At 69.3% G+C, this 56,341-nt stretch carries 54 protein-coding genes and 1 pseudogene (1 of these 55 cut by a window edge); 21 read left to right on the top strand and 34 right to left on the bottom strand.

Annotated features, from left to right (window positions below; all coding sequences use genetic code 11):
- Positions 1 to 422, top strand: the 3' portion of a protein-coding gene (locus ACFWF2_RS11655; protein WP_379307105.1) for a hypothetical protein. The gene continues 10 nt to the left of window position 1, outside the view; the window shows 422 of its 432 coding nt (coding positions 11-432); its start codon lies off the left edge, out of view; the stop codon is at positions 420 to 422.
- Between the two features lie 6 nt (positions 423 to 428).
- On the opposite strand, the gene ACFWF2_RS11650 is transcribed toward ACFWF2_RS11655, so the two are convergent.
- Positions 429 to 1,391 (bottom strand): helix-turn-helix transcriptional regulator, encoded by a 963-nt coding sequence (locus ACFWF2_RS11650; protein WP_379307103.1) that lies wholly within the window; start codon positions 1,389 to 1,391, stop codon positions 429 to 431.
- 83 nt (positions 1,392 to 1,474) lie between these two features.
- Here ACFWF2_RS11650 and ACFWF2_RS11645 point away from each other — a divergent pair, with 83 nt between their 5' ends.
- Positions 1,475 to 2,611, top strand: coding sequence for an epoxide hydrolase family protein (locus ACFWF2_RS11645; RefSeq protein ID WP_379307101.1), 1,137 nt, complete (start codon positions 1,475 to 1,477; stop codon positions 2,609 to 2,611).
- A 61-nt stretch (positions 2,612 to 2,672) separates the two neighbouring features.
- Here the strand turns inward: ACFWF2_RS11645 and ACFWF2_RS11640 are convergent, their stop codons facing one another.
- The 6 genes from ACFWF2_RS11640 to ACFWF2_RS11615 all read right to left on the bottom strand — a co-directional run bounded on the left by ACFWF2_RS11640 (position 2,673) and on the right by ACFWF2_RS11615 (position 9,518).
- The gene (locus tag ACFWF2_RS11640; RefSeq protein WP_379307099.1) at positions 2,673 to 3,191 is read right to left on the bottom strand and encodes a M15 family metallopeptidase; all 519 of its coding nucleotides are present in this window, start codon (positions 3,189 to 3,191) and stop codon (positions 2,673 to 2,675) included.
- Between the two features lie 106 nt (positions 3,192 to 3,297).
- Positions 3,298 to 4,617, bottom strand: a complete 1,320-nt coding sequence (locus ACFWF2_RS11635) for an MFS transporter (RefSeq protein ID WP_379307097.1) — start codon at positions 4,615 to 4,617, stop codon at positions 3,298 to 3,300.
- The gene (locus ACFWF2_RS11630; protein ID WP_379307095.1) at positions 4,614 to 5,723 is read right to left on the bottom strand and encodes a PLP-dependent cysteine synthase family protein; all 1,110 of its coding nucleotides are present in this window, start codon (positions 5,721 to 5,723) and stop codon (positions 4,614 to 4,616) included. Before ACFWF2_RS11630 ends, ACFWF2_RS11635 begins: the two co-directional genes overlap by 4 nt.
- Before the next feature lie 102 nt (positions 5,724 to 5,825).
- Positions 5,826 to 6,227, bottom strand: a complete 402-nt coding sequence (locus ACFWF2_RS11625; RefSeq protein ID WP_379307093.1) for a hypothetical protein — start codon at positions 6,225 to 6,227, stop codon at positions 5,826 to 5,828.
- 109 nt (positions 6,228 to 6,336) lie between these two features.
- Complete coding sequence (locus ACFWF2_RS11620; RefSeq protein WP_379307091.1) at positions 6,337 to 7,740, bottom strand: ABC1 kinase family protein; 1,404 nt, start codon at positions 7,738 to 7,740, stop codon at positions 6,337 to 6,339.
- 101 nt (positions 7,741 to 7,841) lie between these two features.
- Positions 7,842 to 9,518 (bottom strand): fumarate hydratase, encoded by a 1,677-nt coding sequence (locus ACFWF2_RS11615; protein ID WP_379307089.1) that lies wholly within the window; start codon positions 9,516 to 9,518, stop codon positions 7,842 to 7,844.
- Between the two features lie 220 nt (positions 9,519 to 9,738).
- Here ACFWF2_RS11615 and ACFWF2_RS11610 point away from each other — a divergent pair, with 220 nt between their 5' ends.
- Positions 9,739 to 10,269, top strand: coding sequence for a MarR family winged helix-turn-helix transcriptional regulator (locus ACFWF2_RS11610; protein WP_379307087.1), 531 nt, complete (start codon positions 9,739 to 9,741; stop codon positions 10,267 to 10,269).
- A gap of 37 nt (positions 10,270 to 10,306) precedes the next feature.
- Here ACFWF2_RS11610 and ACFWF2_RS11605 read toward each other — a convergent pair whose 3' ends face one another.
- A complete protein-coding gene (locus tag ACFWF2_RS11605; RefSeq protein ID WP_379307085.1) occupies positions 10,307 to 10,567 on the bottom strand; it encodes a hypothetical protein in 261 nt (86 codons plus the stop codon).
- On the opposite strand from ACFWF2_RS11605, the gene ACFWF2_RS11600 reads away from it, so the two are divergent.
- Complete coding sequence (locus ACFWF2_RS11600; protein ID WP_379307083.1) at positions 10,560 to 10,868, top strand: hypothetical protein; 309 nt, start codon at positions 10,560 to 10,562, stop codon at positions 10,866 to 10,868. The genes ACFWF2_RS11605 and ACFWF2_RS11600 overlap by 8 nt on opposite strands.
- Positions 10,869 to 10,950: 82 nt before the next feature.
- Here the strand turns inward: ACFWF2_RS11600 and mftD are convergent, their stop codons facing one another.
- Together mftD and mftE are read right to left on the bottom strand one after the other, a co-directional pair.
- Positions 10,951 to 12,168, bottom strand: coding sequence for a pre-mycofactocin synthase MftD (gene mftD, locus ACFWF2_RS11595; protein WP_379307081.1), 1,218 nt, complete (start codon positions 12,166 to 12,168; stop codon positions 10,951 to 10,953).
- Positions 12,165 to 12,869, bottom strand: a complete 705-nt coding sequence (gene mftE, locus ACFWF2_RS11590; RefSeq protein WP_379307079.1) for a mycofactocin biosynthesis peptidyl-dipeptidase MftE — start codon at positions 12,867 to 12,869, stop codon at positions 12,165 to 12,167. Before mftE ends, mftD begins: the two co-directional genes overlap by 4 nt.
- Positions 12,870 to 12,933: 64 nt before the next feature.
- On the opposite strand from mftE, the gene mftR reads away from it, so the two are divergent.
- The 6 genes from mftR to ACFWF2_RS11560 all read left to right on the top strand — a co-directional run bounded on the left by mftR (position 12,934) and on the right by ACFWF2_RS11560 (position 18,317).
- Complete coding sequence (gene mftR, locus ACFWF2_RS11585; RefSeq protein WP_379307077.1) at positions 12,934 to 13,533, top strand: mycofactocin system transcriptional regulator; 600 nt, start codon at positions 12,934 to 12,936, stop codon at positions 13,531 to 13,533.
- 118 nt (positions 13,534 to 13,651) lie between these two features.
- Positions 13,652 to 14,557 (top strand): STAS domain-containing protein, encoded by a 906-nt coding sequence (locus ACFWF2_RS11580; RefSeq protein WP_189023050.1) that lies wholly within the window; start codon positions 13,652 to 13,654, stop codon positions 14,555 to 14,557.
- A gap of 10 nt (positions 14,558 to 14,567) precedes the next feature.
- Positions 14,568 to 14,948, top strand: a complete 381-nt coding sequence (locus ACFWF2_RS11575) for an STAS domain-containing protein (protein ID WP_189023051.1) — start codon at positions 14,568 to 14,570, stop codon at positions 14,946 to 14,948.
- Positions 14,938 to 15,351, top strand: a complete 414-nt coding sequence (locus ACFWF2_RS11570) for an ATP-binding protein (protein WP_189024773.1) — start codon at positions 14,938 to 14,940, stop codon at positions 15,349 to 15,351. Before ACFWF2_RS11575 ends, ACFWF2_RS11570 begins: the two co-directional genes overlap by 11 nt.
- Positions 15,344 to 15,967, top strand: coding sequence for a SpoIIE family protein phosphatase (locus ACFWF2_RS11565; protein ID WP_189023053.1), 624 nt, complete (start codon positions 15,344 to 15,346; stop codon positions 15,965 to 15,967). Before ACFWF2_RS11570 ends, ACFWF2_RS11565 begins: the two co-directional genes overlap by 8 nt.
- Positions 15,968 to 15,977: 10 nt before the next feature.
- Positions 15,978 to 18,317, top strand: coding sequence for a SpoIIE family protein phosphatase (locus tag ACFWF2_RS11560; RefSeq protein ID WP_379307074.1), 2,340 nt, complete (start codon positions 15,978 to 15,980; stop codon positions 18,315 to 18,317).
- A 469-nt stretch (positions 18,318 to 18,786) separates the two neighbouring features.
- On the opposite strand, the gene ACFWF2_RS11555 is transcribed toward ACFWF2_RS11560, so the two are convergent.
- The 15 genes and pseudogenes from ACFWF2_RS11555 to ACFWF2_RS11485 all read right to left on the bottom strand — a co-directional run bounded on the left by ACFWF2_RS11555 (position 18,787) and on the right by ACFWF2_RS11485 (position 37,666).
- The gene (locus ACFWF2_RS11555; RefSeq protein ID WP_379307072.1) at positions 18,787 to 20,283 is read right to left on the bottom strand and encodes a flavin-containing monooxygenase; all 1,497 of its coding nucleotides are present in this window, start codon (positions 20,281 to 20,283) and stop codon (positions 18,787 to 18,789) included.
- Complete coding sequence (locus ACFWF2_RS11550; RefSeq protein ID WP_379307070.1) at positions 20,280 to 21,773, bottom strand: flavin-containing monooxygenase; 1,494 nt, start codon at positions 21,771 to 21,773, stop codon at positions 20,280 to 20,282. The genes ACFWF2_RS11555 and ACFWF2_RS11550 overlap by 4 nt, the downstream gene beginning before the upstream one ends.
- Before the next feature lie 9 nt (positions 21,774 to 21,782).
- On the bottom strand, positions 21,783 to 22,955 hold the full coding sequence (locus ACFWF2_RS11545) for a hydroxymethylglutaryl-CoA synthase (RefSeq protein WP_379307068.1): 1,173 nt from the start codon (positions 22,953 to 22,955) through the stop codon (positions 21,783 to 21,785).
- Entirely contained in the window at positions 22,952 to 24,010 is a 1,059-nt protein-coding gene (locus ACFWF2_RS11540; RefSeq protein WP_379307066.1) for a hydroxymethylglutaryl-CoA reductase, read from the bottom strand. Before ACFWF2_RS11540 ends, ACFWF2_RS11545 begins: the two co-directional genes overlap by 4 nt.
- Positions 24,003 to 25,100: a type 2 isopentenyl-diphosphate Delta-isomerase gene (gene fni, locus ACFWF2_RS11535; RefSeq protein WP_379307064.1), complete on the bottom strand. Its 1,098-nt coding sequence runs from the start codon at positions 25,098 to 25,100 to the stop codon at positions 24,003 to 24,005. The genes ACFWF2_RS11540 and fni overlap by 8 nt, the downstream gene beginning before the upstream one ends.
- Positions 25,097 to 26,281 (bottom strand): phosphomevalonate kinase, encoded by a 1,185-nt coding sequence (locus ACFWF2_RS11530; RefSeq protein ID WP_379307062.1) that lies wholly within the window; start codon positions 26,279 to 26,281, stop codon positions 25,097 to 25,099. Before ACFWF2_RS11530 ends, fni begins: the two co-directional genes overlap by 4 nt.
- A gap of 94 nt (positions 26,282 to 26,375) precedes the next feature.
- Positions 26,376 to 27,365 (bottom strand): annotated as a pseudogene (mvaD, locus tag ACFWF2_RS11525) (diphosphomevalonate decarboxylase); the annotation flags it as partial.
- A 98-nt stretch (positions 27,366 to 27,463) separates the two neighbouring features.
- Positions 27,464 to 28,513: a mevalonate kinase gene (gene mvk, locus ACFWF2_RS11520; protein ID WP_379307060.1), complete on the bottom strand. Its 1,050-nt coding sequence runs from the start codon at positions 28,511 to 28,513 to the stop codon at positions 27,464 to 27,466.
- A 76-nt stretch (positions 28,514 to 28,589) separates the two neighbouring features.
- The gene (locus ACFWF2_RS11515) at positions 28,590 to 29,399 is read right to left on the bottom strand and encodes a methyltransferase family protein (protein WP_379307058.1); all 810 of its coding nucleotides are present in this window, start codon (positions 29,397 to 29,399) and stop codon (positions 28,590 to 28,592) included.
- Positions 29,390 to 30,382 carry a fatty acid desaturase gene (locus ACFWF2_RS11510; protein WP_379307056.1) on the bottom strand — a complete coding sequence of 331 codons (993 nt, stop codon included), beginning with the start codon at positions 30,380 to 30,382 and terminating at the stop codon, positions 29,390 to 29,392. Before ACFWF2_RS11510 ends, ACFWF2_RS11515 begins: the two co-directional genes overlap by 10 nt.
- 58 nt (positions 30,383 to 30,440) lie before the next feature.
- Positions 30,441 to 31,712 carry a hypothetical protein gene (locus tag ACFWF2_RS11505; protein ID WP_379307054.1) on the bottom strand — a complete coding sequence of 424 codons (1,272 nt, stop codon included), beginning with the start codon at positions 31,710 to 31,712 and terminating at the stop codon, positions 30,441 to 30,443.
- Complete coding sequence (locus tag ACFWF2_RS11500; protein ID WP_379307052.1) at positions 31,709 to 32,722, bottom strand: polyprenyl synthetase family protein; 1,014 nt, start codon at positions 32,720 to 32,722, stop codon at positions 31,709 to 31,711. The genes ACFWF2_RS11505 and ACFWF2_RS11500 overlap by 4 nt, the downstream gene beginning before the upstream one ends.
- Positions 32,723 to 33,603: 881 nt before the next feature.
- The gene (locus ACFWF2_RS11495; RefSeq protein ID WP_379307050.1) at positions 33,604 to 35,319 is read right to left on the bottom strand and encodes an ABC transporter ATP-binding protein; all 1,716 of its coding nucleotides are present in this window, start codon (positions 35,317 to 35,319) and stop codon (positions 33,604 to 33,606) included.
- Positions 35,316 to 37,130, bottom strand: coding sequence for an ABC transporter ATP-binding protein (locus ACFWF2_RS11490; RefSeq protein WP_379307048.1), 1,815 nt, complete (start codon positions 37,128 to 37,130; stop codon positions 35,316 to 35,318). The genes ACFWF2_RS11495 and ACFWF2_RS11490 overlap by 4 nt, the downstream gene beginning before the upstream one ends.
- Before the next feature lie 98 nt (positions 37,131 to 37,228).
- Positions 37,229 to 37,666, bottom strand: coding sequence for a DoxX family protein (locus tag ACFWF2_RS11485; RefSeq protein ID WP_379307046.1), 438 nt, complete (start codon positions 37,664 to 37,666; stop codon positions 37,229 to 37,231).
- Between the two features lie 111 nt (positions 37,667 to 37,777).
- On the opposite strand from ACFWF2_RS11485, the gene ACFWF2_RS11480 reads away from it, so the two are divergent.
- The 3 genes from ACFWF2_RS11480 to ACFWF2_RS11470 all read left to right on the top strand — a co-directional run bounded on the left by ACFWF2_RS11480 (position 37,778) and on the right by ACFWF2_RS11470 (position 39,804).
- Positions 37,778 to 38,347 carry a TetR/AcrR family transcriptional regulator gene (locus tag ACFWF2_RS11480; protein ID WP_379307044.1) on the top strand — a complete coding sequence of 190 codons (570 nt, stop codon included), beginning with the start codon at positions 37,778 to 37,780 and terminating at the stop codon, positions 38,345 to 38,347.
- Positions 38,348 to 38,388: 41 nt separating this feature from the next.
- Positions 38,389 to 39,162: a helix-turn-helix transcriptional regulator gene (locus tag ACFWF2_RS11475; RefSeq protein WP_379307042.1), complete on the top strand. Its 774-nt coding sequence runs from the start codon at positions 38,389 to 38,391 to the stop codon at positions 39,160 to 39,162.
- Positions 39,163 to 39,315: 153 nt separating this feature from the next.
- The gene (locus tag ACFWF2_RS11470; protein ID WP_379307040.1) at positions 39,316 to 39,804 is read left to right on the top strand and encodes an HIT family protein; all 489 of its coding nucleotides are present in this window, start codon (positions 39,316 to 39,318) and stop codon (positions 39,802 to 39,804) included.
- 7 nt (positions 39,805 to 39,811) lie between these two features.
- On the opposite strand, the gene ACFWF2_RS11465 is transcribed toward ACFWF2_RS11470, so the two are convergent.
- The 3 genes from ACFWF2_RS11465 to hutC all read right to left on the bottom strand — a co-directional run bounded on the left by ACFWF2_RS11465 (position 39,812) and on the right by hutC (position 41,815).
- Entirely contained in the window at positions 39,812 to 40,414 is a 603-nt protein-coding gene (locus tag ACFWF2_RS11465) for a hypothetical protein (RefSeq protein WP_379307038.1), read from the bottom strand.
- 9 nt (positions 40,415 to 40,423) lie between these two features.
- Positions 40,424 to 40,747, bottom strand: coding sequence for a hypothetical protein (locus ACFWF2_RS11460; RefSeq protein WP_379307037.1), 324 nt, complete (start codon positions 40,745 to 40,747; stop codon positions 40,424 to 40,426).
- 294 nt (positions 40,748 to 41,041) lie between these two features.
- Positions 41,042 to 41,815, bottom strand: a complete 774-nt coding sequence (gene hutC / locus ACFWF2_RS11455) for a histidine utilization repressor (protein ID WP_379307036.1) — start codon at positions 41,813 to 41,815, stop codon at positions 41,042 to 41,044.
- A gap of 146 nt (positions 41,816 to 41,961) precedes the next feature.
- Here hutC and hutU point away from each other — a divergent pair, with 146 nt between their 5' ends.
- Positions 41,962 to 43,641: a urocanate hydratase gene (gene hutU / locus ACFWF2_RS11450; RefSeq protein WP_379307034.1), complete on the top strand. Its 1,680-nt coding sequence runs from the start codon at positions 41,962 to 41,964 to the stop codon at positions 43,639 to 43,641.
- A 468-nt stretch (positions 43,642 to 44,109) separates the two neighbouring features.
- On the opposite strand, the gene ACFWF2_RS11445 is transcribed toward hutU, so the two are convergent.
- On the bottom strand, positions 44,110 to 44,385 hold the full coding sequence (locus ACFWF2_RS11445; RefSeq protein WP_379307032.1) for an NUDIX domain-containing protein: 276 nt from the start codon (positions 44,383 to 44,385) through the stop codon (positions 44,110 to 44,112).
- Between the two features lie 107 nt (positions 44,386 to 44,492).
- Here ACFWF2_RS11445 and ACFWF2_RS11440 point away from each other — a divergent pair, with 107 nt between their 5' ends.
- Entirely contained in the window at positions 44,493 to 45,062 is a 570-nt protein-coding gene (locus ACFWF2_RS11440; RefSeq protein ID WP_379307030.1) for a TetR/AcrR family transcriptional regulator, read from the top strand.
- The gene (locus ACFWF2_RS11435) at positions 45,059 to 45,589 is read left to right on the top strand and encodes a hypothetical protein (protein WP_379307028.1); all 531 of its coding nucleotides are present in this window, start codon (positions 45,059 to 45,061) and stop codon (positions 45,587 to 45,589) included. Before ACFWF2_RS11440 ends, ACFWF2_RS11435 begins: the two co-directional genes overlap by 4 nt.
- 49 nt (positions 45,590 to 45,638) lie before the next feature.
- Here ACFWF2_RS11435 and hutH read toward each other — a convergent pair whose 3' ends face one another.
- Positions 45,639 to 47,213 carry a histidine ammonia-lyase gene (gene hutH / locus ACFWF2_RS11430; RefSeq protein WP_379307026.1) on the bottom strand — a complete coding sequence of 525 codons (1,575 nt, stop codon included), beginning with the start codon at positions 47,211 to 47,213 and terminating at the stop codon, positions 45,639 to 45,641.
- Between the two features lie 40 nt (positions 47,214 to 47,253).
- On the bottom strand, positions 47,254 to 48,660 hold the full coding sequence (locus tag ACFWF2_RS11425) for an amino acid permease (RefSeq protein ID WP_379307024.1): 1,407 nt from the start codon (positions 48,658 to 48,660) through the stop codon (positions 47,254 to 47,256).
- Positions 48,661 to 48,900: 240 nt separating this feature from the next.
- On the opposite strand from ACFWF2_RS11425, the gene ACFWF2_RS11420 reads away from it, so the two are divergent.
- The 3 genes from ACFWF2_RS11420 to hutG are packed head-to-tail and all read left to right on the top strand — an operon-like array spanning position 48,901 to position 52,472.
- Positions 48,901 to 50,334: a purine-cytosine permease family protein gene (locus ACFWF2_RS11420; protein WP_379307022.1), complete on the top strand. Its 1,434-nt coding sequence runs from the start codon at positions 48,901 to 48,903 to the stop codon at positions 50,332 to 50,334.
- Positions 50,335 to 50,347: 13 nt separating this feature from the next.
- Positions 50,348 to 51,523, top strand: a complete 1,176-nt coding sequence (gene hutI / locus ACFWF2_RS11415) for an imidazolonepropionase (protein ID WP_379307020.1) — start codon at positions 50,348 to 50,350, stop codon at positions 51,521 to 51,523.
- Positions 51,524 to 51,533: 10 nt separating this feature from the next.
- Complete coding sequence (gene hutG, locus ACFWF2_RS11410) at positions 51,534 to 52,472, top strand: formimidoylglutamase (protein WP_379307018.1); 939 nt, start codon at positions 51,534 to 51,536, stop codon at positions 52,470 to 52,472.
- On the opposite strand, the gene ACFWF2_RS11405 is transcribed toward hutG, so the two are convergent.
- Genes ACFWF2_RS11405 through ACFWF2_RS11395 form a run of 3 tightly spaced genes read right to left on the bottom strand, consistent with a single transcriptional unit; the run spans position 52,463 to position 54,488 of the window.
- On the bottom strand, positions 52,463 to 53,746 hold the full coding sequence (locus ACFWF2_RS11405) for an SLC13 family permease (protein ID WP_379307016.1): 1,284 nt from the start codon (positions 53,744 to 53,746) through the stop codon (positions 52,463 to 52,465). The genes hutG and ACFWF2_RS11405 overlap by 10 nt on opposite strands.
- Before the next feature lie 10 nt (positions 53,747 to 53,756).
- Complete coding sequence (locus ACFWF2_RS11400; RefSeq protein ID WP_379307014.1) at positions 53,757 to 54,215, bottom strand: CBS domain-containing protein; 459 nt, start codon at positions 54,213 to 54,215, stop codon at positions 53,757 to 53,759.
- 6 nt (positions 54,216 to 54,221) lie between these two features.
- Complete coding sequence (locus ACFWF2_RS11395; protein ID WP_379307012.1) at positions 54,222 to 54,488, bottom strand: hypothetical protein; 267 nt, start codon at positions 54,486 to 54,488, stop codon at positions 54,222 to 54,224.
- A gap of 181 nt (positions 54,489 to 54,669) precedes the next feature.
- On the opposite strand from ACFWF2_RS11395, the gene ACFWF2_RS11390 reads away from it, so the two are divergent.
- Entirely contained in the window at positions 54,670 to 55,656 is a 987-nt protein-coding gene (locus ACFWF2_RS11390; RefSeq protein WP_379307010.1) for a histidine kinase, read from the top strand.
- Complete coding sequence (locus ACFWF2_RS11385) at positions 55,653 to 56,306, top strand: response regulator (RefSeq protein WP_379033301.1); 654 nt, start codon at positions 55,653 to 55,655, stop codon at positions 56,304 to 56,306. Before ACFWF2_RS11390 ends, ACFWF2_RS11385 begins: the two co-directional genes overlap by 4 nt.
- The last annotated feature ends 35 nt before the right edge of the window (positions 56,307 to 56,341 follow it).

The following is a 56,341-nucleotide window of genomic DNA, read 5'->3' as shown; positions in this document are numbered from 1 at the left end:
ACGGCACCCCCGCCACCATGACCGAACGGCTCGGCGCGACGGTGAAATCGCTGCGCGCCGAAGTACCCGACTGCGCCGCGGCGGGCGTCATCGACCTGTCGACCGGCATGCTGCTGTCGGTGGAGACCGTCGACAACCACCCGCCCGAGGTCCTCGACCTGCTCGCGGCCGCCACCCTCGACCTGTTCCAGGGCCGCAATGTGGTGATGATCGAGGACATCTGGAAGGAACGGCGCGGCATCCGCAGCGACGACCACTATTTCCAGGAGATCCTGGTCAATTCCAACAACCTCACCCACCTGTTCCTGCGCGCCGAGAGCCGCGATGATCTGGTGGTCGTGGTGGTCTGCCGCAAGACGGTCAATGTCGGCATGCTCTTCGCCCAGTCACGCCGGGTGCTCAAGGACGCGGGCAGGCTGTAGCCCGGTTCATCCCTCCAGCGCGTGCGCGACGCGCCCCGCCAGCTGCCGCAACCTGGTGCGCAGCTCGGGCGAATCGTGCACACGGAAGCGCACTCCCAGTGACAGCAACTGCGCCGCAAGCCATTCCGGGTCGTCGTCGCGGGTCTCGGTGAGCCTGCACGCGGTGTCGCCGTCGGCGACCAGCGAGTCCACGGTCTCGCCGAGCCTGCCCGCGACCCGCGGCAGCGGCGCGTCGATCGTCACGTCGACCCGGTATTCCGGTGTGCCCCAATCGGTCCGGTACCCGCCCACGTACTCGGCGGCATTCGCGGCGGGCAGCTGCCGCGCGACGATGCGGGCGCCGGTGGGCTGCGGACTCTCGATGCGGTCGGCGCGAAAGCTGCGCCACGCTTCCCGGTCGAGGTCATAGGCGACGAGATACCAGCGCCTGCCCGCCGCCGCGACGCCCATCGGTTCGACGTGACGGCGCGACTCCACACCGGCCGCGTCCCGGTAGCGCAGCCGCAGCCGTTCCCGGTTGCTCACCGCGGCGGCGAGGGTGGTGAGCACCTCCGGATCGACCGTGGGCCCGGTGCCCGCGCGCACCGCGACGGCCGCGCCGACCACTCGCACCCGCCTGCGCAGTTTCGCGGGCAGCACCTGCTCGAGCTTGGTCAGCGCGCGCACGGAGGCATCCTCGATACCGGCGACGGCTTGCCCCGCCGCGACCCGCAGGCCGACCGCGACGGCCACCGCTTCGTCCTCGTCGAGCACCAGTGGTGGGAGTGCCGATCCGGCGGTAAGCCGGTATCCGCCGGTGGCGCCCATGGCCGCCACCACGGGATAGCCCAGCTCGCGGAGCCGGTCGACATCGCGGCGGACCGTGCGGTCGGTGACGCCGAGCCGCTCGGCGAGTTCGCTGCCCGGCCATTCGCGGGGTATCTGCAGCAGCGAGAGCAAACGGAGCAGGCGGGCGGCGGTATCGGTCATGCCGAGAATTCTCTCCTCCATCTAGGACCGATTCTGTCCTAGATGGCTTCTACCGTGGTGAACACACCGACCGAGGAGTTCGCATGACGACCATTCGCCCCTTCCGTATCGACATCCCGCAGGCCGACCTCGACGACCTGCGCGACCGCCTGCGCAGGACCCGCTGGGCGGCGCCACTGCCGGGTGCTGGCTGGGATCGCGGCGTGCCGACCGACTATCTGCGTGAGCTGGCGCGGTACTGGGCCGAGGACTTCGATTGGCGCGCACAGGAATCCGCGCTCAACGAGTTCCCGCAATTCGTCACCGAGATCGACGGCCTCGACGTGCACTTCCTGCACGTCCGCTCCCCCGAGCCCGATGCGGTGCCGCTGCTGCTCACCCACGGCTGGCCGCTGTCGTTCGTCGAATTCACCCGCACCATCGGCCCGCTGACCGATCCGCGGGCCCACGGCCTCGATCCGGCCCTCGCCTTCCACGTCGTGGTGCCCTCGGTCCCCGGCTTCGCCTTCTCGGCAGCGCCGCGCGACACCGGGATGAGCACGGCCAGGGTGGCGCGCATGTGGACGACCCTGATGGACCGCCTCGGCTACGACCGTTACGGCACCCAGGGCGGTGACCTCGGTGCCTACATCGCCCCCGAGATGGCGCTCGCCGCGCCCGAGCACGTCATCGGCGTGCATCTCGACGGCGGGATCGGCATGCCGACAGACGCCGACGTGCCGACGATGTCGGACGAGGACCTCCTGCAGTGGGAGGAGATGCAGCAGTGGATGACCGGCGGCATCGACCACCACACCCTGCTGCGCGCCGCGCCGCAAACCTTCGCGCTGGGCTGGAACGATTCCCCGGTGGCACTGCTGGCCTGGCAGATGCAGAAATACCAGGAGTTCACCCCGATGGCCGACCTGGCCGAGGACGTGATCGACCGCGATCACTTGCTCACCAACATCGCGATCTACTGGTTCACCCAGACCACCGGCACCTCGTCCTGGCCGATGTACAACGGCCTGCGCGACGGCGGTTTCGGCTGGCCCACCGGCCAGAACCTTGTCCCGACCGGCGTCTACGGCGGCGGCTCACCCCTGATGCGCAAACTCGCCGACCGCGACAACAAGATCACCCACTGGCCCGCAGGCAACCCGGGCAACCACTTCGTCGCCATGGAGGAACCCACGGCCCACGTCACCGACATCCGAACCTTCTTCGCCGCCCTCCGCTGAGCCGCAGCGAGCCGGGCACGCGTCACGCTGCCCGGCTCGGTCGGCTACCGCGGACCCGGCCTCACCGCATACTGGCGTCGGGCACCCGCGGTGGGCACGCTGCGCCGGGGGCGGTGGCCAACTCGAAATGCCACCATTCGTTGTCGAAGGTCCGGCACAGGCCCCAGCGGTTGCCGTTGGTTTCCAGCCATTGCGCGCCGACCTGGGGGCCGACGTCGACGGCATGGCCGGAGACGTGGGTCGACTCCTCCGGTGGCAGGACCCAGCGGCGGGCCTCGTCGGGGCTGCCGTAGGTGGCGAGGCCGTCCTGCCACAGCATTTCCTGCTGCTCGTGCGAGCGGTAGCCCGAGGTGATCGACAGTGGAATGCCCTCGGCGTGCGCCTGCTGTTCGGCGAGGGCATAGGCCAGGGCCAACGACGGATCGAGCCCCTCGGTGCCCGCGGCGGACTGGAACTGTTCACGCTGGTCGGTGGCACCCGGCTGGGCCTCGGCGATGCCGATACCGACGGCGGTCACGGCCGCGGCGGCCGTCATCGTCACCAGCATCCGGTCGGCCACCCGGCCGAGCACAGTAGTCATGGCAGGAGTCTATCGACCGGCCCGCGCCCGAGCCGACCACCGAGGTGGGCTCGAGCGCGGTGCACGGCGGTCCCGGCGGATCATTCCGCCGGGGCCGGCGACCGTCTCACGGTGTGCGGGTCAGCTCGGCCGGGGACGCACCGGTTGACCGGACCGGCCAGCGGCCCGGTGCCGCGGTGTAGGCGGGCAGTGCGTCGGGCTGCCGGTGCCGACCGGGAACCGGCCGGATCGCGCGATGCACCGCGAGGCCGGTCAGCACGCCGATCAGCGTCAGTCCCACCCACACCAGCCGGTCGGCGCCCGCCGAGCGGGCCACGTCGAGGACCGCGCCCGTCCCCAGGTTGCCCGCCAGGATGGCCACCCCGACGATCGTGTTGTAGAACCCGTAGTGGGTCGCCACCAGCTTGCCCTCGCTCAGCGAGACGACGGTGTCCATCTCGAACGGGAAGACCGCCGCCGTCCCGACCGCCAGCAGCGCGGCGGACAGCAGCAGCGCCACGGCCGCGGCCACCGTCCCGAACGGTCCAGCGCCGGGTACCAGCGCGAGCGGGACGAACGCCGCGGCCAGCACGCCGACGCCGAGGACGAGACCGCGCCCGATCCCCCAGCGCGCTCGCAACCACGCGGTGATCCGCACCTGACCGGCGACGGCGACCACACCGGACACCACGAACACCAGCGCGGTCAACTCCTGCGCGCCTGCCCCCGAGATGGCTCCCGCGTGCAGCGGCAGGGCCAGATACACCTGGAACGACAGCACATAGGTGCCGCCCATGGCCACCGCGAACGCCACGAAGCGCCGGTGACCGGCGATCGCGCGCCAGTCGGTCCACACCGACGAAGTCGTGGTCACGCCGCGGCGCTGTGGCAGTGCGCACAGCTGCGCCACCGAGAGCACCGCGAACACGGCGGCCGCTGCCGCGGCGGTCCAGCGGAAATCCACGCCGAGCAGGGCGATACCGACGAGCGGGCCGGCCAGGATGCCCGCCTGGTAGAACACGTTGAACACCGCGAACGCCTCGACCCGCCGCTCGCCCGCTTCGGCGGCCAGGTACGCGCGCACCGCCGGGTTGAACAGGGCACCCGCGAATCCCGTTGCGGCGGAGGCGATCAGCAGCATCGGCAGCGAGGTGGCGAAGATCAGCGCGGCGAATCCCGCGGTGCGCAGCACACATCCGGCGACGATGAGCGGTTTGTAGCCGAGGCGGTCGGCCAGTGTGCCGCCGATCAGGAACATCCCCTGCTGCGAGAAGTTCCGGACGCCGAGCACCAGCCCGACCGCCCACGCGGCCAGGCCGAGCGGGCCGGAGAGATACCCGGCCAGATACGGCATCAGCATGTAGAACCCGAGGTTGATGCCGAACTGGTTGATCATGAGCAGCCGGGCGGGTGTGTCGAAACCGGCTAAGGTCCGCAGCGTCTTCATGCGCGCACCGGTCCTGCCGTGTCATCGGACGCGAGCGCGCCGGGATCGAGCACCGTCGTGCAGCGCGTCCAGGACTCGACCACCCGCTCGGCCGGGTGGGAGATCGTGTCGGGGTCGGTGGCGGGCGGCCCCGTCAGCAAGCCGTGCTCCCGGCAGTAGCCGTCGTTGTAGACCGTGTCGAAGTAGCGGTGCGGGCCGTCGGGGAAGATGGCGACGATCCTGGTCTCCGCGTCGGCGGTCCGGGCGGCCCAGCCGGCGACGAGGGCGACCGCGCCGACGCTCCACCCGCCGGTGGCGTAGTGCGTGGCGGCCAGGGTCCGGCAGGCCCAGACCGCTTCCGCCGGTGCGACCCAATGGATTTCGTCGAAGGCGCGGTAGTCGACATTGGCCGGGTGGATGTTCGAGCCGAGGCCACGCATCAGCCGCGGCCCCGCGGGCTGGCCGAAGATCGTGGAGGCCACCGTGTCGACGCCGATCAGGCGAAGCCCGGGATACCGACGGCGCAATTCCCGTGCGACACCCGCGGAATGGCCGCCCGTGCCGACCGCGCAGACGAGCACGTCGACCCGCCCGACCTGGTCGATCAGCTCGTGCGCGAGCCCGGCGTAGCCGTCGGCGGCGTCGGGATTGCTGTACTGGTCCGGGCACCACGCGGTGGGCTCGGCGGCGAGGAGTTCGGCGACCCGGTCCCGGCGCGCCTGCTGCCAGCCTCCGGCGGGATGGGCCCGCTCGACCAGGTCGACCCAGGCACCGAAGGCGGCGAGCATCCGCGCGACGATCGGTTCCAGCCCGGGATCGGTGACCACGGTGACCGGATGAGCGTGCACAAGTCCGGCCAGGGCGAGCCCGAGCCCGAGTGTGCCGCTGCTGGATTCGACGATCCGCGCGCCGGGGGCGAGGTCGCCGCGCTGCTCGGCCCTGCGCACCATGTGCAGAGCGGGACGATCCTTCATCCCGCCGGGGTTGAATCCTTCCAGCTTGGCCCAGAACCCCCGGTCGGCGGTGGTCAGCGGCGCTCCCACCCACATCACCGGGGTATTGCCGACAAGTCCCTGTGGACGCTCGGCGATCGAGGCAACGGTCCGGTCGAGCACGTATTCCTGCATGTCTGTCGCTTCCTGTGTCGGCCGCCGGGCACGACGGCGCGGACGAGAACGGGCACGCGGACACCGGCCTGCCACCGGTGTGGCAGGCCTGGCGCTGACCGATCAGCGTCGACAGATGCAGAACTGGGTGAGGATGTCGCGGCCCTGGCGATACCGCAGCGGCGAGCGAGGCGGGGCGCGGGCGGCCACGGCCGGATGACCGAGGCTCGCGAGGAGAACGACGACCAGCGCGCCGAGCAAGCCCAGGATGGGCAGCACGAGCCCGGTATCGGGCGCCGCGGTACCGACCAGGCAGTGGTCGGGCAGCGGATGACCCGGAACGGCGAGCCCGGCCCCTTCGGCGACGGCGGCGACCACGCCGAGCGGCGTGTCCACACCATGGTGGTCGTCGTGATGCACGGTGGTGCAGTCGATCACGAGCGCGCACACGGCGGCCACGATCATGACGAACGCGCACAGGACACCCGTGCGGTGAGGCGAGGGACGGTCAGTCCGATGACCCACCGTGCCTCCTTCCGCTCATCGCCGGTGACCTACGCCGACCAAGCTACTACGTCATTGCGTAGACACAGGTCAGCGCCGTCGGACCGGACGATCCGGGTGTGGCGGAGGCCTAGTGGCCCGCCCGCCTGCGGGCGATCGCGCGGCCGATCTCGGTGGCCGGCGGCTCGCCGTAGAGCCACTCACGGGCCAGCTGATGCCAGTTGGCCCTGACCTGCAACTGACCGAGGGTGGCGAAGGTGAACAGGTCGGCACGCCGGGAGAAGACGTGCTCGGGCGGGAGCAGTTGCCTGCGCATGCCCTGGAATTCGGCCGAGCGCGGGTCGACGGCGAGCAGGACGGCGCTGGTGGCCAATTCGGGAGTGATGGTGACTTCTTCGTCGAGCAGATGCCACCCGCAGGCCGCCCAGACGTACGCCAGGCATTCCTCGACGGTGACCCCGGCGTCCGGGTCGATGATGCCGCGACCGACCCAGGCCGCGTACAGGTCCTCGGGCCGGTCCTCGGCGGCGGCCCGCAGGCAGGAGCGCTCGAAATCGACGTGCTCGGGGTCCATCAGGTTGTAGAGCCCGAAATCGACGAAGGCGAGCCTGCCGTCCTCGGCGAGCAGCACATTGCCCGGATGCGGGTCGCCGCAGAACTCGTTGTCGGTGAACAGGGTTCCGAGGTAGAAGCGATAGATCAGTTCGCCGTAGTGGTCCCGGTCCGCGGCGGGCAGCGCTTGCAGGTGCGAGAAGCCGTGGCCCGCCACGTATTCGGTCACCAGCACGTTGTGCGAGCAGTGCTCCTCGATCGCGTCGGGCACGGTGATGTAGGGGTGACCGCGGTAGCGCTGGGCGACCAGGTGCTGGGTCCGCGCCTCCCGCAGGTAGTCGAGCTCGCTGCGCAGATTGGCGGCGATCTCCTCCAGTACTCCGGTGTCGGCCATGCTCGGGAGCACGGATCTGGCCATCTTGCTGAGGAATTCGAGATTGCCGATATCGGCGTGGACGGCGCGTTCCACGCCGGGGTACTTCACCTTGACCGCCACCGCGCGGCCGTCACGCAGGGTCGCCCGGTGCACCTGACCGATCGAGGCCGCGGCGATCGCGGTCTCGTCGAAGTCGGCGAAGATCCCCGACAGCGGGCCGAGGTCCTCCTCGATCACGCGGCGCATGGTGGGGAACTCGACCGCGGGAGCCCGGTCACGCAGCGCCGCGAGCTGGCGGGTGAACTGCGCGCGGTGCGATTCGGGGACGAAGTCGAGATCGAGCACCGACAGCATCTGCCCCAGCTTCATCGCCGAGCCCTTCATGCTGCCGAGCACCGCGACGATCTGCTGCGCGGTCTTCATCGCCGACCGCTCGGCCAGCACCTGCCTGGCTTCCTCGGTGCGCCCGATCATCGACAGCCGCGTCCCGACCCCGCGCACGGTCTGCTCGGCGGCCAGCCTGCCCAGCTTCCCGCCGCGCGCCACTCGACCGGAGGGAACTCCGGAGGTCGCCATATCCACCCCCGTCGAGCCGGTCCAGCGCATGTCGCGTCACACTACACCGCACCGCGACCGCGCACGGCCGGACGAACGAAGACCCCGGATCGCACCGTGGCGAGGCCGGGGTCTTCGGGATCTGCGACCGCTTACACGCGTTCCTTGGAGCGGGTGCGCACGCGCAGGGCGATGGGCTTGGAGGTTTCGGCGAAGAAGTCGTTGCCCTTGTCGTCGACGACGATGAAGGCGGGGAAGTCCTCGACGTCGATCTTCCAGACGGCTTCCATGCCGAGTTCGGGGTACTCCAGGACCTCGACGTTCTTGATGCAGTCCAGGGCGAGGCGGGCGGCGGGGCCGCCGATGGAGCCGAGGTAGAAGCCGCCGTGCTCGTTGCAGGCCTTGGTGACCTGGGCGGAGCGGTTGCCCTTGGCGAGCATGACCATCGAGCCGCCCGCGGCCTGGAACTGGTCGACGTAGGAGTCCATGCGGCCCGCGGTGGTGGGGCCGAAGGAGCCCGACGCGTAGCCCTCGGGGGTTTTGGCCGGACCCGCGTAGTAGACGGCCATGTCGCGCAGGTACTGCGGCATCGGCTCGCCCGCGTCGAGGCGTTCCTTGATCTTGGCGTGCGCGATGTCGCGGGCGACGACCAGCGGGCCGGTGAGCGAAAGCCGGGTCTTCACCGGGTATTTCGACAGTTCGGCGCGGATCTCGTCCATCGGGCGGTTGAGGTCGATCTCGACCACGTCGCCGCCGAGGATGTCCTCGGTCTGTTCCGGAAGGTACTGGGCCGGTTCGGTTTCCAGCTGCTCCAGGAAGATGCCGTCCTTGGTGATCTTGGCCAGCGCCTGGCGGTCGGCCGAGCAGGACACCGCGATGGCGACGGGGCAGGAGGCGCCGTGGCGGGGCAGGCGGACCACGCGCACGTCGTGGCAGAAGTACTTGCCGCCGAACTGCGCGCCGATGCCGAACTCACGGGTGAGCTGGAAGACCTCTTCCTCGAGCTCCAGATCACGGAACGCGTGCCCGGTGATCGAGCCTTCGGTGGGCAGGTTGTCCAGGTAGTGCGCGGAGGCGTACTTCGCTGTCTTCAAGGCGAATTCGGCGCTGGTGCCACCGATGACCACCGCGAGGTGGTACGGCGGGCAGGCCGCGGTGCCCAGCGAGCGGATCTTCTCGTCGAGGAACTGGAGCATGCGCTCGGGGTTCAGGACGGCCTTGGTCTCCTGGTACAGGAACGACTTGTTGGCCGAACCGCCACCCTTGGCCATGAACAGGAACTTGTAGACCGGGTTGTCGGGGGTGCCCTCGGTCGAGTACAGCTCGATCTGCGCGGGCAGGTTGGAGCCGGTGTTCTTCTCGTCCCACATGGTGATCGGGGCGAGCTGGGAGTAGCGCAGGTTCAGCGTGGAGTAGGCGTCGAACACGCCGCGGCTGATCCACTCGGCGTCGTCGACCCCGGTGAGCACGCCCTCGCTCTTCTTGCCCATCACGATCGCGGTGCCGGTGTCCTGGCACATCGGGAGCACGCCACCGGCGGAGATGTTGAGGTTCTTGAGCAGGTCCAGCGCGACGAAGCGGTCGTTACCCGAGGACTCCGGGTCGTCGATGATCTTGCGCAGCTGGCGCAGGTGCGCGGGGCGCAGGTAGTGGCTGATGTCGTGGATCGCCGTCTCGGTGAGCAGCCGCAGCGCTTCGGGCTCGACCTGCAGGAAGGTGCGGCCGTTGTGCTCGAAGGTGCTGACCCCCTCGGTGGTGAGCAAGCGGTACGGCGTGTCGTCGGCGCCGATCGGCAGCAGATCGGAATAGCGGAACTCCGGCGCGGTCACGAATCGCACTCCTCGGGTGGCTGGTCACAAAGCACTCGGAAGCCTATCGACCACCCGCGCCCACCTGCTGGTTAGGCAACCCTATGTGACGCACGACAATTGCCTGAACCAAGATCGAGGTTGCACGTTCAACCCAAACGGTGCTACCCATTCTCCGGACGGTGGCGGGGTGTGCACCGTTCCAATCCGAAGCCTGCACCGGAGAATCTGGAGCTCGATCGTGACCGATCCACAGTGGCTCGATGATGTCGAAATGCGTGCCTGGCTGGGCTATGTCCGGACCCGTGACCTGATCGCCGCGGCGATCGGGCGTGACGCGGGCCGGGCAGCGAACCTCAGCTGGGTGGAGTACTCCGTGCTGGTCTATCTGGCCGACGCACCGGGCCAGCGGCTGACCTTCGCCGATCTGGCCGGCGCGCTCGAGTGGTCGCAGAGCAGGCTCTCGCATCAGATCACCCGCATGCAGAAGCGCGGGCTGGTGGCCAGGGAGACGATGCCGCACGATCAACGCCGCACCGTCGCCCGGCTCACCGCCGCGGGCGGGCAGCTCCTCACGACCGCGGCGCCCGCCCACGTGCGCAGCGTGCGCAGGCACATGATCGACGTGCTCGATCGTGGCCAGCTCGCCGCGCTCGCCGAGATCTACGACGTGCTGATCAACCATCACCGCAGTGCGGCAGACGGATTCGGGCCGACCGGGCGTGGGCCCGCCGCACAGCAGGCCGAGGAGCCCGCCGCGGATCTGGCGTGACGAGGTGCCCGCGGCGGTAGCGCCGACGCACCGTGCGCTACGACCCGGTACTGCCACCGGAGTCGGGCCTGCTGTTCCCGAGACCGCCGCGCTGGACGGTCCCGCCACTGTCCGGCACACCACGGTCGTAGACACCCGTTCCAGACGGGCGGAGGAAACTGCCCGCGGCCAGGGCGACGGCGGCGCCGATCGCCGGGTACACCAGCGTGTCCGTGTGCTGATACCAGAAGTTGGCGTAGCGGGTGTCGGAGGTGTCGCACAGGCCGTCGGCCACACGGGTCGACGATGTCGTGTCCACGCAGATCCCGACGGCGGTCGGTTGTGCCGCGGTGCTGGTGGTCGGGCGGGCCGATGTGGTGGTGGACGGTGTGGTCGTCGTCGGCCGCACGGTGCTCGTCATCGGGGGCTTCGTGGTGGTCGCCGCGCGGTGCGACGGTGCGTCGGTGCCGCACCCCGCCGACACGAGCGCCATCGCCACCACCGCGGGCAAGGTGCAGGACACGCTGCGCGACTTCATGATTCGGGCACGCCGACGCTCGCCCCTGGATGCCTCACTCACGCTGTCCCCCTCGATGCGGTACCGAACCCGACGATCCTAGCGGCGCACCGCGACTCGCGTACCTCGAACGACCCCGGCGCCGGACCTCGTCGTGGACGATGCCCGGCGCCGGTGGACAGGTGCTACCGCTGGACGAGATCCGCTGTGCTGAGCGGTCGTTCGAGGTCGGCGGGCACGCCGAGGGCTCGTTCGAAACCGGCGGGCACGATGATGTCGCCGCGGTCGAGGTCGGCGATCGAGGTCTTGCGCAGGCCGAGCAGCGCGGAATCGATGCCGCCGCGCAGGATGTCGAGCACGTTCTCCACGCCGGCCTGCCCGTTGGCGGCCAGGCCCCACAGGTAGGCGCGGCCGATCAGCACCGCGCGGGCACCCAGCGCCACGGCCTTGACGACGTCGCTGCCGCGGCGGATACCGCCGTCGAGCACGACCTCGATCTGGTCACCGACCGCGTCGGCGAGCACCGGCAGCGCCCGGATGGCGGCGGGGGTGCCGTCGAGGTTGTTGCCGCCGTGGTTGGACACCGAGATGCCCGCCACGCCCGCGTCGACCGCGCGCAGCGCGTCGTCGACCCGCATGACGCCCTTGAGCAGCACCGGACCGTCCCACTGCGCGCAGATCCAGGCGACGTCGTCCCAGTCGGGCGCCGGGGTCTGCATCCATTCGCCGTAGGCGCCGAAGAAGCCCGGCGCCGCGCCGCCGCCGACGGCCATGTTGGGTGCGGTCAGATCGGGGATGGAGCCCGAGCGCAGGTAGGTGGCGAGCCAGCGCGGGCGGGCCAGGGTCTGCGGCGCGAACTTCATCATGGTGCGCAGATTCAGCGATTCCGGGATGACCGGGCTGCCCCAGTCCCGGCCGTGCGAGAACGACCAGTCCAGGGTCAGGATGAGCCCGACCGCGCCTGCCGCCTTCGCCCTGGCCATCCGCTCGAGGATCTGGTCCTTGTTGCCACACCAGTACAGCTGGAACAGCGTGGACGGGTTGGCCGCGATCACCTCTTCGATCGGCTTGCTCGCGAACGAGCTCAGGCCCATGGCGATACCGCGCGCGGCGGCGGCCCTGGCGACGGCGACCTCACCGTCGGGGTGCACGGCCTGCACGCCCGTCGGCGAGATGAGCACCGGCATCGAGAGCTGCTGGCCGAGCACGGTGGTCGACTGGTCGCGCTCGCCGATCGGGCCCGCGCAGTGCGGGGCGAAGCCGAGTTCGGTGAAGGCGGTCTGGTTGTCCTCGATGGTCTGGCCCCGTTCGGAGCCCGCGATCAGCGCCCCGTACACCGATTTCGGCAGGCGCTTGCGGGCGCGGCGCTGCGCCTCGGCGACGGTCTCGAACCAGGGGTTCATCGAAGTGGTCCTTCCTCACGAGCCTGTGGCCACCATCGGCCCAGGTCTTCCAGTAGTGCGGTGGTGGCCGCGCGCAGCAGCGCGGCGCCTTCGTCGGCGCTCGACCCGGTGGGGTCGCCGAGAATTCCGTTGGGGCTCACGGCCCGGACGCCGCCCGCGCGCAGCAGCGGCAGCAGTTCGGTCAGCGGGCGCCGGTCCCCCGGTTCGGCCAGCTCGGCGCGCACGTGCTCCGGCGACAGCGCGAGCTGGATCGAGGTTTCGGTGCGGCCCGCGTGCGGGTCGCCGCCGTAGCCGGGTGCGAACAGCCGCACATCGCGCGACTCCGACTGCAGCAGCGCCACGGCGCGACGCAGCGCCTCGACATTGCCGCCGTGCCCGTTGACCAGCACGATCCGCGAGAAGGTGTCGGTGGCCGACCGGCACAGCTCGACGACCAGCAATTCCAGCGCGGCCTGCCCGATCGACAGGGTGCCCGCGAACCCGGCGTGCTCACCGCTGGCGCCGTAGGGAACAGCGGGCGCGACCACGACATCGGCCCGCTCGGCCGCGGCCAGGGCGCACACGGCGGCGGCGATATCGGTGTCGGTGGACAGGGGCAGGTGGGGGCCGTGCTGCTCGGTGGCGCCGAGCGGGATGACCAGGATCACGCCCGCGGCGGCACATGTGCCCGCCTCGGGCCATGTGAGGTGGGCCACGAACATGGTTCCGACATTAACGTCAGTCACTGACATAATCAAGAGCGCGCCGAGTCCCTAGTCTGTATCCATGTCAGCCCCGACACCGCGCGCTCATCGCGGTCGCCCACCGCGCACCACGCGCCGCGAACTCGAAGTCATCGCGATGAAGCTGTTCGCCGAGCACGGGTTCGACGACATCACCGTCGACCGCATCGCGGCCGAGGCCGGTGTCAGCGAACGCACCTTCTTCCGGTACTTCCCCAGCAAGGCCGAGGTGCTCTGGCACCAGTTCGACAACGAGGTCGCCGACCTGCGCGCCGCCTTCGCCGCGGTCCCCGACGACGAGCCGATGATGGCGGCCGTGCGCCGAATCGTGGTGGCGGCCAACAGATATCGCGCCGAAGACATCCCCGAGCTGCGCACCAGGATGCGCCTGGTCTCCGGTGTCCCCGCGCTTTCGGCCGGCGCGGGCGCGCACTACGACGCCTGGGAACGCGCGGTCGGCGAGTTCGCCGCGCGCCGCCTCGGCACCACCGCGGGCGACCTGGTTCCCCTGGCCGTCGGGCGCACCACACTGGCCGCGGCGCGGGCCGCCTTCGACGCCTGGCTCGAACGCGGCGACGCCGATCTGACGGTCTATCTCGACCGCGCGCTGCGCGCCCTGGAACGGGGGTTCGCCCCGGAGTAGCCCGCGTGCGGCGAACAACCCGCAGGTTTGGGCGGCATCACGGGTGGGGTATGAGTAGGCTCGGGTCAACGCGCGCTGTGCGCACCGACAATGTCCGTCGAAAGGGGCAGGAGTTTCCATGTCCGAGGTGTCCATGAGTCTTTCGGCGGATTCGCTGCCGGCACGCCCGGTAGACAACTTGCTGCCGCAACTGGTCGAGCACCTCCGGCAGAACCGCACCGGGCTGCGTGAAGAGTGGGCACGGCGGATCACCGAGGCGGAACTCCTGACCGCCATGACCCCGGAGGAGATCTTCTCCGAGGCGACCTCGATGTACGACAACTACGTCGAGGTGCTGGTCACCGGTAGCGTCGAGGCGCTGCAGGCCTATGCGCGCGACCTGTCCGAGCGCATCATTCCGCGAGGCGTCGAGACCGACGAGGTCCTCGGTATCGTCCTGCTCCTGCGCGACGTCCTCGCCCGCTCGCTGTTCGAGAAGTACCAGGCCGACTTCGACCTGCTCAACCAGGTCCTCGACGCCTACGAACCCGCGGCCAACCGCATCGCGAGCACCGTGGCCATCTCGTTCGTGCAGGAGCGCGAGCGCGTCATCCGCCAGCAGCAGGAAGCCATTCGCGAGCTCTCGACGCCGGTGCTGCAGGTGCGCGAGCAACTGCTCATCCTGCCGATCATCGGTGTGCTCGACTCGCAGCGCGCCCGCCAGCTCACCGAGCAGCTGCTGCGCGCCATCCGCGCCAATCGCGCCAAGGTCGTCGTCATCGACATCACCGGTGTGCCCGCGATCGACTCGGTGGTGGCCAACCACCTCGTGCAGACCGTCGACGCGTCGGGCCTGATGGGCGCCAACGTCATCATCACCGGCCTGTCCTCGGAGATCGCGCTCACGCTGGTCACCATCGGCCTCGATCTGTCCAAGATGAACGCGGTCGGCGACCTGCAGGGCGGTATCGAAGAGGCCGAGCGGCTGCTCGGCTACGAGGTCTCCCGTGGCACCGAGCGCCTGAGCGAGCGAGACGGGCGCTGAACAGGCCACCATGCCGGTACCCATTCTCAAACAGGGCACGTTCCTGATCGCTTCCGTGCAGTCGGCTTTGACCGACGCCGATACCGAGCGCCTGCAGGACGACCTGATGAAGCAGGTCAGCTACTACCGGGCGACCGGCATCGTCGTCGACGTCACCGCGATCGACGTCATGGACTCCTTCGCCGCGCGCTCGCTGCGCACCATCGCGCACATGACCCAGCTGCGCGGCGCGGAGACCGTCATCGTCGGTCTACAGCCCGAGGTCGCCTTCGCGATGGTGCAGCTAGGTCTGACCTTCGAGGACATGCACACCGCGCTGGATCTGGAAGAAGGCCTCGCCTGGCTGAACCGGCACCCGCGCCGACGAGACGGTCGCGACAGTGGCCGCTGAGCAGGTGGCGATCGCGGTCAAGGTGTCCGGTGACATCGTCATCGCCCGGCAGGCCGGACACGAACTGGCAGCAACACTCGGCTTCACCCTCACCGACCGCACCATGATCTCCACCGCCATCTCCGAAATCGCCCGCAACATCACCAGTTACGCGGGCAGCGGGGAGATTCGCTTGCTTGTCGACCTGCGCGAGGGCAGACGCGCGCTCGTCGTCCAGGCCGAGGACCAGGGTCCCGGCATCAGAGACATCCCTCGTGCACTGGAGGACGGTTACTCCACCGGCCGTGGCCTCGGCCTCGGCCTGCCCGGCGCACGCAGGCTGATGGACCGGCTCACCATCGATTCCGCCCCGGGTCGCGGGACGTTGATCGAGATGTGGAAGTGGGTACCCGACGGTGCATGAAGACGGGATTATCGGCCGCACGGAATGGTCGACGGCCGGTCGGGCACTGCCCGGCCAGGAAGTCTCCGGTGATCGTGCCGTCGTCCTCGACACCGGCGACGGTGGCGCGCTCTTCGGCGTGCTCGACGGGCTCGGGCACGGCGCCGCGGCGGCCGACGCGGCCGACCGCGCGATGGTCATCCTGTCCGACAACCGCGGCGAACCGCTGGACGTGCTGATGGTGCTGTGTCATCGCGCGATGGTCGAAACCCGCGGCGCCGCGGTCTCGCTGGCGCTGATGGGTCCCGGCGAGACGTTGCAGTGGCTCGGTGTCGGCAATGTCGAGTCGCGACTGCTGACGCTGGGCCCGGCTGGTCCGGAACTCCGGGCGACCATGCTGCTGACCGGCGGCATCGTCGGTTACCGGTTGCCCTCGCATCTGCAACCGCAGACGCTGCCGATCCGCCCCGGTGACCTGCTGCTGATGGCGACCGACGGGATCGTCTCGGTCGGCCCCGAGTCGATCGACCTGGCCCGCCCCGCCACCGCGATCGCGGGCGATCTGCTCGCCCGCGACGCCAAGGACACCGACGACGCACTCGTGCTCGCGGCCCGCTTCCGCGGAGCCTGCCCGTGAAAGGTTGCCGATGACCGCTGGCCTGGCCGCATTTCTGGACGACTACTCGGCTGCCATGCGCCGCCACGTCGCCGCGCCCGGCCAGGCGGGTCTGACCGAGGGGTACGACCTCGGCAGGCGTGCCCTCGTCGAGGGCATCAGTTTGCTCGATCTCACCGAGAACCACTTCCGGGCGGTCGCGGAGTACACCGGCGCCGAGGGTGATCCGCGCAGCGCCGAGGTGGCGCTGGAATTCCTGCTGCAGACGATGGCCGCGCTCGACATCGCCACCCGCGGCTATCTCGACGGCACCCGCCGCTACGAACAGCAGCGCTCGCGGGCCGAGGATCTCGCCGGCCGCGACGCCTTCCGCACCGCGCTGGTGGAGTCGCTGCAGGACGGGTTCTTCGTCGCCGACTCCCAGGGCACCATCGTCGAGGTGAACTCCGCGTTCGGGGTGCTCACCGGGTACGGCGCCGACGACGTGCCGTACCGGCTGCCCCATCCGTGGGCGCTGTCGGACCAGCCGGGCTATCCCCAGATCGGTACGGAGGCATCACGTTTCGTGATGCCGGTGCGTCACCGTGACGGCCGGGAGCGCTGGCTCGCGGTCAGCGCCAGCTCGCTGGTGAAGCAGGAGAACAACGAGCAGATCTTCGTCGGCACCGTGCGCGACGTCACCGCCGAGCACGATGCGCAGGCCCGTGATCAGGCGGCCTCGCGGCTGGCGACCGCGGTGGGCGCGGCGACGAGCATGGTGGAGGTGCTCGCGGTCGGGCTCGACGAGTTGCGCCGGACGATGGGCGCGCAGACGGCGCTTGTGGCGGTGTGGCCGAGCCGCACCGGGCAGCCGGACGTGTATTCCTGCGGCGAGCCGCCGTTCCCCGAGCCCGCTGCCACCGAAAGTATCGAGGGCACACCGCGATTCGTCGCCGCTCCGGTCTCAGATCCCACCCGGCGGGTCACCCTCGACGAGGAGGTGCGGACGCTGCTCGATCGCTCGCGCAGGCAGCCCGCGCGCGGCCTCTCGGCCATCACCGGCGAGGAAGGCGGCGTCGACGCCGTGATCGCGCCGCTCGGCGAGACCGGCGATGCCGCGCTGTGGGTGCGCTTCGGCGCCCCGCGCGCGATCAGCGCGGCCGACTGGGCGCTGTATTCACTACTGGTCGGACATCTCAGCGTCGCGCTGCAGCGTGCCCGCAACTTCGACCAGGCCCGCGCCACCTCACTCACCCTGCAGCGCGCGATGCTCGGCCCGATCGAGCTGCCACCGCGCTTCTCGGTGCACTACGAGCCCGCGCTGCCGCCGCTCGAGATCGGCGGCGACTGGTACGACGTGGTGCCGTTGCGGGACGGCACCATCGGTGTCGTCGTCGGCGATTGCGTCGGCCGTGGCCTGTCGGCCGCGGTGGTGATGGGCCAATTGCGGACGGCGGCACGTGCTCTGCTGCTGCGCGGTGCCGGGCCCGCCCAGCTGCTTGCCGAGCTCGACGCCGTCGCCGCCCGGATCCCCGGCGCCATGTGCACCACGGTGTGCGCGGCCGTGCTCGATCCGGAGCGCGGTATGGTCCGCTACTCCAATGCCGGCCATATGCCCCCGGTCCTCGCGCCGCCCGGCGGACCGGGCCGGGTCCTCGAGGGCGGACGGGCCGTGCCGCTGGCCACGTTCGACACCCCGCGCAGGCCGGAGGCCACCACGGCGCTGCCGCCGGGCGCGACCCTGGTGCTGTTCACCGACGGGCTCGTCGAGCAACGTGGGTACGACATCGAAGAGGGCTTCGTCAAGATCGCCGGCGTGCTCAGCGAGACCGGCGGCGCACTCCCCCGTGACGTCGCCGACGCCGTGCTGTCCCGGTTGTGTCCGCCCGCGGGCTACGACGACGACGTCGCGATGGTCGTCTACCGGCAGCCGCCCGAGCCGCTGCGCCTCGACATCCCCGCTGCCGCATCGGAATTGACGGGCCTGCGGCGCAACCTCTACCGCTGGTTCGCGACCGCCGCCGTCCCGCACGACCTGGCCGCCGACCTGGTCGCCGCCGCCAACGAGGCGTGCAGCAACAGTGTCGAACACGCCTACCGCGACACCGAGCCCGGCCGCGTCACGCTCACCGCGACGTGCGAAGGCGACCGCGTGGTCATCGAGGTCACCGACTCGGGCCGCTGGATTCCCACCCCGACCGATCCCGGTTATCGCGGCCGCGGTGTGGAGATGATGCGGGTACTGACCGAAGATCTGGAATTCAGTCATGACGAGAACGGCACCCGGGTCCGCATGTGGGTGACCCTGCCGTCGATAACATTTCCGACGGCAAATCCCCTGCGTGGGTCAACGCGGGCACCCGAACAGTCACCCAACAATACGTTCCGATAACAGCCGGTCTTCTTACCGTGCCGAAGAGGAAAGCCGGTCACGACGGCATTCCGCGACCGTGGCCGAGTCGGCACTCATCACAAATACCTGCCCTGACCAGGTCATTCGGCAGAGTTTCACGATTTCGTTAGCAAACCTCACCATCCTTGAACGCGTGAATCCACGTTTGCTACGGTGTGAACGCGATTCCACACCATCCCGGTGTGACCCAGAAATTCCAGCGATCTCCCCGCAATCTGAATTGCAGAGTTTCGCCAGTCTCTACCGCTTCGAAGAAGTCGACATATATGCGTCGATTTCATGCACGCCTGCGGGTCGATCATCCGAATGAAAGGAGATTCTCATGTTCTCTGCTTTTCTCGGTGACCTCCTCGATGTAGTCGTGACGTTGATCGAAACGCTGTCCGCCATCACCGAGTAACCCAGCACTGCCCCCGGGACGGCCCGCGCCGTCCCGGGGGCAGCTGTGTCAGGAGTTCGCCGCGGCCTGCTCGCTGTGCGTGGTCGTCTCGTAGGCCTCGACATCGAAGGAGCGCAGCATCCGATGGAATCGGAAGCTGAAGTCCGGCCACAGGCGGGAATGCTCGCCTCGTTCGTCGACGAACCAACTGGTGCAGTCGCCGTTCCAGACAGTTCCCGCGAACTTGGTCTGCAGGTCCCGGTTGTAGTCGGCCTGTGCCTGTTCGCGGACTTCCACGGTCCGCAGGCCCTGCGCGTCCATCGTCCTGATCGCATCGACGATGTAGTTGATCTGCGATTCGATGGTGAACACCGCCGAGGTGTAGCTCAAGGCGGCGTTCGGGCCGATCATCAGGAACAGATTCGGGAAGTTCGCGATCGTGGTGCCTTTGTACGCACGGAGACCGTCGGCACCGAACACCTCCGCCAGCGTGCGCCCGTCGCGGCCGCTGATCAGGTCGTAGGTCGGCGAGTCGGTGATCCGGAAACCCGTCGCCAGCACGATCGCGTCGATCTCGCGTTCGGTGCCGTCGTTCGCGACGATCGACTGCTCCCTGATCTCCTCGATGCCGTCGGTCACGACCTCGACATTGTCGCGCGCCAGCGCCGGGTAGTACTCGTTCGAGATCAGCATCCGCTTGCAGCCCAACCGGTAGCCCGGGGTGAGCTTGCGCCGCAGCGCCGCGTCCCGGATCACCCACCACAGCTTCAGGCGCGCGCCGAAGGCGAAGAAGTCGGCCAGCGGCGGGTATTTCGACTGCCAGAGCACGAAGGACTCACGCAGCCAGTAGACCCCGGCGCGGGCCACCCGTTGCGCTCCAGGGACATGCCGGTAGGCGAGGCGTTCCAGCAGGGTGTACCGGTGGCCGAACCGCGGCAGCACCCAGGGCGCACTGCGCTGGTACAGGTCGAGCCTGCCGACCTCGCCCGCGATCGACGGCACGATCTGGATGGCCGAGGCGCCGGTACCGACGACCGCGACCCGCTTACCGGCCAGATCGACGTCGTGATCCCACCGCGCGGAATGGAACAGCGCACCGCGAAACATGGTGATGCCCTTGATCTCCGGCAACTTCGGCGCGCTCAGCGGACCCGCCGCCGACACGGTGACATCGGCGGTGAACGCCCCTTTGCCGGTCTGGATTTCCCAGCGTGCCGTCGCGCTGTTCCAGCGCGCGGCGGTGACCTCGCAGTCGAGCAGGATCGCCTCGCGCACCCCCGCGCGGTCGACGACGTCCTGCACATACTGCTGGATCTGCGGCTGTGTCGAGAACGAGTGCGTCCAGTTCGGATTCGGCGCGAACGAATACGAATAGAGCTGGGACGGGACATCGCAGCCCGCACCGGGATAGGTGTTGTCCCGCCAGGTACCACCGATGTCACTCGCGCGCTCGAACACGACGAAGTCGGTGATCCCGAGCCGGCGCAGCCGCATGGCCACGCCGAGCCCGGCGAACCCGGCCCCGATGATCGCCACCCGCACATGGCGGCGGGGAATCTCGGTCACGACGTCTTCGCCGTGGTTTCGTAGGCCTCGATGTCGAACGCGCGCACCAGTTTCCGGTACCGGAAGCTGAAGTCCGGCCAGAGCGCGGAGTTGTTGCCGTGCTTGTCGAGGAACCAGCTGGTGCAGCCGCCGGTGACCCACACGGTGCGGGCCATCTTGGGCGCGAGCCCACGGTTGTATTCGTGCTGCGCGTCCAGCTTCACCTCGAACGACTGCAGGTTTCGCTGCTGCATCGTGGTCACCGCGTCGACGATGTAGTTGATCTGGGATTCGATGACGTAGATCAGCGAGGTGTAGTTCAGCCCGGAGTTGGCGCCGAGCATGAAGAACATGTTGGGAAAGTTGGCGACCGTAGTGCCCTTGTACATCTGGTAGCCCTCGGCGTCGGCCGCCTCCGACACCGTCCTGCCGTCCCGACCGATATAGAGGTTGAACGTCGGCGAATCGGCGACGTGGAAGCCCGTGGCCAGCACGATGGCGTCGACTTCACGCTCGGTGCCGTCCTCGGACACGATCGAGCGCTCGCGCACCTCGGCGATGCCGTCGGTGACGAGATCGACGTTGTCGCGGTCGAGCGCGCCGTAGAACTTGTTCGACACCAGCATGCGCTTGCAGCCGATGCGGTGGTCGGGCAGCACCTTGCGCCGCTTCTCCGGGTCCCGGATCTCGAGCCACATCTTCGCCCGCCCGACCGCTTCCAGCAGCAGGCCGGTCCACGGGAACTTCACCTGGGTCACGACGAATGTTTCGCGGGCGATGTAGATCAGCGCCCTGATCATCCGTTGCAGGCCGGGAACATGCCGGAAGGCGAAGCGCTCCGGCGCCAGGTAGGGCCGGTTCAGCTGCGGCATCACCCATGTCGCGGTGCGCTGGTACACATCGAGTCGCTCGACCTGCGGCGCGATCGACGGGACGATCTGCACCGCGGAGGAGCCGGTGCCGATGACGGCGACCTTTTTGCCTGCCAGGCTCGCGTCGTGGTTCCAGCGCGCCGAGTGGAAGATCTCGCCCTCGAAGCTCGAGATCCCCTTGATATCGGGCAGATTCGGCTCGGCGAGCACGCCCGCCGCCGACACAACGAAGTCGGCGGTGAAGGCACCATTGCTGGTGTCGACCTCCCACCGGCCGTCGGCGTCGATCCAGCGCGCGGCGGTCATCGTGGTGTCGAACAGGTGCTTGTCGCGCACGCCGTAGCGGTCGGCCACCTGCCGCAGGTACTGCTCGATCTCGGCTTGCGGCGAGAACGAGCGGGACCAGTTCGGGTTGAGCGCGAACGAATACGAGTAGAGGTGGGACGGCACGTCGCAGCCCGCCCCCGGATAGGTGTTGTCACGCCAGGTACCGCCCACGTCGGCGCCACGTTCGATGACAAGATAGTCGGTCAGGCCCCGCTGGCTCAGCCGGATGGCCGTGCCGAGGCCGGACAGTCCGCTGCCGATGATCAGGACCTGGATGTGCCGCCGGGACTCCGACGTGCCGTTACTGCTCATGTGGAGACCTCAGCGAGATTCGTAGATACGTTTGTGGCCGGAGACGGCGGCCAGCCGGTAGGGGCGGCGGGTTTCCTCCGGCATGGCGTGGTACGCGCCGTCGCTCGGTGAGGTGGCCTCGTGCAGCCGCAGGTAGTGGTCGTAGTCCAGCAGCTCACGCGAGCTGATCGCCGCCCGGTTCGCCTCGGTCCGCAGATGCTCGCGGTAGCCGGGCTGCACTGTGCCGCTGAAGAATTCGGCAACGCTGCCCGATCCGTAGCTGATCATGGCCAGTGCGCGGTCGGTCAGATCGTCCGCGTGGTCGAGCAGCGATGCCAGGCCGAGGTAGAGCGAGGCGGTGTAGCTGTTGCCGACCGTGCGGTTGTAGTGGGTGGTGTCGCCGATCGCGGCCTCGATCTCGGCGACGTCGGCGGTGTGGCCCTGGCTCTCGAGCAGGTGGCGGTGCGCCTTGTAGGCCATCTTGGTGAAGGGCTGGTGGTAGCAGAACGCGGCGAACTCCGACAGGTCGCGCCCGCCCTGGCGGCGGTAGTCGGTCCACGCCTCCTGGGCGGCCTTCTGGTAGGCGTTGACCGAGGTCTTGCCGTCGACGATGGCGGCGGTCCGGTAGTTGGGGCGCCAGAAGTCCATGATGTCGGCGCTGTAGAGCCCGGACTGCGGGTCCAGTCGCAGGATGGCCGGATTCGCGCTGACGAGCATCGCGACGGCGGCCGCGCCCTGGGTCGGTTCACCCGGGGTGTCGAGCTCGTACTTGGCGATGTCGGCGGCGATGACCAGCACCCGCTGCGCCGGGTCGCGCGCGATCAGGCCCGCGGCGAACTGCAGGCCCGCCGTGCCGCCGTAGCACGCCTGCTTGAGCTCGACCACGCGCGCGGCGTTGGGCAGCCCGATCAGCGAATGCAGGTACAACGCAGCGGCTTTGGACTGATCGACACCGGTCTCGGTGGCCAGCAGCACGGTGCGGATGTTGTCGGTGCCGTGCCGCTCGATGATCGGCTGCGCGGCGGCCGCGGCGATGGTGACGATGTCCTCGTCGGCCGCGGCGACGCTCATCTTCTCCTGGCCGATGCCGAGGTAGAACTTGTCGCGATCCACCCCGAGCCTTTCGGCGAGGACGGCGTGGTCGAGGGCGTAGTGGGTGGTGGCGAACGACAGGTCGTGGATGCCGACCGGAGTTGTAGTCATAGCTGTGTTCCGTTGCTCGTGGTTGACCGCTCGAATTGGGTATGGGCGCGCATCAATTCACCGCGATTGGTCTGTGCGGCCATCAGCGACAGCTCGCCGCACAGCACGGTGGCCGCGGCGATGACGGCGAGGCGGCGGGCGTTCTCGCCGGGCTCGCGGTCCTCGCGGCAGCCGAGGCGCTCGAGGTTCTCGTCCACGAAGCTCGCGTGTTTGCCGTTGCCGACGGTGCCGACGATGAGGTTGGGCAGCGTGCACGAGAAGTACAGGTCACCGTCGCGGTCCTCGGCGTGCGTGACGCCCTGGGAACCCTCGACGATATTGGCCGCGTCCTGCCCGGTGGCGAGGTAGAACGCCAGCAGCATGTTGGCGTAATGCGCGTTGGCGGAACGGATTCCGCCCGCCAGCAGCGTGCCGATCAGGTTCTTGCGGATATTGAGTTCCACTACCTGGCGGGCGGTGGTGTGCAGGCGCTGGGTCACCACGTCGCGGGGGATCAGCAGTTCGGTGACGACGTTCTTGCCGCGGCCGAGGATCCCGTTGACCGCGGTGGCCTTCTTGTCGGTGCAGTAGTTGCCCGAGATCGAGCCGTAGCGCACGCCGGAGACCGTGGTCAGGATGTGGTCCATCAGGTGATCGCTGGCCAGAGTGGCCATGTTGTGACCCGACGCGTCCCCGGTGCTGAACTCGAACCGCAGGAACAGCAGGTTGCCGTTGATCTGGTGGTGCAGGTCGATCAGGCGGGCGAAGCGGCTGCTGCCGGTGACGACCTCCTGCAACTCGGCGAAGCGATCCTTCAGCTGGCGCACCGCGGTGAGCGCGGTGTAGGCGTCGTCGGCTTCGAGCAGGATCGAACGGGTCATCCGCTCGTCGATGAGCGTCGAGACGATGCCGCGCTCGGTGAGGGTGGAGATCCGCGCGCCGCGCCCGACCGAGGGCCACAGGGGCGTTTCGTAGGTGGCAAGGGGAACGTCGACGGCATCGTCGACCACATTGCCCGTGATGCGCAAGGGCCCCACCCACTGCAGCGGGACCGCTGCGTACGACATGTCATTCATGGATGACTCCTCCTCGGTCGTTCGATTCGTGCCACCAGGGACTCCGGTGGGCAAGTGCTGCCACGTCGATGCCGCGCAGTGCGCAGAAGGTCGCCACGTCCCCGGTGATCAGCAGGTCGCAGCCGGCCAGCTCGGCCGGGGTGCGGGCGCCGAGCACGGTCAGGATCTGGCGCAGCTGGTCGAGCCAGGTGCGGATCTGCGTGACGAGCGCGTCGGTGTCCTGGCGCACGATCGTGTCCAGGAACGCGCCGGCCACACCGGTCGCGTCGGCGCCGAGCGCCAGCGCGCGGGCGATGTCGAGTGGTGAGCGGATGCCGCCGGACGCGGCGATATCGATCCCGGCGATCCCGGCGCAGTCCAGCAGACAGGTGGGGGTCGACTGGCCCCAGCTCTCGATGAAGGCGAAGTCGGCGGCCGGGCGCCGCTCGTTCTCGATGCGGGCGAAGTTGGTGCCGCCGCGGCCACCGACATCGGCCACCGACACACCGGCGTCGCGCAGCCACGTGACGGTCTGCCTGCTGAGGCCGAACCCGACTTCCTTGACGATCACCGGAACCGGGACGTTGGCCGTGATGTGCTCGATCTGGCGAGGCCACGATCCGAAGGACCGGTCGCCCTCGGGCATGACGACTTCCTGCACGGCGTTGAGGTGGATCTGCAGCGCGTCGGCCTCGAGCAGGTCGATCGCCCGCAGCACCTGATCCAGCGAGGCCGTCGCGTTGACGTTGGCCATGACGAATCCGTGCGGGTTCTCCTGGCGCAGCACGCGATAGGTGCCGGCGACCGCGGGGTCGCGGAAGTAGGCGCTCATCGAGCCGGTCGCGATGGGGATGCCGGTTTCGCGGGCGGCGATGGCCAGTTTGCGGTTGATCTCGCCGGTGTTGGCGCTGCCGCCGGTCATCGCGTTGACGTAGAGCGGTGTGTCCCACCGCTTTCCGGCGACATCGACGGCCAGCGACACCTCGTCGCTGTCGATGCCCGCCAGCGCGTGGTGGACGAAGGTGACGCAGTCGAAGTCGTTCGCGCCGGTGTCGGCGCGGCGCTGGTTCACCGCGTGGCGAACGTGGTCGTCTTTGCGATCGGCGATCATGCGGTGTCCCCTTCGAACGGGTGGGTCCGCAACGGCAGCGGGCGGATACCGGCGGCGATCCACCGGCCGGTGAGTTCGGCCATCGCGGCCGTGCGGGTGTGGTCGACGAGCGCGATGCCGCAGTCGCCGCCGCCCGCGCCGGACGGTTTGGCCGCGGCGCCGACGGCGGCGCCCGCCGCGCACAGCGCGCGCAGGCGTTGCGTCATGATGCCGAGGCCTGAGGTCTCGTCGAGGTCGAGCAGAAGCTCACGCGCGCAGTCGATCTCGCTGCCGATCGCGGCGGAGTCGTCGGCCTCGATCGCGGCCAGCAGTCGCTGCACGCAGTCGTTGCTGCGCGCGTTGAACGTCGCCCGGTCACCCGGCGTGCGCGTGGCCGCGCCGAGCCCTGCGACCAATGCCGGTGTGGAGGCGGGGTTGCCGGTCCAGCCGACCTGCAAGGCGAGTCCGGTCGGCGTGGGCAGCGGGCGCACGGACAACCCGGGCCACGGTGCACGCAACGCGGCGTCGATGCCATCGGCGGCGAGGTCGGCGACGACCGCGCGATCGGGGGAACCGTAGGCGAGCCAGCCGCCCCAGGTGCTCACCGCCACGTCGCCGCCGGAGGCACGCGGGTTGACCGCGATCGTGGCCAGCATGGCCAGCCGGTACCGCTGCATCGTCGTGAGCTCGAGCTCGTGGAACTGCCCGAGGGCGGCGATGGTGGCCACCGTCACGGCCGCGCTGGAGCCGAGACCGTACTTGCGGCCGTCGGCATCGCCGAGGTCGGCCACGACGTCCACTTCGCAAGGGCGGGAACCGATTCCACGCTCGGTGAGCAACCGATCGATGACCGACGCGGCGGCGAAAACATAAGCGAATGCTGCGGGCACACCGGCATCGGGCGTCAATGGGACCAACCGGTCACCGTCGCGGCCACAGGCCAGCGTCACGCCACCGTCCAGGTCCGACCGCAGCGTCACAACCACCCCGGAGACCGCGCCGGTCACCGCGGCAGACGCCTCATGCACGCCAACGGACGCGCCGATCGCTGTGCCGAATTCCCCTGGCACCCCGGCAGTCGCGTCGGTGACCGTGGCGGTGGCGTAGCGGTCGACGGCGGTGAGTACGGCCAGATGCCCGGGCTCGACGACGGCGTACTCACCTGCGATGAATAGTTTCCCTGGTGCGCGACAACTGATCACAGGCCCGTCGCCACCGGTCCTCCCGGGACGACCTGCGCGGCCGGTCGGGGATCGCCGACTGTCCGCAGTCAGGGTCCCGGATAGATCTCCGCTACTACTCACCGTCGCTGCCCGTCGTCAGGCGTGCGCCCGGACCGATATGAGCGGTCCGGGTGGTCACGAACTCCCCCAGACCCTCGATCGTGGCGGCCACCCGGGGCGCATCGGCGCGGGTGCACAGGACCTTCACGTTGGGGCCCGCGTCGATGGTCGCGTACGCGACGATGCCGTCGGCGCGCAGCGCGAGCACCGCGTCCAGGATCGCGAGCGAGTGCGGGGACAGGTAGCGAATGCCCGGTCGCGCCGTCAGCATGGTGGCGTGCATCCCGAGGGCGTTGCGCTCGGCGATCTCACCGATCGCGGGAAGATCCTGGCGGGCAACGGCTGTGCGCATGTCCGCGAGATCGAGCACCGAGGATTCGGCCCACGGCCGGTAGAACGGCGAGGTCTCGGTGGTCTGCCGCATGGCGACGCGGCTCGACACCGCCTTCGCACCCGCTTCGACGACGGCCACAACGAGCGCCGGGTCGAGTTCGTCGCCGCCGATCGGCTCGGCGTAGGAGCTCAGATCGCCCGCGTCGCCGTCCCCCTCGCCCGCGTGCCAGACGACGAAGCCTCCGAAGATGGAGCGGGAGGCCGACCCGGAGCCGCGGCGGGCCAGGCGGGAGAGGGCGCGGCCGTCCAGGTCGAGTCCGTAGGCCGCGGCCGCGGCGGTGGCCAGTGCGGCGAATCCGCTCGCCGAGGAGGCCAGGCCGGCACCGGTCGGGCCCGCGTTGGCGGTCACCACCGCGGCGCGTTCGGTGCGGCCCGCCTTGGCGCGGACCAGGTCGAGGAACTTCTCGACGCGGGCGAGCGCGGTGCCGGTGGCGGCGGTGTCGTTGAGCTCGACGGTGTCGGCCGGTCCGTCGATCAGCCGGACCGACGTCGTGGTCGGGAAGATGTCCAGTGTCATCGACAGGCTCCCCGTGACGGGGAGGAACAGGGTTTCGTCGCGCTTGCCCCAGTACTTCACCAGGGCGATGTTCGGGTAGGCGAGGGCGACGGCCTCGCCGTCGCGGACACGATCCTCGGGCCGCTCGGACGCTAGGGGTACTGCAGGTACAACGGGTACTGCAGGTACTACGGGTACTGCGGAGGAAAATGTCATCGGTGTGTATCGAGTTCCGGTCTCGAGGAGGATAGGGACAGGGAGGCCGTACGCAGGCTCGCGGTGCCGACCGTCCAGGTCTGCACGGCACCGGCCCGGCGCAGCGCGGCACTCACCGCGAGTGCGCCGCCGGTCTCGGTGAGCGCGAGGACACAGCCGCCGAGGCCGGCGCCGGTCAGCTTCGCGCCGAACGCGCCCGCGTCGAGCGCCGCGGTGACGAGGGTGTCGATATGCGGTGTGCTGACACCGAGTTCGGCGAGCAGACCCTGGAATTCGAGCATCGTCGTGCCCAGCGACTCGGCACGCCCGGCCGACAGGTCGGCCGTCGCGGAACCGATCAGGTCGGCGGCCCTGGCCAGCAGTCGCTCCGCGGCGCGCGGATCGCGCTCCAGGGTGCGGCGCACCCCGGCCACCGCGTGCTGGGTGGAGCCGGGCACGCCGGTGTCGGCGATCACCAGGGCCGCGTCCAGGCCGATGTCCATCGGACGGGCCGTGCCCTGATGGAACAGGATCGGGCCGTTGGCCAGGACGGCGCTGGCGTCGATGCCGCTGGCCCGGCCGTGCGCGACCTGCTCGCCGCACTGCACGAGTTCGTAGAGCATGCCGGGATCGACGGTGCGGCCGTACAGGTCGGCGACCGCGCGCACCGCCGCGCCCGCGCAGGCGGCACTGGAACCGAGGCCACGAGCCAGCGGAATATCGCACTCGACAACGACATCGACGATGTCGCCATCGAATCCCCACCGCCGCAACGCCTCCTCGACCGCGACACGCGGACCGGACGCGGTGGTCACCGTGTGCGGATCACCCGCGAGGAACCGGAAACCACCCTCGGCGGGCACATCCGATTGCACACCGGCATCGCCGGGACAGGCGAGGGCGCGCACCGGCAGCGCGGGCAGCGGAAACGCGATGGCGGGAGTGCCGTGGACGACGGTGTGCTCGCCGAGCAGGATCGCCTTGGCATAGGAATGGCCGACGCCGGGAACGGGGCCCGCGCCGGTGGAGTTGTGTCTGATGCGCTCTCGAACAGGATGACCGTTCACGTCGATTCCTCTCCCGAACTCGGGCGGGGTCCGCCCGGCGCGTTCCCGAACGGGAAACACGCCGGGCGGCACGCCTTTACGGCTGCCGAGTCGATCGGCCGAAGATGCGGAGCACGGACGGGAAGAAGGCGGGAACCTGCGCGGCATAGGCGCGGTAGGACGCGCCGAAGCGCGCGATCAGGTCGCGTTCCTCCAGGTAGGTGCCCAGCAGGATGTAACCGGTCAACCCGAGTGCCCACACCAGGTGCCCGACGGTGAACGTGCTGGCGAACCAGAACGAGACCAGCAGGCCGGTCATCAGCGGATGGCGCACGAGGCGGTAGACCCCGTTCACCTGCAGCCGGTCGACGGTCGCGTCGGGAACCTGGATGACGTACTCGCGGTAAGCCTGGCTGATGCCGAGCAGGTGGAAGTGGTTCAGCAGCAGCGTCGCCGCGTAGACGAGCACGAACCCGAGCCAGAACCCGGCGTCGAGCACCAGTCCCGCGGTGCCATCGGCCGACCAGATCACCGCCGGAATCGGCTGCCAGGCCAGCATGATCACCCACATGACCAGGCACACCATCACGATGTAGACGGTCCGCTCCAGCGCTTCGGGCACCCAGCGGGTGACGAAGGCCTTGAACGAGGGCCTGGCCATGCCCGAGTGCTGCAGGCCGAACAGCGCCAGCAGTCCCACGTCGATGACGATCGCCGGGACGGTCGACAGGTGCGGGCCCTTGTCGATCGTCTTCGGCAGGAACCAGCCGCCGGCGAACAGCAGCATCAGCGGGACGGTGATGCCCGCGACGCCGTAGACGGCGAAGGAGAACAGGAACGGGACGAGCCGCGAACGGCTCGTCAGCACGTCCCGCGCCTGGGTCGGTGTCGGTGTGATCAGATCCATGCGAACCACGGCAGGTACCGCGAACGCACGGTCCCCTCTTCGATGCGCTGCTCCAGCCTGGCCTTCCACTTGGTGCCGTAACCCTCGTTGAGGAAGCCGCCGGGCCAGAACAGGCGCCAGCCCGACTGCGCGACCATCCAGTAGGGGACGATGACGCCGGGGTTGACATCACGCATGTAGTCGAGCTTGTCCGGAATCTGGCTCCAGTGGATACCGGGGTAGCGGTGGTGCACGCTGTGGTAGCCCTGGTTGAAGATCAGGAAGTTCAGGATGTTGCCCGCGTTGTTGAGCGAGGTGCTCGGGTCGTCCTCGAAGCCCTTGGCAGGCGCGTGGCTCAACCAGGCGAAGTAGCCCGCGTTGACCTGGGTGATCAGGAACGGCACCCAATAGAACAGCACGAAGCGATCGAAATCGACCAGATACCAGACGGTTCCGATGACCACCGCGTACAGCGCCATGTCGAGCAGGAACTGCTGGCGCGTCTTGCGGCGGCGCGGCGCCGGGTCGGCCGCGAAGATGGTCCGCATCGTGTGGATCTTGACGATGACGCCGTAGCGGACCCAGTACCAGATGGCGCCGAGGCCCTTCTCCATCCCGGCGGTCGAGGTGACGTCACCTGGCCCGTCGTTGAACCGGTGATGGTTGAGGACGTGGACCTCGCGCATCTCGGCCGCGGTCAGGTTGCCGGGCAGACAGCACAGGAAGTCGACGACCCGGTTCGGGAACTTCGACACGAACAGCGGCCGGTGGGTGTGCATGTGCATCACGCCGATGGTCAGCGAGAGGTTCAGCAGCGACAGCACGATGATCAGCGGCACCGCGATGTACCAGTTCGTGGCGAACGGCACGAACAGGCCGAGGGCAAGCATGCCGATCCACAGCGCGATGTGCATCAGAGGGCCGACGTTCGAGGCGTGCTCGAGCTTGAGCACGCGCTTGCTGAACGGGGTGTGCTCCGGCGCGACGGGCGTTTCGGTGCTCATAGGGGAGCTCCTTCGCTAGTGGTGTCCAGGACGGTGAGCGCGGTTCTGGTGACGATGCTCATGGGCGGCTCCCTTGGGTGCTGGTGTCGAGGGCAGCGAGTTGGAGTCTCGTGGCGAGCGCCTGCAGCGCTTCGGGTTCGTGCGGAGGCACCCGTTCCATGGCACCGAAGGCCAGGTGATCGGCGATCATCATGGTGCGCACCTCGGCGTCGGGGAGTTCGCCGGTCAGCGGGGCCTCCGGCAGGGTCTGCACGAGCGCGAAGGTGGTGTCGACGATCAGCGGGACCAGCGAGGTCGGCTTCGACCGCGGGTCACCCGCGCCGAGCACCTCGGTCGCCTGGTTCGCACCGTCGGCGAAATCCGGTGAGGCGTCGAGCATCCGGTGGATCGCCAGATCGGCGGTGCGGCGCACCCGGTCCAGCATCCTGTCCCAGTAGGTGGCGGACGAAGCGGCCAGCAGCGCGGCGCCGAGCTTGCGCCGGTAGGGCGAGGGCGCGTCGACGACCGAGCACAGGAACGCGGTCGTGGTGATGGTCATGTACGCCATCGCCGCGCGCGCACCGCGACTCGGCGTGCCGGGGCCGAGGCGGGCGAGCAGGGCGAAGCCGCCCAGCGCGGGCGCCAGCAGCTGCAGCATCACCATCCGCTTCAGTTCCTCGCGGTCGGCGACGCCGTAGATCTCGAACTCGTTGTCGCGCAAGTCGTTCGCGGACTGGGCGATCACCGCGACGCAGCCGGTCAGTTCGCGCAGATCCGCTTCCGACAGCACGTCTTCGGCGACCAGGGCGCACGCGTAGTGGGTGACCCGCCCGAGCACGCCTTCGCTGTAGACGACCCGGGACAGGGGCGCGTCGAGATTGCGGGCCATGACACCGGCCACGTCGACGATCACCGCACCGACCCGCTTGCGCCCCTCCGCCGACAGCGCGGACAGCAGCGCCCTGATATCGCCGATGCGCTCGGCCAGCAGGCGGTCGACGGCCTCGCTGTCGCGAGCTTCCGCGGCGACGGCGGGCAGGGCGGGCGGCGGCGTGTCGGTGGTGCTGTTGAGGTAGTCGGCGGCCGCCAGCACGGCGCTGCTCGCGACCGCGCGATCGCTGAGGTCTTCGAAGGCGTCGAGCACCCGGCAGGCCAGCAGGGCGGCGGTCGCCTCGGCCCGCAGGTGCGCGGGCAGGAAGCTCACCGAGACGCCGAGGTTGCGGCCCGCGGGGATCAGCGCCAGTCTGGCCAGTTCCTCCGGTGACGCCGCCGCCCGCAGCGCGGCCATATCCGGTGCCCGCCGCAGGTGGCGCAGGCCGTAGGCCAGGGAGCCGATTCTGGTCTGTCTCATCGGTTGATCACCTGCTGCAGGAGTTCGCGGAGGTCCGCGCGCGCGGGCGTGGACGGGAAGATGTCCAGGGCCGCGCTCGCGGTCTCGGTGGCCTGCACCGCGACGACGCGCGCGGCCTGGGTGGCGCCGCTCTCGACCAGGTCGGTCTGCAGCGTGGCGCTGGACGTTTCCGCCGAGAGCCACAGCTCGCGCGCGCCGGGGCGCATCGCCAGCCATTCGATGACCGGCCAGGTCGGCACCCGCCGGTCCAGATCGCCGCAGGCGTCCTTGCCCAGCTCGGGGCCGCCCTCGATGTCGCGGACGTCGTCCATGATCTGGAAGGCGAGCGCGAGCTGGTCGGCGTAGTGCATCAGGGCTTGCAGCTGGTCGTGGTCGGCGCCGCCCGCCGTGCCGCCGTAGGAGCACGACAGGCGGAACAGCGTGCCGGTCTTGGCGCCTGCCACGAGTTCGTAGTGGCGGCGCAGCGCGGTCGCGTCGACCGCGGGCGGCAAGGTCTCGATGAGCTGGCCGTACGACAGATCCGACAAGCGGTCGGCATAGGTCACGCCGGGCGCGTCACCGATCCCGGCGAACACCGCCTGGTTGTCGGCCAGCACCTGGGCGACCACCTGCATCGCGGCGCCCGCCAGGTGGAATCCCGCCCTGGCGGCGATGCGCACGCCGAACGCGGCGGGCACCGAGGGCGCGCCGCGGCGCAGCAGGGAACCGTCACAGATGTCGTCGTGCAGCAGCGAGGACTCGTGCAGCATCTCCATCGCGCAGGCCAGATCGATGGCGGCCTGCTGTGGCGCCGCCGCGACATCGGGTAGCAGGCCGGCACACGCGAGCACGAGCCGAGCCCGCACCCGCTTGCCGGGCGCGGCGAGAACATGCCGGTAGATGGCGTCGAAATCGCCACCGGTGATCAGGATTTCGTGCAGCCGCTCGGTGACCAGCGGAAGCAATTCGACCGGCCCGACGGGCTTGTCGTCGACAACCGACTGCGTGGTGACCGACGGTCTGGGCAGCACCGCCACCTGATCGCCCGGGTGCACTGTCGGACGAGCATCCTGACGGTGCGCTGAGGGTAGCGCGTGATTGTCCATAGCGCTGAACTCCTTTGGTGTGGTCACGGTGGCAGTGAGGTTCACCCCGACTGGTGCACAGGGGTTCACGGGGGTTCAGGCGGGGCAGTCACTGGATGTGACTTGTCACAACTACCGGGCCTGAGCTTCCCGATCGCCGGCTACCGACGGGTAGTTTTGTGGACCGCTGGCCCACTTGTCAAGGACTACAACATGTTTCAATACACGAACGCGGTATTGGACAGTGCCACAAAGTAACTCGCGCGCCATGCGCGCTACTGAGACGGGGATCAACGTCCGGGGCCGGACCGGATGATGTCGAACTCGCAGTGCCCCAACAGATTCCGTGACCCTAACCGACCTATGGGTAGCAGTGTGTTGCGCAAAGGTAAATACCGCGGACTGGCGCGGCGCTGCGACAGAGATATTCGGACGCGACGACCCCCTGTAGGGTCGCGCCGACAACGAGGCCGATCCCCGGGATGCCGGGAAACGCCTGTTCAAACCGTTCGCCGAGGACATCATCGTCCTGCGGGCGATCACCGAGAAACATGCGGACAACGCTCGACCGCCGACTCTACGGCGGCGACCGCGATGCCGCGAATCGGGCTCGGCGCTTGGTGAGATCTCCGCGAATCGGACCAGGAACGGTTGGCAACTTTCCCAACCGGCCGGCATCTACACGGGGTCGAGATATGTACGCGTACTTGACAATTCACTGCCTGATGCCAAATCGAGACGAGGGCAGTTTCAGATTCCGCGTTGCCGGCCGGCCGGGGGAACTCCCGGCCGAACCGGCTCTCGCGTGCGACGGCACCGCCGCCGGGTCACCCGCCCGCGACGGAGGCGCCGGCGCTCGCCCAGAACCCGGCGTAGCGGCCGCCCGCGCGCAGCAGCTCGTCGTGGGTGCCCTGTTCCACGATGCGACCGCCGTCGACGAACACGATCAGGTCGGCACGCTGGACGGTGCGCAGGCGATGCGCCACCGTCACCACGGTCCGGCCCGCCATCAGGCGCTCGATGCCCTCGTGCACGGCCGCCTCGTTCACGGGGTCGAGCGCGGAGGTGATCTCGTCGAGGAGCACGATCGGCGCGTCCTTGAGCAGTGCGCGCGCGATCGAGACACGCTGGCGCTCACCGCCGGACAGGCGGGCACCGCCCTCGCCGACATGCGCGGACCAGCCACCGGGCAGGCGCTCGATCACCTCGTCGAGCCGGGCCGCCGCCGCCGCAGCGCGCACCTCGGCGTCGGTGGCGCCGGGGCGGCCGAGCCGCACGTTGTCCTCGATGGTGCCGTCGAAGAGGTAGACGTCCTGGAAGACCACGGCGATCCGGGACATCAGCTCCTCGGTGCTGATGTCGCGCACGTCCACTCCCCCGACCCGGACCGCGCCCGCGTCCACGTCGGCGAAGCGGGCGAGCAGTTGCAGCAGGGTGGTCTTGCCCGCGCCCGAGGGGCCGACGACCGCGAGCGTGCTCCCGTCGGGCACCGCCAGCGACACGTCGTCGAACACGGTGCGGTCGCCCTGCCGGAAGGCGACAGCATCGAAGGCCAGGTCGTGACAGGCAGGCAGCGCCGGTTCGCGCGGCTCCGGCAGCGGTTCGGTGCGCAGGACCTCGTCCAGGCGCGCCAGCACCGACCGCGCGGCGCGCAGCTTGCCGCCGATGTCGGCCAGCGAGAGCAGCGGATCGGCGCAGCGGGCGGCCAGCACCAGGATCGCCAGAATCTCCGCGGCACCGATACTTCCGTCGAGGACGAGGTACGCGCCGAGGACCAGCAAGACGGTGAACATCGCCTGCACCGTCAGCGCCAGGCCGATCACGCCGGGCAGCGCCGACAGGGTCGACCGGCGCGATGCCCGCTGCAGTGCGGTCAGGGAGTCGTCGAGCAGCCCGAACCGTTCACCGGTCCGGCCGCCCGCCCGCAGCACCGGCTGAGCCTGCACAAATTCGATGACTCGCCCGGTGGCCTCGACGCCGCGCGCGGCGGTGTCCGCGTCGCCTGCCGCCGTGGACCGGCCCGCCCAGATCTGGACGGCCGCGACGACCGGTGCGCCGAGCGCGGCGGCCAGGCCGAGTTGCCAGTTGTAGGCGAACATCACGACGACGATCGTCAGCGGCGTCACCGCGGCGGAGATGAACGGCGACAGCAGATGCGCGATGACACCCATCGCGTCGAGCACACCGCGGCTGGCCAGCGCCGACACCTCGCCGACCCGGCTCGCGCTGTACCAGCCGAGGGGCAGCCGGGCCAGATGGTCGCCGATCCGGTGATACATCCCTTCCAGCAAGGTGGTTCCGCTGCGGAAACCGGCGAGATCGCTGAGATAGCGCAGCACCGCGTAGGCCGCGACCGCGGCACCGAAGGCGATCAGCCACGGCCGGACCTCGCCGGGATCGCTGCCGAACAGCGCGTGCAGGACGGGAACCAGCAGGGCGTAGGACAGCCCTTCGACGATCGCGGTGACCGTCATCAGGGCGACGGTGCGGCGCACCGGCCCGGCGTACTCGTGACCGAGCACGCGCAGCAGCATCCGGATCATCGGCCTTCGTCTCCTCGGGGTCCGTCGGCGAGCGCCGATCGATGGGCGTGCCAGAGCGCGGCGAACCGGCCGCCTGCCGCCAGCAGGTCGGCGGGCGTGCCACGTTCGACGATCACGCCGCCGTCCAGGACGACGACGGTGTCGGCGTCGGCGATGGTTTCCATGCGGTGCGCGATGACCAGCGTCGTACGGTCGGCGGCCCCCGCCGCCAGCGCGCCCCGCACCGCCAGCTCGGTCTGCGGGTCGGCGAAGGAGGTCGCCTCGTCGAGGACAAGCACGGGGGTCGCGGCGAGCAGGGCGCGGGCGAGCGAGATCCGTTGCGCCTCACCGCCGGACAGTGTCACCTCGGCGCCGAGCACGGTCTGGTACCCGTCGGGCAGTGCGACGATGCGATCGTGGATGTCGGCCTGCCTGGCGGCGCGCACCACGTCGTCGAGGTCGGCGTGCGGCACCGCGAGCGCGATATTGTCGGCGATCGTGGCGTGCAGCAGGGTGCTGTCCTGGAAGACGAACGACACCTGCCGGTAGAGCTCGTCGCTGCCGAGCTCGCGCAGATCGACGCCACCGAGCGCGACCGTGCCGTGGTCCGGGTCGAAGAAGCGCGGAAGCAGTTGGACCAGTGTGGATTTCCCGCTGCCCGACGGACCGACGAGCGCGGTGGTCGTGCCCGGCTCGAGGACGAGATCGATCCCGCGCAGCACTTCGTGGCCCGCCTCGTAGCCGAATCGGATGTCGCGCAATTCCACTCGATGGCCGGTGGGCACGATCGGGTGCGCGGGTTCCGGCAGCGGCGGTACGGCCAGCACGTCGGTGATCCGGCCGACGGCGCGCTGGGCGGCCTGCAGATCGTCGAAGCCGTGGCCGAGCAGGGCTGCCACCGGCGCGGTCAGGCCGAGACCGAGCAGGACGAAAGGCAGCAGGTCGGCCGGTGCCATGCCGCCGCTCGTGATCAGCCCCGCGCCGCCGATCAGCACGACCAGCAGGACGAACGGCGGCGACAGCGCCAACTGCATGCCCGCGGCGATCACCGACAGCCCGCGCACCATCCGGTAGAAGGTGCCGACGAAATCATCGGTGGCCGTGCGGAACGCGCGATGGGCGCGCCCGGATCCGCCGAACACCTTGACCACCGGGATGCCCTGGACGAACTCGATCACCGAATCCGCGATGCGTCCCATGGCGCTGTCGAATTCCTCCTGCTCGCGCTGCCGGGTCGGGGTCATCATCAACGGGATCAGGGCCATCGCCAGCACCACCGGGATCAGGGTGATCAGGGTGAGCCGCCAGTCGATGGTGAACAGGTAGACCAGCGACACCAGTGGCACCACGAACGCGGCGACGAGTTCACCGGGCGCGTGAGCGATGAACGGGTGCACCGCGTCCACGTCGTCCCCGACGACCTTCGCGAGTTCACCGGTCCTGCGCTGCCCGAACCAGCCGATCGGGACACGGCCGAGCCGCGCGGCCAGCTGCCTGCGGAACGACAGTTGCACCCGCCCGTCGAGCAGGTGCCCGAGGCCGGCGGAGGCCGCGGTGAACAGCAGCCGGACGAACAGGCCCGCCGCGCCCGCGAGGACGACGAGCCAGACGTGTCCGTGATCGATCGGAGTGGGCGACAACAGTGTTCGGCCCAGTTCGACCACGGCCAGCAGCGGTGCCAACCCGGCGACGGCGCCGATCACCTGCAGGATCACCACAGCGGTGAAGCCGCCCAGGTAGGGGCGAAGCAGTCCGGCGACGGTCGGTCCCGCTGGCGCGGCGTCGGCCGCGGGTGGGGATTCCCGCACCTGCGCCACGTCGGTGATGGTCATGGTCGTTCCTCTCGCGTCTGTGCGGCCGCGCTACGGGCGGCGTATCGAATACTGTGACGTCGCCGTCGGGCGGCGCGCTTTCGGAAACGTGCGGTCCCTCAGCCAAGGACGACGAGGCCGCAGGCGGCGAGGAAGAGTCCTTGCAGGACGGTGCGAGCGGGCAGCGGCATGGTCTTGATGCCCAGATCGGCCCGCGCGGCCCGGACATTCGCCGGGAACATGACGAGCAGCAGCACGAACAGGCAGGCCGCGGCGACAGGCGCGGTCGCCGGAATCAGCAGACCGACGGCGCCTGCCAGTTCGAGGACGCCGGTCAGAGCCACGAGGGCGGGCGCGTTGGGGAGGCTGGGCGGGACCATCGCGATCAGCGCGGACCGGCGCGGTTCGGCGAAATGCGCGCTCGCGGTGAGGGTGAACATCGCCGCCAGGCCGACGGCCACCGCCCGGGGCCAGGAGTCCAGCCAGGCGAGGTCGGTGAGCCATCCGATCAGCCTGGCCAGGGCGGTGACGACGGCGAGAGCGATGAAGGGTGCCATGGGAACTCCTCGAGGCGAACGTCGACTGGCCTAGCGCCAATCTTGACACTGGAAAGATTGACACCAGCAGCGAAACTTGTCAATGACAAGTTTGTGCGTCAGGATCGAGGCATGACGAAAACCGGGTATCACCACGGGGATCTGCGGGCGGCGCTGCTCGACTCGGCGGCCGAGCAGATCGCGGCCGAGGGCATCGAGGCCGTGTCGTTGCGGGCGCTGGCCCGCCGGGCCGGGGTCTCGCACGCGGCGCCCGCGCATCACTTCGGTGACCGGGCCGGATTGTTCACCGCGCTGGCGATCGAGGGATTCGACCTGCTGGCAACGGAACTGGCGGCAGCGGGCGAGGACATGCGCGAGGTGGCCCTGGCCTATATCCGCTTCGCGCTGAGCAATCCCGGCCGGTTCGACATCATGTTCCGGCGGGAGGTGCTGCGCGCGGACGATCCCGAGCTGGTGGCGGCGCGGGAGCGATCGGGGACCGCGTTGCGCGCCGGGGTGGCCGAGATCCAGTCCGATCAGGAGCCGGGACGGCAGCGGGCGACGCGGCTGGCCGCGTGGTCGCTGGTGCACGGGTTCGCGACGCTGTGGCGGGAGGGCGCGCTCGACGGGTCCGAGCTGGCGACCTCCGCGGACCCGGAGCTGATCGCGCGCGAGATGCTCGCGACCGTGGCCTTCGACTGAGCCGGCGGCGGCGGGCGCGTGATACCGATACCCTGGCAACGGTGACCGTCGGTGCGCTTTCGGAAACGTGCGGTCCGGTGCGGTCGCCGGTGGTGTGGATGCGGCCGGGGCACGTGGGCTATGTCGGGCCCGAACTCGGCGTCGACCTGCACGCACCCTCGGTGGCAGTGCTCAGCGTCGGCCTGGACGGGCCGTTCGTCCTCGACACCGCCACCCACGGCGAGATCCACACCGGCAGCTCGTTCGCGCCCGCCCGCACGGTCCATCGGGTCAACGCTCCCGGCGGCTGGATCCTGCTGCTGTTCGTCGATCCCGCCGGTGCGCCCGCGATGACGATCGCCGACGAGATGACCGCCGTCGCCGGACCGTACGGGCTTGCCCACCGGCGCGAACGCCGGCTCGTCGAGCTGTGCCGCGCCGCTGTCGTCGAGCCGGAACGGATCTTCGCCGACGCGGTCGCGGGCCACACGCCGGTCGCCGATCCGCGGATCACGTGGGCCACCACCACGATCAACCGCAACCCCGACCAGGTCTACCGAGCCGAGGCGATGGCCGCCCACCTCGGCCTGTCGAAGACGCACTTCCTGCGGCTGTTCGCCCGGCAGTGCGGCACCACCTTTCGTGGCTATCAGCGCTGGACCCGGGTCGTCCACGCGGTCCGGGACGCCGCCGCGGGCCGCGACCTCACGCGCTCCGCTGTCGACGCCGGTTTCGCCACCCCCTCCCACTTCAGCGAAACCTTCCACGACCTGTTCGGCATGTCCGCCTCCGGATTTCTGCGCACCGGTGTCCGCTTCGACCTCGGCCTCCCGTAGCGCAATGCGGGTCAAGGCCGCCGGAGACACGGCGGGCCCGTATCAGGTCGGTCAGCCGGATGCGCGCATCAGCTACGGCCGCGAGCGGGCGCGGGTACGCTCGAACACCCTTCTCGCACAAGCGTCGTCGGCGTACGACAGGAATGGGGCGGCATGTCGCAGGATCTGGAAGCGAACGACTGGCGCAACGATCGGGACGGCGCCGCGGCGGCGGGAACGAATCCGACGGTGCTGTGCCGGTTGACCACCGGGTGGGCCGTCATCGGGGATACCCAGCACCTGCCCGGCTACTGCGTGCTGATCTACGACGGCGAGGCCGATCAGCTCACCGAGTTGCCGCGGCAGGAGCGGGTCGCGTTCATGGCGGACATGGTGGTCCTCGGCGAGGCGGTGCAGCGCGCTTGCCGCGCGGCGGATCCGGCGTTTCTGCGGATCAACTACGAGGTGCTCGGCAATACCTGGGGGCACCTCCACGGGCATATCCACGCGCGCTACGCGTGGGAACCCGAGCAGCTGCGGGTCGGCCCGGTCCACCTGTACGGCGCGGAACGCTCGGCGCCCGAGCACGCGCTCAGCGCCCGGCACGACGGGCTGCGTGCGGCGATCACCGCGGCGGTGACCGAGATTCTCGCCGAGGGGTAACCGCGGGTCAGCGCGCCGCGGTGCCGCCGAGGACCAGCAGCTCCGGCAGTGGGTGATCGACGACCGGGGTCGCGGGCCGGACCGGCGCGCCGCGGCCGAGAACCGTACAGCGGCGGGCCAGTACGGCGCCGCAAGCGTGGATCGTCGTCGTGATCAGGTCCTCCGCCAGGGGCAGGTCGTCCTCGCGGTACCCGTACACCGAGAAGCGCACGGCGCGTGGATAGTTCATCGGGTCGGACTGGCAGGCCACCGCCGCCGGGCAGCTCGACAGCAGCATCACCGCGGTCGCGAAATCGGCATGCGGGTCGCCGGCGCCGATCTCGTGGCCTGCCGCGACCGCCGCGAAAAGCGTTCGCAGGCAAGGCTGTTCGGGCACCTGATAGGCATCCTGTATCCGCGACCAGCGGCGCAATGCCGGATGGTCGGCGATGTCGGGCCGCGCGTGCCAGCGGCGGCGGCCGCAGTCGAGCAGGCGCGTGGCGGCGGCGTGCCAGACCGCGGGGTCGTCGATGCGGGCGACGATGCGCAGGCGGCGGCATTCGTCGACATCGTGAGGGCGGATCGGATCGATCGCGGGGACAGCGGAGCCTGCCGGGCGGTGCGTCTGCATGGCGAACTCCTATCGAACGAGGGAACCGAACGAGTGCTGCCCGGTGGCCGCGCCCCGGCGCCACGCGAGCCGGAACGCCATGGTCGCGGCCACGACGGCGGCGCACACCACGGCCGCGATCACCACGAGCACCAGCACACCCGACCGGCCCACTCCGGCGTACCTGGCGATCAACGCCGAGGCCGCGATGGGGCCTGCGGTGGCCAGGACGGGAATCAGCAAGATCAGGCCGACGGTCACCAGAGCAGACGGCGACATCGACGATTTCAGTGCGGAAATGCCCTGTCGGGAGATGATCCTGCGCGGCCCCGACTGCCGTGCGACTGTAGCCATTTCCGCCTCTCCGTTACCTGAATGGAACCCAGCGAACCATGGGCTACTAAACCTACAGCCCGGACCCGGACTACCAGGAGATTCGTCACGAAACAGTGATAACCCGCAGCGGCCAGACATTCATCCGCAAATGAAATTTGCAGGTCAAAGGCACTTTTATGGTTAGCGGAGAATTTGCTGTCGGCGAATAGCATTCAGATCGCGTAACAATTCCGAGCACCATCGACGGGCGCGACAGGGAGGACCACCGGCCGGTGTGCACACTGCCCGGAATCGCTGGCGAGTTCGAGGTTCTTATTCGACGTGCTTCGACCCGGAACCGAAGCTACCTTCCAGCCGATTGCGTGATCCCGGATGAATCAAACGCGCCGCACTGACGAGCCCACCCGAGGACCAGGTGCGGCGCCGGATGAGCAGACACGGCTCGTCGCGGTCGATATCGAGGAGCTTGCACTCCTCCCTGCTGGCCCGCACCGCCTCCACGACATGTTCGCCGCGAATCAGGGGCGCGACCTCGCTGAGGTAGGTGTTCGGCGTGACGGTGGTGAAATCCTGGGCCAGGTAGTCGGGCGCCTGGGCCGGATTGACGTAGCGGTCCTCCACCTGAATCGGGACGTCGTCCTCGATGTGCACCAGCAGCGAATGGAACACCCTGCCGCTCATGGCGTTTCCGAGCACCGGATGCCGGTCGCCCGCCTCCTCCGCGCGCACGAACACCACCTCGGTGCGATGCCGGTGCCCGCGCCGCGAGATCTCGTCGGCGATATTCCTGACCTCGAACAGCGGCGAGGCGGCTTTGGTCGGCGCGACGAAGGTGCCCACACCCATCACCCGATTGAGCGCGCCGTCGGCGGTGAGATCACGCAGCGCGCGATTGATCGTCATCCGGGACAGGCCGAGCGCGTTGACCAGCTGATTCTCCGAGGGAATCTGCTCACCCTCGACCCACCGGCCGCCTTTGATCTGCGCCATGATCAGCTGCTTGACGCGTTCGTACGCCGCGAATTCGGTCCCCAGTTCGCTGTACAGCGCGGCCAGGTCCGCATCGACCACTTCGATCGCCACCACCGGTATCCGTTCCCTCAGTTTGTCCAGAGAATACGTTGCGCCCGGACGGCACAGCACGCTTGACAGCTACTTGTATATACAGGACTATACCACTAGTCTGGATTCCAGTGACCCAGGACACAGCCGTCTTTTCGAGGAGTGAACCGATGACCGACGCCGCCACCCCGCCACCTTCCGGCCCCCGGCCCGTGTCCGCCCCGCGCGGATCGCAGCTGCACACGCTGGGCTGGCAGCAGGAGGGCGCCCTGCGGATGCTGATGAACAACCTCGATCCCGAGGTCGCCGAGCGTCCCGACGATCTGGTCGTCTACGGCGGCACCGGCCGTGCCGTGCGCAGCTGGGCGGCGTTCGACGCGATCGTGCGAACCCTGGAGACCCTGGCCGCCGACGAGACGCTGCTGGTGCAGTCGGGCAAGCCGGTCGGCGTGTTCCGTACCAGCGAGTGGGCGCCGCGCGTGCTGCTGGCCAACTCCAATCTGGTCGGCGACTGGGCGAACTGGGAAGACTTCCGCAAGCTCGAGCAGCTCGGGCTGATGATGTACGGCCAGATGACCGCGGGATCGTGGATCTACATCGGCAGCCAGGGCATTCTGCAGGGCACCTACGAGACCTTCGGCGCGGTGGCGCGCAAGCGTTTCGGTGGCACCCTGGCAGGCACCATCACGCTCACCGCGGGTGTGGGCGGGATGGGTGGCGCGCAGCCGCTGGCGGTGACGATGAACGAGGGCGTCGCGCTGTGCGTCGACTGCGATCCGGCGCGCATCGATCGGCGGATCGCGCACGGCTACCTCGATACGAAGGCCGAATCCTTGCAGGAGGCACTGGATCTCGCGATCGCGGCGCGCGACGAACGCCGCGCGCTGTCGATCGGCCTTGTCGGCAATGCCGCCGAAGTGTTCCCGCAGCTGCTGGCCATGGACGCGCCGATCGATATCGTCACCGACCAGACCTCGGCGCATGATCCGCTGTCCTACCTGCCGATCGGTGTCGCGCTCGAGGATTGGCACACCCTCGCCGAGAAGGACCCGGCGTGGTTCACCACCGAGGCACAGGCGTCGATGGCCAAGCACGTCGAGGCGATGGTCGGGTTCCTCGACAAGGGTGCCGAGGTGTTCGACTACGGCAACTCGATTCGTGACGAGGCCCGAAAGGGCGGCTACGACCGGGCTTTCGCGTTCCCCGGTTTCGTGCCCGCCTACATCCGCCCGCTGTTCGAGGAGGGCCTCGGCCCGTTCCGCTGGGCGGCCCTCTCGGGCGACCCGAAGGACATCGCCGCCACCGATCGCGCGATCATGGAGCTGTTCCCCGAGAACGAGCACCTCAAGCGCTGGATCACCATGGCGGGCGAGAAGGTGCAGTTCGAGGGCCTGCCCGCCCGCATCTGCTGGCTCGGCTACGGCGAACGCCACCGCGCCGGCCTGAAATTCAACGAGATGGTCGCCTCCGGCGAGCTGTCCGCGCCACTGGCCATCGGCCGCGATCACCTCGACTCCGGCTCGGTGGCCTCCCCCTACCGCGAAACCGAGGCCATGGCCGACGGCTCCGACGCCGTCGCCGACTGGCCCCTGCTCAACGCTCTGCTCAACACCGCCTCCGGCGCCTCCTGGGTCTCGATCCACCACGGCGGCGGCGTCGGCATGGGCCGCTCCATCCACGCGGGCCAGGTCTGCATCGCCGACGGCACTCCCCTGGCCGCCCAGAAGCTCGAGCGGGTCCTCACCAACGACCCCGGCATGGGCGTCATCCGCCACGTCGACGCCGGCTACGAGCACGCAGCCGACGTCGCCCGGGAGCGCGGGGTGCGAATCCCCATGCAGGAGAACTGATCCCCTCCGCCGCCCGTACCGCTCGGTGCGGGCGGCGGACCGGTCACAGTAGCCGCCACGACGACTCACGCCCAGCCATGGTCGATGCCTTACCGCGAGCGGGTGTGACTACCGGGTTCCCACACGTACTCATCGAGACTGCGCAGCGGCTCGGAACGGAATCGGAGCATCGCGGACGTGGCCGCCGAGCGTGTGACACCGAGGGAGCGGAGCAACGCGTCAGCTTCGGCCGGTGCGCTCTCACACCTAGGCGCCAAGGGTGATCGGTTCAGCGGGTGGGCCTTTCAGCAAGAGGTCCGCCAGTCGGCTGATCAGCTCGCCGGGGGCCACGCGGTCGGGGTTCTCGGTGAGGCCGGCCAGGGTCCACCAGCGGTGGCCGGTGACGGTGGCGCGTTCGACGGCGGTGAAGCCTGAAGTGTCGATGTCGAAGGCGGCTACGCGGACCAGGAAGTAGCGTTCGCGGCAGTCTTAGGTGACGCCGCCCCAGGTGGCGAAGGCGCGGCGGCGCCAGAGTTCGGGGCCTACGACGAGGTCGGTGAGGCCGGTCTCCTCCCTCGCTTCGCGGGCGGCTGTCTGCTGGGCGGTCTCACCTTCTTCGCAGCCGCCGCCGATCGGGTACCAGAAGGGGTGGCCGTCGGTTTCGTCGATGCCGGAGAACAGCAGCAGCCGGTCGTGCTGGTCCAGCATTACCAGGCGAATCGAGTGCCGCACAGTCGGTTCAGGGTGTTCGGTCGGTGGAGGCATGGGGACTCCTGTTCTGTCGACGAGCGAGAAGCCCTATCCAGATTGCCTGAGGACCCGAATCCCGGAACAGGGTTTATTATGACTGACCAGTCAGGCATAATAGATCCATGCCGAAGATTGTCGATCGTGCCGCGCGGCAGGAGGAAATCCTGCTCGCCGCGGCTGCCGTGTTCGCTCGTAAAGGTTTCTCCGCTGCGCGGATCGAGGATGTGGCTGCCGAGGCGGGGATCGCCAAAGGCAGTGTCTATCTGTACTTTCCGAGTCGGGATTCGCTGCTAGCCGGAGTTTTCGAGAGCTACGCGCTGCGGTCGGCGCGGGTGCTCGACGAGATGGGTGAGGGGCCTGCGCTCGAGCGTTTGGAGCGGTTGATCCGTGGCGCGCTGGCGATGCTGGCCGAATATCCCGATCACGCGCGCGTCCTGCTTGATGTGTGGGCCGCGAAACCGCCCATCGATATGGTCGCGATCTATCGCGAATATCGTGCGGCTGTCACCGCATTGCTGCGTGCGGCCGATGCCGAGGGCACGCTGCGCGACGGGATCGATGAGCGGCATGCGGCGGTGATCATCGGGGCCATCGAGGGATGTCTCATCCAGACATTGGTGGACCCGGAGCTGTCGCTGCCGGATCTCACCGAGCCGGTCCTGCGGGTCTGCGTGGAAGGGATCCGGCGATGACACTCACCGATCGGCTGATCGCGCCGGGTGCGACCAGGGCCGAGGTCACCCTCGGCTTCACCGTCGCGATCGGCGGCGCGGCCGGTGCCGCGGCGCTGGCCATCCGGGCGCAGCACTCGTGGCCGGTTGTCGCGGTGATCGCGGTGCTGGCGTTCGATCTGTTCGGTGGATCCGTCGTCAACGCGATGGGTTCGGCCAAGCGCTGGTATCACCGGCCGGGACGCACGGCGGTCCACCATCTGGGCTTCGTCGCGATCCACATCCAGCCGTTCCTGCTGGCCTGGGTGGTGCCCGCGTTCAGCTGGACCGCCGCCGTCACCATCTATGCACTGGCGTTGGGCGGAGCGCTCATCGTGACCGCCGCCCCCGCCACGTTGCGCAGGCCGACCGCCTTCGCCGTCACGGCCTTCGCACTGCTGTGGGTAACCGGCGTACTCACCGTCCCAGCCGAGGTGGCCTGGTTCGCGCCGGTACTGCTGATCAAACTGCTGCTCGCGCACTTGCTTCCGGAAGAAGCGAGTCGCTGATCCGAAAACAACGCTGCCCCTGCCGATTTCGGCAGGGGCACCGTCAGAGTCAGCCCAGCGGACCGACCACCGATTCGGCACCGGCGAGAAGGGCACCGGAAGCGGCGAGGCGGACTGCCGCGTCGATCTCGGGGGCGAGATAGCGGTCGGGGCCTGGGCCGTCGACGTGCGCGCGCAGAACATCGCGGACGGCCGCCGTCGCCGGGGCCGGAGTCAGCGGGGCACGCAGGTCGAGGGCACGGGCGGCGGTCAGTGCCTCGATCGCGAGAACCCGGGTGAGACCGTCGATGGAGCGGCGGAGCTTGCGGGCCGCCGACCAGCCCATCGAGACGTGGTCCTCCTGCATCGCCGAGGACGGGATCGAGTCGGCCGAGGCGGGCGCGGCGAGGCGCTTGAGCTCGGAGACGATCGCGGCCTGGGTGTACTGGGCGATCATGTGGCCGCTGTCGACGCCGGGGTCGTCGGCGAGGAACGGGGGCAGGCCGTGGTTGCGGGCCTTGTCCAGGAAGCGGTCCGTGCGGCGTTCGCTGATGCTGGCGACATCGGCGACGACGATGGCGAGGAAGTCCAGCACATAGGCCACGGGGGCGCCGTGGAAATTGCCGTTGGACTCGACCCGGCCGTCGAGCGTGACCACGGGATTGTCGACAGCCGACGCCAGCTCGTAGCCCGCGACGCGTTCGGCGTGGGCGAGGGTGTCGCGGGCGCCGCCCGCCACCTGCGGTGCGCAGCGCAGCGAGTAAGCGTCCTGGACGACGGTGCAGTCAGGGGTCGCGTGACTGGCCACGATCGCCGAATCGGCGAGCAGACGGGTCATATTGGCGGCGGCGATCGCCTGGCCGGGCTGGGGGCGCAGGGCCTGCAGGTCGGCGGCGAAGACCTTGTCGGTGCCGAGCAGGCCCTCCACGCTCATGGCCGCGGTCACATCGGCCAGGCGCAGCAGATCGCGCAGGTCGTGGCAGGCGAGCACCAGCATGCCGAGCATGCCGTCGGTGCCGTTGATCAGCGCCAGGCCTTCCTTCTCCGCCAGCTCGACCGGGGCGATGCCCGCGGCTGCCAGCGCCTCCGCGGCGGGCAGCAAGGCGCCGTCGGCGTCGCGGACCGTGCCCTCACCGAGGACGGCCAGCGCGACGTGGGCCAGCGGCGCGAGGTCGCCGGAACAGCCGAGGCTGCCGTACTCGTAGACCACCGGCGTGATCCCCGCCGACAGCAGCGCGGCATAGGTCTGCGCGACGACCGGCCGCACGCCGGTCCGGCCGGTGGCCAGGGTCGACAGGCGCAGCAGCATCAGCGCGCGCACCACCTCCCGCTCCACCTCGGCACCCGAACCCGCCGCATGCGAGCGAATCAGGCTGCGCTGCAACTGCTTACGTAGTTCGAGCGGAATGTGGCGGACGGCCAGCGCGCCGAACCCGGTGGACACGCCGTACACCGGCTTCGGGTCGGCCGCCAGCGCCTCGATCCGCCGCCTGCTCTCCCCCATCGCCGCGAGCGCCGCGTCGGACAGCCGCACCGCGGCGCCGTCCCTGGCCACCCGCACCACGTCCTGCGGCGCCACCGGACCCGTGCCGACGACGACCGGTTCCACGGTGACCGGCGCGGACCGGTCCGAGTCGATGCTCACTATGCTTCTCCATTCCGAACTCTGTGCGGGACAAAAACTTTCAGGCGATATCGGCGACGGGTTCCGGCGCGGGAACCGCTTCGGGCTCGGCCGGAACGGGGCGCACCCACAGGCGGTAGGCCACGCACAGCAGCGCCAGCCACACCGCGCCGACGACCAGCGCCACCCTGCTGTCGGCGTCGAAGGCGATCACCGCGATCACGAACACCAGGAAACCGATGGTGATCAGCTGCCCGTACGGCCAGAACGGCACCGGGAACTTCAGCGCGGCGACCTGCTGCGCCGACATCCGCTGTCGCGAGCGGTACTGCGAGAACAGGATCATCAGCCAGACGAAGATGGTCGCGAAGGTGGCGATCGAGGCGATCACCAGGAACACCTTGTCCGGGATCAGGTAGTTCAGCAGCACGCCGACCAGCAGGGTGACGGTCATGACGACCACCGTCATCCACGGCACGCCGTTGCGCGAGACCCGCTGCATCACCGCGGGCGCCTGACCACGCTGGGCCATGCCATACATCATCCGCCCCGCGCCGAAGATGTCGCTGTTGATGGCCGACAGCGCCGCGGTGATCACGACGACGTTGAGCACCGCCGCCGCGGGACCGAGGCCAAGGCTCTGGAAGATCTGCACGAACGGGCTGCCCTCGTCGCCGATGCTCTGCCACGGGTTGATCGCCATGATCACCGCGAGGGTGAGTACGTAGAACAGGATGATCCGGATGGGCACGGTGTTGATCGCGCGCGGGATCGTGCGCTGCGGGTCCTCGGCCTCTCCCGCGGTGATGCCGATGATCTCGGTGCCGCCGAAGGCGAACATCACGATGGCGAAGCAGGCGACGAAGCCGCCGAAGCCGGTCGGGAAGAAGCCGCCGTCGGTCCACAGATTCTGCACGCTGCCGCTGGTGTCGTGGATGCCGAAGCCGAAGATCAGGATGGCGATGCCGCCGGCGATCATCGCGACGATGGCGACGATCTTGACCAGGCTGAACCAGAACTCGACCTCGCCGAACACCTTCACGCTGAGCAGGTTGACGGCGCCGATGAAGAAGATGATCGACAGCACCCAGATCCAGCGGGGCACGTCGGGGAACCAGAAGCCCATGTAGACGCCGAACGCGGTGACGTCGGCGAGGCAGACGATGAGCATCTCGAAGGTGTAGGTCCAGCCGGTCAGGAAGCCGGGCAGCGGACCGAGGTGCTTGCTGGCGTATTCGCCGAACGAACCCGAGACCGGGTTGCCGACCGCCATCTCGCCCAGGGCGCGCAGCACGATATAGATCGCGGCGCCGCCGATCAGGTACGCCAGCAGCACCGAAGGGCCCGCGCGGTGGATCGCCTCCGCCGAGCCGTAGAACAGGCCGGTGCCGATGGCCGAGCCGAGCGCGATGAAACGGATGTGGCGCGCGGTGAGTCCGCGCGTCAGCACAGCAACGGGCTTGTTCAAACCATTCTCCCGGGATCGGAAAGGCGCACGGAGCGGGTGATCACCCGATGGATTCGCCTGTGGGGCCGGTCACAGCGACCGGTACATGTATAAACCTGTATATACAGCCGTGTCAATGCACGGCGTGGTCGACCGGGAGCCTAGCGCTTGACGTACCTGTCTATACAGGCATATACATATCGAACGTGACCCAGCGCACATGCTCGGGTCGACGGCGTCACCGCAGAAAGACAGGCCGCTATGACAACGACCGGCTCCGAGGACCTCCTCACGCCCGAACGCCGCACCATCGACGTCGTCCCCGACAGCGAACGGCACGGCACACCGCGCAGCCAGTTCACGCTGTGGTTCGGGGCGAATATGCAGATCACGGCGGTCGTGGACGGCGCGCTCGCGGTGGTGTTCGGCGCCGACGCGCTGTGGGCGATCATCGGCCTGCTGCTGGGCAATGTCTTCGGCGGAGTCGTGATGGCGCTGCACTCGGCGCAGGGACCGCGCATGGGCCTGCCGCAGATGATCTCCAGCCGGGCCCAGTTCGGGGTCAAGGGCGCGGTGGTCCCGCTGGTGCTGGTGATCCTGATGTACCTCGGCTTCGCCGCGACCGGCACCGTGCTGGCCGGGCAGGCGGTGAACAACATGCTGCATGTCGAGAATCCGGTGATCGGCATCGTGATCTTCGGTGCGCTCACCGCGTTCGTCGCGGTCACCGGGTATCGGCTGATCCATGTCGTCGGGCGGGTCGCGACGGTGATCGGCATCGTCGGGTTCACGTATCTGACGGTCCGGCTGTTCGCCGAGTATCCGGTCGGCGATTTCGTCGGCGTGATCGGGTTCGACGCGGCGACCTTCCTGCTCGCGATCTCCCTCGGCGCGGGCTGGCAGCTGACCTTCGGCCCGTACGTCGCCGACTACTCCCGGTACCTGCCGCGCAGCACCAGCGAGCGCACCACGTTCTGGTCGACGTTCCTGGGCAGCGTGCTCGGCTCGCAGTGGTCGATGACCCTCGGCGCGCTGGTGGCCGCGGTCGCGGGCAAGGCTTTCCTCGCCGATCAAGTCGGGTTCCTCGGCGAGCTGGCCGGGCCCGCCCTCCTCGCGTTCTGCGTGTATCTGGTGATCGTGGTGGGCAAGCTGACGGTGAACGTGCTCAACGCCTACGGCGGGTTCATGTCGATCCTGACCACCGTGACCGCGTTCGACGGCCGCTCGCAGATCTCCACCCGCGCTCGCACCCTGTACATCGTCGGCTTCGTCGGCGTCTCGATGGTGATCGCGCTCGCCGCGAGCGCGGACTTCCTGAACAACTTCAAGAACTTCGTGCTGGTGCTGCTCATGGTGTTCACGCCGTGGAGCGCGATCAATCTGATCGACTACTACCTGATTTCGAAGGAACGGGTCGACCTGCCCGCGCTCTACGATCCGAACGGGCGCTACGGGGCGTGGAACGTGCCAGCGTTGCTCTGCTACGGCCTCGGCGTCCTCGCCCAGATCCCGTTCCTCGCGCAGAAGCTCTACACCGGTCCGATCACGCACCTGCTCGGCGGCGCCGATATCTCCTGGCTCGTCGGCATCGTGTTCACCGGCGCGATCTACTACCCGATCGCGCGCCGCACGGCCGACCCGCCCACGCGGATGATCTACCCCACGCACACCGAGATGGTCGACACCCGCAGCTAGGAGGACTCCCCCAGTGCCCACCACCGCACTGACCGATATCGGCACCCTCGTCACCAACGATCCCGCCCTTGGCGACGGTCCGCTCGGCATCCGGCGCGACGCCGCCGTCGTCTTCGACGGCGACACCGTCGTCTGGGTCGGCGACAGCGCCGACGCGCCCGCCGCCGACACCGGCGTCGACCTCGGCGGGCGGGCGGTACTGCCGGGATTCGTCGAGACCCACTCGCACCTGGTGTTCGCCGGTGATCGCGCCGAGGAGTTCGCGGCCAGGATGGCCGGGCGCCCCTACGGGGCCGGAGGTATTCGCACCACCATCGAGGCCACCCGCGCGGCGACCGACGAGCAACTCGCGGCGACTGTGCGGCGGCTCATGGACGAGTCCCTGCGCGCGGGCAGCACGACGGTCGAATGCAAGAGCGGCTACGGCCAGACCGTCGCCGACGAACTGCGCAGCGTCGTGATCGCGGGCCGGTTCACCGACGAGGTGACCCTGCTCGCCGCGCATGTGCCGCCGCCGGAGTACGCAGGGCGCGCCGACGACTACGTGGCGATGGTGTGCGCCGAGATGATCCCACGGTGCGCGCCGCACGCCCGGTGGATCGATGTGTTCTGTGAGCAGGGCGCATTCGACCGCGAGCAGGCACACGCGGTGCTCTCGGCGGGCATCGAGCACGGTCTGGTGCCGCGCGTGCACGGCAATCAGCTGCATCAGGGACCCGGTGTGCAGCTCGCGGTGGAGCTGGGCGCCGCGTCGGTCGATCACGTCGCGCATGTGAGCGCCGCCGATATCGACGCGCTGGCGGGCAGCGAGACCGTGGCCACGCTGTTGCCCGGCGCCGACTTCTGCACCCGCAACAGCTATCCCGACGCGCGGGCACTGCTCGACGCAGGCGTCACCGTGGCGCTGGGCGCCGACTGCAATCCCGGCACGAGCTACACGACGAGCCTGCCGTTCTGTATCGCCCTGGCGGTCCGTGACCTGCGCATGACGCCCGACGAAGCGGTCTGGGCGGCGACGGCGGGCGGCGCACAGGCGTTGCGCCGCACCGATATCGGCGCGCTGCGGCCCGGTGCGCGGGCCGACGCGATCGCGCTGGACGCGCCGTCGCACCTGCATCTGGCCTACCGTCCCGGAGTTCCGCTGATCAGCCAGGTGTGGCGCGGCGGCCTGCTCGCCTACTCGGAATGAGGTCTGCCCGATGATGTCCGAATCCTCGTGGACCGGCCGGATCGACGGCACCACGCCCGAGCATCTGCGCTGGCACCAGGCGGTCACGTCGTACGAGCCGGGCGCCGATCCCGGTGCGTGCGTGTTCGTCGGCTTCGCCAGTGATGAAGGGGTGCGGCGCAACAAGGGTCGCCGGGGTGCGGCGCAGGGGCCGGAGGCGCTGCGCCGCGCGCTGTCACCGATGGCGCTCGGCACCCCGCTGCGCGCGTTCGACGCGGGCACCGTGGCGGTCACCGACGACCGGCTCGAGGACGGTCAGCGCCTGCTCGGTGCGACGGTGTCGGACCTGCTGGACGACGGCGCCTTCCCGGTCGTCCTCGGTGGCGGGCACGAAGTCGCCTACGGCACGTACCTCGGGGTGGCGGGTGCGGCCCGCCGCACGCCGGGCACCATCGTCGGAATCCTCAATCTGGACGCGCATTTCGACCTGCGCCCCGATCCGGTACCCAGCTCGGGCACGCCGTTCCGGCAGATCCTCGAGGCCGACCCCGACGTGCGCTACGCGGTGGTCGGGATCAGCCAGCCAAGCAACACCACCGCCCTGTTCGACACCGCCGACCGGTTCGGCGTGCGGTATCTGCTCGACGACGACTGCGAACCGGCCAGGGTCGCCGCGTTCGTCGCGGACTTCCTGGCCGGGATCGATCTGCTTTATCTGACCATCGATCTCGATGTGCTGCCCGCCGCTGTCGCTCCCGGCGTCAGCGCGCCCGCCGCCTACGGCGTCGCGCTGTCGACGATCCAGGCCGTCTGCGATCAGGTCACCGCCAGTGGCACACTCGCCGTGGTCGATGTCGCCGAGCTCAACCCCGGCCTCGATATCGACCAGCGCACCGCCCGCACCGCCGCCCGCCTGATCCACCGCCTTGTCACCCGGCACGTGCCCGCTGAACCGAACGGTCAGAAGTAGCGCAGCCACACATAGATCCAGGCCATCGTCGTGCTGACAACGGTGACCAGGATGCCGTATTTCGTGAACTGCCAGAAGGTGATTCGCTGTCCGGCGCGAGCGGCGATACCGAGGGCGACGACGTTCGCGCTGGCCGCGACCGCCGTGCCGTTGCCACCGAAGTCGGCGCCGAGCGCGAAGGCCCACCACAGGGAACGGCCGGTTTCCGGGTCGGGTGCGTCGGCGACGATGCCCTCGACCACCGGTGCCATGGTCGCCGTGTACGGGATGTTGTCGACGAACGCGCCGAGCAGCGCGGAACCGAAGACCAGCGCGGTGGCGGCGAGGAAGTAGTTGTCCCCGACCACCCCGGTCGCGGCGGTGCCGATCGCGGCGATCACACCGGTGTGGACCAGTCCCGCGACCATCACGAACAACCCCATGAAGAACACCAGGGTCGGCCATTCCACCTCCTGCAGGATGTCACCGATGTCGAGCCCGGAGACCAGCACCATGGCGCCGGCGCCGACCAGCGCGATCACCGACGGCGACACGTGCACGATGCCGTGCAGGCAGAACCCGACGATCACCCCGGCGAGCACGATCAGCGAGCGGACCAGCAGTGTCGGATCGCGGATCGCGCGACGCTCCTGCAGCGCCAGCACCGCATCGACCGATCCGGGCTCGGTGCGCAGTGCCGAGCAGAACAGCAGCCGGGTCAGCACGACGAACACGGCGAAGGTGAGCACGACGATCGGCGCCATGTGGATCAGGAAGTCGTTGAAGGTCAGGCCGGCGCGGCTGGCGATGATGATGTTGGGCGGATCGCCGATCAGCGTCGCCGCGCCACCGATATTGGCGGCCAGCACCTCGGCGATCAGGAACGGTTGCGCGGCGAGGCCGAGCCTGCGGCACACCACCACCGTCACCGGCGCCACCAGCATGATGATGGTGACATTGTCGAGGAACGGCGAGGCCACCGCGGTGATCAGCATGAGCATCACCATCAGCCGGTACGGGTTGCCGCGGGAACGTTTGGCCGACCAGATCGCCAGGTAGTCGAACAGGCCGGTCTGCTTGACGACGCCGACGATGATCATCATGCCGAGCAGCAGGAAGATGACGTTCCAGTCGATGCCCTCGTGCGGGGAGAAGAACACCTGCTCGCCGGGGATCAGCCCGAACACCGCCATCAGGCCCGCCGCGATCAGCACGGTCTTGACCTTGTCGGCCTTCTCCGTGGCGATGAAGTAGAACGCGACCACGAAGATCAGCACGGCGAGGGCTGCGGCCATCGGTCCCGCCTCAGTCGCCGGGACCGGCGACGGCCAGGCTCGTCAGCAGCCGTTCCAGGGTGATCGCGCCGCGCAGGGTGCGCGAGCGGTCGACCACGGCGATGAGCGGACTGTGCTTGCGCGCCATCAGGATCGCGATCTCGAGCAGCGTCGCGTCCGGGGTGACGGTGGCCGGGGAGACCGCGCCGTCGGGCAGGCAGTCACCGACGGTCAGGCTGCCCGGTTCCTGCCAGAACAGGTCGGCGTGCACCTCGTCGATCGTGCGGACCAGCGTCGGATCGTTCTGGTAGGAGCCGGGAATGACCAGGCGCAGCACCTGGGTGCCGGGCAGCACGGCGATGGGCCGGTCGGCGTCGTCGACGACGATCAGGCCGGGCAGCCGGTTGACGACCATCAGCCGCACCGCCTTGGCCACCGGGTCGATGGGCCGCACGGTCGGCAGATTCATCGCGATGTCTTTGGCGCGCATGGTGATTCAGCCCCGGTCCGCGAGGAGGGCGATGCGCTGCTCGAGCCTGGAGAGCCGGTCGCGGACGGAACTGCTGTGCAGGAGTTCGGCGATCTGGTCGGCTTCGTCTGGTGTCAGGGCGATATCGGCGGCCGGTTCGTCGCTGCCCGCGGCGTAGGTGAGCAGGTGGCGGGTTCCCGTCGACTCGGTCAGCAGCGCGAAGCGGAAGCCTGCGCTGGTGCGGAAGTTGTGCAGCACGCCGGTGCCGGGGATCGTCGTGCGATCGGTGTCCATCGGAGAGCGAGTCCTTCCAGACGTGATCGAATGCGCTTACGCATCGAGTCTCGGCGGACCTGGCCGTCGTCACCATCGGCCGTGACACCCATTTCTCCCGGTTCAGGGGCAGGCGGGGCGGGTGCCGAATGGGTGCCGGACCCCATGGACACAGCGCAGGCGCACCAGCATGCTGGGTCGTATGAACCGTCTAGCAGCCCGGACACCGGTGACGGCTCTGTTCTGGCGGGTCTGCTTGCTGAACGGCGTCGTGTTCACCCTCGGCACGCTGATCCTGGCGCTCTCCCCCGCTACGGTCTCCGCCAGGGTCCGGCTGACCGAGGTGCCGGTGCTGGTGATCGGGCTCGCGGTGATCCTCACCGCCAACGCGATCGCCCTGCGCACCAGCTTCGCCCCGCTCGACGAACTCGTCGCCTCGATGCGCCGGGTCGACCCACCCAACCGGGCCGCCCGGCTGGACCGGCGCGCGAGCGGCGACTTCCACCACCTGATCGAGACGTTCAACGCCATGCTCGACCGGCTCGAGGCCGAACGCTCCGTCGCCGGCGCGACCGCGCTGGCCGCGCAGGAGGGCGAGCGGCAGCGCATCGCGCGCGAGCTGCACGACGAGATCGGGCAGAGCCTGACCGTGGCGCTGCTGCGGCTCAAACGGGTACTCGACCGTGCGCCCGCAGGCTTGCGCGAGGAGGTCGAGGAGGCGCAGGAAACGGTGCGCGGATGCCTCGACGAGGTCCGCGGGATCGCGGCACGCCTGCGGCCCGACGTGCTCGAAGACCTCGGTCTGCACAGTGCCGTCAACGCGCTGTGTCACGAATTCACCCGCACCGCGGGCATTCCCGTGCACCGCAGGCTCGACCCGGACATCGACCGGCTCGATCCGGATGTCGAACTCGTCTGCTATCGCATCGCGCAGGAGAGCCTGACCAATGTGCTGCGCCACGCGGGCGCCGACGAGGTGCAGCTGGAACTCACACCGCGCGCGGACACGGTGATCCTGCGGGTGTCCGACAACGGCCGCGGCGGGGTGCTCGAGAACGGGGCGGGCATCCGTGGCATGCGCGAACGCGCCATGCTCATCGACGCGACGCTGACCATCACCTCGCCGATCGCGGGCGGCACCGCGGTCGAACTCGCGATTCCCGTGCGGCAGAACGGAGCACCGATATGAGCGAGCCGACCCGGATCCTGCTGGCCGACGACCACGCCCTGGTCCGCAGCGGGCTGCGGATGATCCTGGACAACGAGCCGGACCTGCGCGTGGTCGCCGAGGCGGCCAACGGATTCGACGCGGTGACCGCGCTGGCCGGCGACCGGATCGATCTGGTCATCCTCGACATCGCCATGCCGCGGATGACCGGTATCCAGGCCGCCCGCGAGATCACCCGCACCCGGCCCGGCGTGCGCATCCTCATGCTCTCGATGTACGACAACGAGCAGTACTTCTTCGAATCGCTGAAAGCGGGCGCGTCGGGCTACGTGCTCAAATCGGTGGCCGACCGCGACCTCATCGAGGCGTGCCGGGCCACCATGCGCGGCGAGTCGTTCCTGTACCCGGGCGCGGTCACCGCCCTGGTCCGCGACTACCTCCAGCTGGCCAGGCAGGGCTCCGCCTTACCCGAGGCGATTCTGACTCCGCGCGAAGAGGAGGTGCTCAAGCTGATCGCCGAGGGGTACTCGGCCCGCGACATCGCCGCCACGCTGGTGATCAGCGCGAAGACCGTCGACCGGCATCGCGCCAACATCCTGCAGAAGCTGGGGCTGCGCGACCGGCTCGAACTCACCCGCTACGCGATCCGCGCGGGGTTGATCGAGCCGTGAGAACGCCGACGGCCCCCGCGCCGGCAGGCTGCGGG

The organism is Nocardia sp. NPDC060259 (assembly GCF_042728775.1).
GTDB lineage: Bacteria > Actinomycetota > Actinomycetes > Mycobacteriales > Mycobacteriaceae > Nocardia.
The sequence above is the reverse complement of the archived record's forward strand: the minus strand, read 5'-3'. Positions and strand labels throughout refer to the sequence as shown.

Coding starts and splice junctions, on each gene's coding strand:
- ACFWF2_RS11650 (WP_379307103.1), bottom strand. CDS start 1,391: ATGACCGATACCGCCGCCCGCCTGCTCCGTTTGCTCTCGCTGCTGCAG.
- ACFWF2_RS11645 (WP_379307101.1), top strand. CDS start 1,475: ATGACGACCATTCGCCCCTTCCGTATCGACATCCCGCAGGCCGACCTC.
- ACFWF2_RS11640 (WP_379307099.1), bottom strand. CDS start 3,191: ATGACTACTGTGCTCGGCCGGGTGGCCGACCGGATGCTGGTGACGATG.
- ACFWF2_RS11635 (WP_379307097.1), bottom strand. CDS start 4,617: ATGAAGACGCTGCGGACCTTAGCCGGTTTCGACACACCCGCCCGGCTG.
- ACFWF2_RS11630 (WP_379307095.1), bottom strand. CDS start 5,723: ATGCAGGAATACGTGCTCGACCGGACCGTTGCCTCGATCGCCGAGCGT.
- ACFWF2_RS11620 (WP_379307091.1), bottom strand. CDS start 7,740: ATGCGCTGGACCGGCTCGACGGGGGTGGATATGGCGACCTCCGGAGTT.
- mftD (WP_379307081.1), bottom strand. CDS start 12,168: ATGAACCCCTGGTTCGAGACCGTCGCCGAGGCGCAGCGCCGCGCCCGC.
- mftE (WP_379307079.1), bottom strand. CDS start 12,869: ATGTTCGTGGCCCACCTCACATGGCCCGAGGCGGGCACATGTGCCGCC.
- mftR (WP_379307077.1), top strand. CDS start 12,934: ATGTCAGCCCCGACACCGCGCGCTCATCGCGGTCGCCCACCGCGCACC.
- ACFWF2_RS11580 (WP_189023050.1), top strand. CDS start 13,652: ATGTCCGAGGTGTCCATGAGTCTTTCGGCGGATTCGCTGCCGGCACGC.
- ACFWF2_RS11575 (WP_189023051.1), top strand. CDS start 14,568: ATGCCGGTACCCATTCTCAAACAGGGCACGTTCCTGATCGCTTCCGTG.
- ACFWF2_RS11560 (WP_379307074.1), top strand. CDS start 15,978: ATGACCGCTGGCCTGGCCGCATTTCTGGACGACTACTCGGCTGCCATG.
- ACFWF2_RS11550 (WP_379307070.1), bottom strand. CDS start 21,773: ATGAGCAGTAACGGCACGTCGGAGTCCCGGCGGCACATCCAGGTCCTG.
- ACFWF2_RS11545 (WP_379307068.1), bottom strand. CDS start 22,955: ATGACTACAACTCCGGTCGGCATCCACGACCTGTCGTTCGCCACCACC.
- ACFWF2_RS11540 (WP_379307066.1), bottom strand. CDS start 24,010: ATGAATGACATGTCGTACGCAGCGGTCCCGCTGCAGTGGGTGGGGCCC.
- fni (WP_379307064.1), bottom strand. CDS start 25,100: ATGATCGCCGATCGCAAAGACGACCACGTTCGCCACGCGGTGAACCAG.
- ACFWF2_RS11515 (WP_379307058.1), bottom strand. CDS start 29,399: ATGGATCTGATCACACCGACACCGACCCAGGCGCGGGACGTGCTGACG.
- ACFWF2_RS11510 (WP_379307056.1), bottom strand. CDS start 30,382: ATGAGCACCGAAACGCCCGTCGCGCCGGAGCACACCCCGTTCAGCAAG.
- ACFWF2_RS11505 (WP_379307054.1), bottom strand. CDS start 31,712: ATGAGACAGACCAGAATCGGCTCCCTGGCCTACGGCCTGCGCCACCTG.
- ACFWF2_RS11495 (WP_379307050.1), bottom strand. CDS start 35,319: ATGATCCGGATGCTGCTGCGCGTGCTCGGTCACGAGTACGCCGGGCCG.
- ACFWF2_RS11490 (WP_379307048.1), bottom strand. CDS start 37,130: ATGACCATCACCGACGTGGCGCAGGTGCGGGAATCCCCACCCGCGGCC.
- ACFWF2_RS11485 (WP_379307046.1), bottom strand. CDS start 37,666: ATGGCACCCTTCATCGCTCTCGCCGTCGTCACCGCCCTGGCCAGGCTG.
- ACFWF2_RS11480 (WP_379307044.1), top strand. CDS start 37,778: ATGACGAAAACCGGGTATCACCACGGGGATCTGCGGGCGGCGCTGCTC.
- ACFWF2_RS11470 (WP_379307040.1), top strand. CDS start 39,316: ATGTCGCAGGATCTGGAAGCGAACGACTGGCGCAACGATCGGGACGGC.
- ACFWF2_RS11465 (WP_379307038.1), bottom strand. CDS start 40,414: ATGCAGACGCACCGCCCGGCAGGCTCCGCTGTCCCCGCGATCGATCCG.
- ACFWF2_RS11460 (WP_379307037.1), bottom strand. CDS start 40,747: ATGGCTACAGTCGCACGGCAGTCGGGGCCGCGCAGGATCATCTCCCGA.
- hutU (WP_379307034.1), top strand. CDS start 41,962: ATGACCGACGCCGCCACCCCGCCACCTTCCGGCCCCCGGCCCGTGTCC.
- ACFWF2_RS11445 (WP_379307032.1), bottom strand. CDS start 44,385: ATGCCTCCACCGACCGAACACCCTGAACCGACTGTGCGGCACTCGATT.
- ACFWF2_RS11440 (WP_379307030.1), top strand. CDS start 44,493: ATGCCGAAGATTGTCGATCGTGCCGCGCGGCAGGAGGAAATCCTGCTC.
- ACFWF2_RS11435 (WP_379307028.1), top strand. CDS start 45,059: ATGACACTCACCGATCGGCTGATCGCGCCGGGTGCGACCAGGGCCGAG.
- ACFWF2_RS11420 (WP_379307022.1), top strand. CDS start 48,901: ATGACAACGACCGGCTCCGAGGACCTCCTCACGCCCGAACGCCGCACC.
- hutG (WP_379307018.1), top strand. CDS start 51,534: ATGATGTCCGAATCCTCGTGGACCGGCCGGATCGACGGCACCACGCCC.
- ACFWF2_RS11405 (WP_379307016.1), bottom strand. CDS start 53,746: ATGGCCGCAGCCCTCGCCGTGCTGATCTTCGTGGTCGCGTTCTACTTC.
- ACFWF2_RS11400 (WP_379307014.1), bottom strand. CDS start 54,215: ATGCGCGCCAAAGACATCGCGATGAATCTGCCGACCGTGCGGCCCATC.
- ACFWF2_RS11395 (WP_379307012.1), bottom strand. CDS start 54,488: ATGGACACCGATCGCACGACGATCCCCGGCACCGGCGTGCTGCACAAC.
- ACFWF2_RS11390 (WP_379307010.1), top strand. CDS start 54,670: ATGAACCGTCTAGCAGCCCGGACACCGGTGACGGCTCTGTTCTGGCGG.
- ACFWF2_RS11385 (WP_379033301.1), top strand. CDS start 55,653: ATGAGCGAGCCGACCCGGATCCTGCTGGCCGACGACCACGCCCTGGTC.